The sequence below is a fragment of the Streptomyces sp. NPDC007189 genome (assembly GCF_040703635.1).
In the GTDB taxonomy this organism is placed as follows: domain Bacteria; phylum Actinomycetota; class Actinomycetes; order Streptomycetales; family Streptomycetaceae; genus Streptomyces.
On sequence record NZ_JBEYEY010000002.1, the window covers coordinates 138483 to 196153 of the forward strand.

Annotated in this window: 43 protein-coding genes and 2 tRNA genes (1 of these 45 only partly in view); 38 read left to right on the forward strand and 7 right to left on the reverse strand. The window is 71.0% G+C overall.

Translation table 11 applies throughout. The features are described 5' to 3' along the window. Positions 1 to 529: 529 nt before the first annotated feature. Positions 530 to 1015: a ribose-5-phosphate isomerase gene (locus tag AB0950_RS03775; protein WP_360144669.1), complete on the reverse strand. Its 486-nt coding sequence runs from the start codon at positions 1013 to 1015 to the stop codon at positions 530 to 532. 248 nt (positions 1016 to 1263) lie between these two features. Between AB0950_RS03775 and AB0950_RS03780 the strand changes: the two genes are divergently transcribed. Further along, positions 1264 to 2691: an amino acid permease gene (locus AB0950_RS03780; RefSeq protein ID WP_360144666.1), complete on the forward strand. Its 1428-nt coding sequence runs from the start codon at positions 1264 to 1266 to the stop codon at positions 2689 to 2691. Between the two features lie 101 nt (positions 2692 to 2792). On the opposite strand, the gene AB0950_RS03785 is transcribed toward AB0950_RS03780, so the two are convergent. Then, entirely contained in the window at positions 2793 to 4037 is a 1245-nt protein-coding gene (locus AB0950_RS03785) for a GNAT family N-acetyltransferase (RefSeq protein WP_366777730.1), read from the reverse strand. A gap of 175 nt (positions 4038 to 4212) precedes the next feature. Between AB0950_RS03785 and AB0950_RS03790 the strand changes: the two genes are divergently transcribed. Next, positions 4213 to 5385, forward strand: a complete 1173-nt coding sequence (locus AB0950_RS03790) for a PP2C family protein-serine/threonine phosphatase (RefSeq protein ID WP_360144660.1) — start codon at positions 4213 to 4215, stop codon at positions 5383 to 5385. Positions 5386 to 5411: 26 nt separating this feature from the next. Further along, positions 5412 to 5873: an HD domain-containing protein gene (locus tag AB0950_RS03795; RefSeq protein WP_366777731.1), complete on the forward strand. Its 462-nt coding sequence runs from the start codon at positions 5412 to 5414 to the stop codon at positions 5871 to 5873. Here AB0950_RS03795 and AB0950_RS03800 read toward each other — a convergent pair. Then, positions 5863 to 6987 carry an acyltransferase family protein gene (locus AB0950_RS03800; RefSeq protein WP_360144654.1) on the reverse strand — a complete coding sequence of 375 codons (1125 nt, stop codon included), beginning with the start codon at positions 6985 to 6987 and terminating at the stop codon, positions 5863 to 5865. The two genes, AB0950_RS03795 and AB0950_RS03800, sit on opposite strands and share 11 nt — an antisense overlap. A gap of 534 nt (positions 6988 to 7521) precedes the next feature. On the opposite strand from AB0950_RS03800, the gene AB0950_RS03805 reads away from it, so the two are divergent. Further along, complete coding sequence (locus AB0950_RS03805; RefSeq protein WP_055703542.1) at positions 7522 to 7716, forward strand: hypothetical protein; 195 nt, start codon at positions 7522 to 7524, stop codon at positions 7714 to 7716. A gap of 424 nt (positions 7717 to 8140) precedes the next feature. Here AB0950_RS03805 and AB0950_RS03810 read toward each other — a convergent pair. Further along, positions 8141 to 8211: transfer RNA gene (locus AB0950_RS03810), tRNA-Gly, on the reverse strand. Between the two features lie 177 nt (positions 8212 to 8388). Between AB0950_RS03810 and AB0950_RS03815 the strand changes: the two genes are divergently transcribed. The 5 genes from AB0950_RS03815 (at position 8389) to clpX (ending at position 13144) form a co-directional block, all read left to right on the forward strand. Further along, a tRNA-Pro gene (locus tag AB0950_RS03815) sits at positions 8389 to 8465 on the forward strand. A gap of 179 nt (positions 8466 to 8644) precedes the next feature. After that, positions 8645 to 10027: a trigger factor gene (gene tig / locus AB0950_RS03820; RefSeq protein WP_360144609.1), complete on the forward strand. Its 1383-nt coding sequence runs from the start codon at positions 8645 to 8647 to the stop codon at positions 10025 to 10027. A gap of 321 nt (positions 10028 to 10348) precedes the next feature. After that, positions 10349 to 10954, forward strand: a complete 606-nt coding sequence (locus tag AB0950_RS03825) for an ATP-dependent Clp protease proteolytic subunit (protein ID WP_360145480.1) — start codon at positions 10349 to 10351, stop codon at positions 10952 to 10954. A 67-nt stretch (positions 10955 to 11021) separates the two neighbouring features. After that, positions 11022 to 11687 (forward strand): ATP-dependent Clp protease proteolytic subunit, encoded by a 666-nt coding sequence (locus AB0950_RS03830; RefSeq protein WP_059249543.1) that lies wholly within the window; start codon positions 11022 to 11024, stop codon positions 11685 to 11687. Positions 11688 to 11857: 170 nt separating this feature from the next. Next, entirely contained in the window at positions 11858 to 13144 is a 1287-nt protein-coding gene (gene clpX / locus AB0950_RS03835; RefSeq protein ID WP_360144605.1) for an ATP-dependent Clp protease ATP-binding subunit ClpX, read from the forward strand. Positions 13145 to 13211: 67 nt separating this feature from the next. Here the strand turns inward: clpX and AB0950_RS03840 are convergent, their stop codons facing one another. Beyond that, positions 13212 to 14210, reverse strand: coding sequence for a hypothetical protein (locus AB0950_RS03840; protein WP_366777732.1), 999 nt, complete (start codon positions 14208 to 14210; stop codon positions 13212 to 13214). Positions 14211 to 14347: 137 nt separating this feature from the next. Here AB0950_RS03840 and AB0950_RS03845 point away from each other — a divergent pair, with 137 nt between their 5' ends. From AB0950_RS03845 to AB0950_RS03895, 11 genes are all read left to right on the forward strand, one after another. Further along, positions 14348 to 16972, forward strand: coding sequence for a valine--tRNA ligase (locus AB0950_RS03845; protein WP_366777733.1), 2625 nt, complete (start codon positions 14348 to 14350; stop codon positions 16970 to 16972). A 128-nt stretch (positions 16973 to 17100) separates the two neighbouring features. Next, entirely contained in the window at positions 17101 to 18612 is a 1512-nt protein-coding gene (locus AB0950_RS03850; RefSeq protein ID WP_366777734.1) for a folylpolyglutamate synthase/dihydrofolate synthase family protein, read from the forward strand. Between the two features lie 7 nt (positions 18613 to 18619). After that, complete coding sequence (locus AB0950_RS03855) at positions 18620 to 18982, forward strand: DUF4233 domain-containing protein (protein WP_366777735.1); 363 nt, start codon at positions 18620 to 18622, stop codon at positions 18980 to 18982. A gap of 65 nt (positions 18983 to 19047) precedes the next feature. Further along, entirely contained in the window at positions 19048 to 19461 is a 414-nt protein-coding gene (ndk, locus tag AB0950_RS03860; protein ID WP_360144590.1) for a nucleoside-diphosphate kinase, read from the forward strand. 321 nt (positions 19462 to 19782) lie between these two features. Continuing rightward, positions 19783 to 20802, forward strand: a complete 1020-nt coding sequence (locus tag AB0950_RS03865) for a rod shape-determining protein (protein WP_031158632.1) — start codon at positions 19783 to 19785, stop codon at positions 20800 to 20802. Between the two features lie 165 nt (positions 20803 to 20967). Next, a complete protein-coding gene (mreC, locus tag AB0950_RS03870; protein WP_366777737.1) occupies positions 20968 to 21909 on the forward strand; it encodes a rod shape-determining protein MreC in 942 nt (313 codons plus the stop codon). A 14-nt stretch (positions 21910 to 21923) separates the two neighbouring features. Beyond that, positions 21924 to 22601, forward strand: coding sequence for a rod shape-determining protein MreD (gene mreD / locus AB0950_RS03875; protein ID WP_366777738.1), 678 nt, complete (start codon positions 21924 to 21926; stop codon positions 22599 to 22601). Positions 22602 to 22768: 167 nt separating this feature from the next. After that, positions 22769 to 25027 carry a penicillin-binding protein 2 gene (gene mrdA / locus AB0950_RS03880; RefSeq protein WP_360144581.1) on the forward strand — a complete coding sequence of 753 codons (2259 nt, stop codon included), beginning with the start codon at positions 22769 to 22771 and terminating at the stop codon, positions 25025 to 25027. Beyond that, the gene (rodA, locus tag AB0950_RS03885; protein WP_360144578.1) at positions 25024 to 26220 is read left to right on the forward strand and encodes a rod shape-determining protein RodA; all 1197 of its coding nucleotides are present in this window, start codon (positions 25024 to 25026) and stop codon (positions 26218 to 26220) included. The genes mrdA and rodA overlap by 4 nt, the downstream gene beginning before the upstream one ends. Positions 26221 to 26332: 112 nt before the next feature. Continuing rightward, on the forward strand, positions 26333 to 27832 hold the full coding sequence (locus AB0950_RS03890) for a CYTH and CHAD domain-containing protein (RefSeq protein WP_366777739.1): 1500 nt from the start codon (positions 26333 to 26335) through the stop codon (positions 27830 to 27832). Between the two features lie 70 nt (positions 27833 to 27902). Continuing rightward, positions 27903 to 29864, forward strand: coding sequence for a TIGR03960 family B12-binding radical SAM protein (locus tag AB0950_RS03895; RefSeq protein WP_366777740.1), 1962 nt, complete (start codon positions 27903 to 27905; stop codon positions 29862 to 29864). Between the two features lie 56 nt (positions 29865 to 29920). On the opposite strand, the gene AB0950_RS03900 is transcribed toward AB0950_RS03895, so the two are convergent. Further along, positions 29921 to 31132, reverse strand: coding sequence for an MFS transporter (locus AB0950_RS03900; RefSeq protein ID WP_360144569.1), 1212 nt, complete (start codon positions 31130 to 31132; stop codon positions 29921 to 29923). Positions 31133 to 31224: 92 nt separating this feature from the next. Here AB0950_RS03900 and AB0950_RS03905 point away from each other — a divergent pair, with 92 nt between their 5' ends. The 18 genes from AB0950_RS03905 (at position 31225) to AB0950_RS03990 (ending at position 56794) form a co-directional block, all read left to right on the forward strand. Beyond that, positions 31225 to 32097: a LysR substrate-binding domain-containing protein gene (locus AB0950_RS03905; RefSeq protein WP_360144566.1), complete on the forward strand. Its 873-nt coding sequence runs from the start codon at positions 31225 to 31227 to the stop codon at positions 32095 to 32097. Between the two features lie 159 nt (positions 32098 to 32256). Beyond that, the gene (locus AB0950_RS03910; RefSeq protein ID WP_366777741.1) at positions 32257 to 32739 is read left to right on the forward strand and encodes a hypothetical protein; all 483 of its coding nucleotides are present in this window, start codon (positions 32257 to 32259) and stop codon (positions 32737 to 32739) included. A gap of 114 nt (positions 32740 to 32853) precedes the next feature. Beyond that, positions 32854 to 33501: an isochorismatase family cysteine hydrolase gene (locus AB0950_RS03915; RefSeq protein ID WP_360570821.1), complete on the forward strand. Its 648-nt coding sequence runs from the start codon at positions 32854 to 32856 to the stop codon at positions 33499 to 33501. 130 nt (positions 33502 to 33631) lie between these two features. Beyond that, positions 33632 to 34348, forward strand: coding sequence for an SDR family oxidoreductase (locus tag AB0950_RS03920; RefSeq protein WP_366777742.1), 717 nt, complete (start codon positions 33632 to 33634; stop codon positions 34346 to 34348). Positions 34349 to 34410: 62 nt separating this feature from the next. Next, positions 34411 to 35028, forward strand: coding sequence for a VOC family protein (locus tag AB0950_RS03925; protein WP_360144554.1), 618 nt, complete (start codon positions 34411 to 34413; stop codon positions 35026 to 35028). A 170-nt stretch (positions 35029 to 35198) separates the two neighbouring features. Next, positions 35199 to 37820, forward strand: coding sequence for an amino acid permease (locus tag AB0950_RS03930; protein ID WP_366777743.1), 2622 nt, complete (start codon positions 35199 to 35201; stop codon positions 37818 to 37820). A gap of 60 nt (positions 37821 to 37880) precedes the next feature. Then, complete coding sequence (locus AB0950_RS03935) at positions 37881 to 40499, forward strand: SpoIIE family protein phosphatase (protein WP_360570829.1); 2619 nt, start codon at positions 37881 to 37883, stop codon at positions 40497 to 40499. Between the two features lie 107 nt (positions 40500 to 40606). Beyond that, positions 40607 to 41215: a hypothetical protein gene (locus tag AB0950_RS03940; RefSeq protein WP_360144545.1), complete on the forward strand. Its 609-nt coding sequence runs from the start codon at positions 40607 to 40609 to the stop codon at positions 41213 to 41215. A gap of 52 nt (positions 41216 to 41267) precedes the next feature. Continuing rightward, positions 41268 to 42236: a hypothetical protein gene (locus AB0950_RS03945; protein ID WP_360570833.1), complete on the forward strand. Its 969-nt coding sequence runs from the start codon at positions 41268 to 41270 to the stop codon at positions 42234 to 42236. 46 nt (positions 42237 to 42282) lie between these two features. Next, positions 42283 to 43059 carry a TIGR03936 family radical SAM-associated protein gene (locus AB0950_RS03950; protein ID WP_360570835.1) on the forward strand — a complete coding sequence of 259 codons (777 nt, stop codon included), beginning with the start codon at positions 42283 to 42285 and terminating at the stop codon, positions 43057 to 43059. 270 nt (positions 43060 to 43329) lie between these two features. After that, on the forward strand, positions 43330 to 48018 hold the full coding sequence (locus AB0950_RS03955) for an Rne/Rng family ribonuclease (protein ID WP_366777744.1): 4689 nt from the start codon (positions 43330 to 43332) through the stop codon (positions 48016 to 48018). 229 nt (positions 48019 to 48247) lie between these two features. After that, positions 48248 to 48568, forward strand: a complete 321-nt coding sequence (gene rplU / locus AB0950_RS03960) for a 50S ribosomal protein L21 (RefSeq protein WP_028422127.1) — start codon at positions 48248 to 48250, stop codon at positions 48566 to 48568. A gap of 14 nt (positions 48569 to 48582) precedes the next feature. Next, positions 48583 to 48837 (forward strand): 50S ribosomal protein L27, encoded by a 255-nt coding sequence (rpmA, locus tag AB0950_RS03965; RefSeq protein WP_030605064.1) that lies wholly within the window; start codon positions 48583 to 48585, stop codon positions 48835 to 48837. Positions 48838 to 48944: 107 nt separating this feature from the next. Then, positions 48945 to 50393, forward strand: coding sequence for a GTPase ObgE (gene obgE / locus AB0950_RS03970; RefSeq protein ID WP_360144532.1), 1449 nt, complete (start codon positions 48945 to 48947; stop codon positions 50391 to 50393). 228 nt (positions 50394 to 50621) lie between these two features. Beyond that, positions 50622 to 51035, forward strand: coding sequence for a hypothetical protein (locus tag AB0950_RS03975; RefSeq protein ID WP_366777745.1), 414 nt, complete (start codon positions 50622 to 50624; stop codon positions 51033 to 51035). Positions 51036 to 51475: 440 nt separating this feature from the next. Continuing rightward, on the forward strand, positions 51476 to 52972 hold the full coding sequence (locus AB0950_RS03980; protein ID WP_360144529.1) for a bifunctional cytidylyltransferase/SDR family oxidoreductase: 1497 nt from the start codon (positions 51476 to 51478) through the stop codon (positions 52970 to 52972). Positions 52973 to 53157: 185 nt separating this feature from the next. Then, complete coding sequence (locus AB0950_RS03985) at positions 53158 to 55275, forward strand: hypothetical protein (RefSeq protein ID WP_366777920.1); 2118 nt, start codon at positions 53158 to 53160, stop codon at positions 55273 to 55275. 304 nt (positions 55276 to 55579) lie between these two features. Next, positions 55580 to 56794: a glycosyltransferase gene (locus AB0950_RS03990; RefSeq protein WP_360570843.1), complete on the forward strand. Its 1215-nt coding sequence runs from the start codon at positions 55580 to 55582 to the stop codon at positions 56792 to 56794. A 58-nt stretch (positions 56795 to 56852) separates the two neighbouring features. On the opposite strand, the gene AB0950_RS03995 is transcribed toward AB0950_RS03990, so the two are convergent. Beyond that, positions 56853 to 57671 carry the 3' portion of a polysaccharide pyruvyl transferase family protein gene (locus AB0950_RS03995; RefSeq protein WP_366777746.1) on the reverse strand. Its footprint extends 579 nt past the window's final position, so the window shows 819 of its 1398 coding nt (coding positions 580-1398); the start codon falls outside the window, past its right edge; it ends in the stop codon at positions 56853 to 56855.

Sequence of the window (57671 nt, forward strand, 5' to 3'; positions counted from 1 at the left end):
CCCGCCCACCCGTCTCGCCGGGTTGAGAGGTGGCCGGGTGGGCCGAGTTGGTGTTCCGGCGGACGGTCCGCGTGGGCGGGCCTTGCGTGTCTTCCCGCCCGCCCACCCGTCTCGCCGGGTTGAGAGGTGGCCGGGTGGGCCGAGTTGGTGTTCCGGCGGACGGTCCGCGTGGGCGGGCCTTGCGTGTCTTCCGACCCGCCCACCCGTCTCGCTGGGTCGAGAGGTGGCCGAGTCGGTTGAGCTGGTGCTCCGGCCGATCGGTCCGCGGGGGCGGGCCTTGCGGCTTTACCGCCCGCCCACTCGCCTGATCCGGCCGCCCGTCTCGCCCACCCGCCCGCCTTGTCCCCACCCACCTGCCCCGCCCTTCCCGTCTCGCCGGAGCCCGGGATGGACGACGAAGGCCGCCCGATGGCTCACCGGACCGAGTCGGCGAGGCCGGGGCCAGGGAGCGGAACCCCCGGGCGGCGGCCTTTCGGCCGAGCGAGTCGGGGGGCCGGCCACGGGGTCTGGGGGCGGAGCCCGCAGCGGCTCAGTCCTGCGGGTGGTGCGCCGGGATCGGGGGCAGGTCACCCGTCGTCTCGTACGCCGCCAGCATGTCGATCCGCCGAACGTGACGCTCGTCACCGGAGAACGGCGTGTTGAGGAAGACCTCGACGAACTTCGTCGCCTCCTCCGTGCTGTGCATGCGCGCACCCACCGCGACCACGTTGGCGTCGTTGTGCTGCCGCCCCAGCGCCGCGGTCTCCTCGCTCCAGGCCAGCGCCGCCCGCACGCCCTTCACCTTGTTCGCGGCGATCTGCTCCCCGTTGCCGGAGCCGCCGATCACGATGCCGAGGGCGTCGGCGTCCGCCGCCGTACGCTCCGCGGCGCGCAGGCAGAAGGGCGGGTAGTCGTCCTGGGCGTCGTAGATGTGCGGACCGCAGTCGACGGGCTCGTGCCCCGCCGCCTTGAGCCACTCGACGAGGTGGTTCTTCAGTTCGTAGCCAGCATGGTCGGAGCCGAGATACACGCGCATGCCATGAGTGTGACACGCGCACCATCGGGCAGCAGCCTCGGGTGGCGGCACCCAGCGACAGAGCGCCGACGCACCCCGCCGGCACTCCCTTGGCCAGGAGAAATGTGAGCGAGGCCATAGAACCTCAAGGGAACCTCAAATAACAATACGGATTCAGAGGTTCCCGAATCCATTCACCTCGGATTCACTGGACCGTCTCGTACACCGCTCGTGCGAGAGTTCACCCCTGGCGCAAAGGAATTCCGTCCATGACCCCTGGTTCGGGCCTCCAAGCAGGACTCAAGAACCGCCACCTGACGATGATCGCGATCGGTGGCGTCATCGGGGCCGGCCTCTTCGTCGGCTCCAGCACCGGTATCGCCACCGCGGGACCGGGCATCCTCCTGTCCTACGCCCTCGTCGGCACCCTCGTCGTCCTCGTGATGCGGATGCTCGGCGAGATGTCCGCCGCCAACCCCACCTCCGGCTCCTTCTCCGAGCACGCCGACCGTGCCCTCGGCCGCTGGGCCGGGTTCTCCATCGGCTGGCTCTACTGGTTCTTCTGGGTCGTCGTGCTGGCCGTCGAGGCCACCGCCGGCGCCAAGATCCTCTCGGGCTGGGTCCCGGACGTGCCGCAGTGGGGCTGGGCGCTCATCGTGATGACCGTGCTGACCGCGACCAACCTGGTCTCCGTCGGCTCCTACGGCGAGTTCGAGTTCTGGTTCGCCGGCATCAAGGTCGTGGCGATCGGCGCGTTCATCGTCATCGGTCTGCTGGCCGTCTTCGGCGTGCTTCCGGGGGTGCACGCGGACAAGGCGTCCTTCGGCAACCTGGCGAACCACGGCGGCTTCCTGCCGCACGGTCCCGGCGCCATCCTCACCGGTGTGCTGCTGGTCGTCTTCTCCTTCATGGGCAGCGAGATCGCGACCCTGGCGGCCGGCGAGTCCGAGGACCCGCAGCGGGCCGTCACCAAGGCCACCAACAGCATCATCTGGCGGATCGGCGTCTTCTACCTCGGCTCGATCCTCGTCGTGGTCTCGCTGCTGCCGTGGAACGACCCGTCCCTCGAGAAGCAGGGCTCCTACGTCGCCGCGCTGAACTCGCTCGGCATCCCCAACGCCGGCCAGATCATGAACGTCGTCATCCTGACGGCGGTGCTGTCCTGCCTCAACTCCGGCCTCTACACGGCCTCCCGCATGGCCTTCTCGCTCGGCCAGCGCGGTGACGCCCCGAAGGCGTTCGCCCGCACCACCTCGCGCGGCGTGCCGATGGCGGCGATCCTGTCCTCGGTCGTGTTCGGCTTCGTGGCCGTCTTCTTCAACTACGAGTTCCCCGACACGATCTTCCTCTTCCTGCTCAACTCCAGCGGCGCCGTGGCCCTGTTCGTCTGGCTGGCGATCTGCTTCTCGCAGCTGCGGATGCGCCGGATCATCCAGCGGGAGGCGCCGGAGAAGCTCGTCGTGAAGATGTGGCTCTACCCGTATCTGACCTGGGTGACGGCCGCCTTCATCATCGGCGTCCTCGGCTACATGCTGACCGACACCAAGGGCGAGAGCAGCGGCCGTACGACCGTGCTGCTGTCGGTGGGTGTCGCGGTGGCCGTGGTGCTGATCGCCCTGGTCAAGGAGAGCATCGCGGCGAAGCGCCGCACCGCCCCGGAGGCCGAGGCCCGGACCGACAAGGTCTCCGTCGGCTGACCGGCCTTTCCTCAACGACGACAGCACGGTGAAGGGATCCCTTCACCGTGCTGTCGTCGTCAAGGAACGCTGTCGTCGTCAAAGAACTAAGGAGCGGTGGTCTAGAACCCGTGCGGCAGCCAGGGCGCCACCGGTGAGCCGAACGCCACGGCCGCCTCCGTCAGCGATCCCGTCCGCAGCTCCCGCACCCGGCCGGCCGCCGCCAGCGACCGCAGCGTCGTCCCGCCGAGATACGCGGCACCCAACTCCCGTACGGAGAGGGAGAGGTCGGGAGCGTCGGAGGTGCGCTCGCACGACGCGCCCTTGGTGTCGCCCGTCAGCCGCCAACGCCCCGCGTTCCACGGGCAGAAGGCGTCCTCGACCTCCAGCACCACGTCCACGGGCGCCTGATAGGTGCGGGCCGACAGCGCCGTACCGACGTCGACCAGGCGGACGTAGGCGTCGTCCCGCAGGCGGGGCCGGCAGCGGCGGATGTCCGAGACCAGGTGGCGCCAGGCGCCGTCGACCGGCTGCGACCCCACCGACAGCGTCGTCATCAGGTCGATGCCGAACAGGAACCGCCACAGCGCCGCCTCCGTGACCGGATCGAGCGCGGCCAGGTCCTTGAGCTTCACCGTGCCGTCGTGCCCGCTCTCGCCCCAGCCCAGCTTGGTGCTGTAGCGGACGTACCCGGTGATCTCGCCGTCCCGCTCGGCGACCGCGCACCGCAGCGCCGACGCCCCGCCCCGCTGGCTCTCCGGATCGAGGACACCGGCCCGCTCCCAGCCGGGCTGCCGGGCCAGCATCCCGGGCCGCCGCGGCACCAGCGCCGCGTACACCGCCTCGCAGGCCGGGAGGACCTCGGCGGGTGACGCGTACCGCAGGCGTACGTCGTCCACGCCGGGCGGCAGCGACAGCGTGACCCGGCCCGTGTCGATCTCGGCGCTCGTACGGAAGGTCGCCGCGCCGTACCCGAAGCGGCCGTAGATCGCGGGCTCGGACGCGGTCAGCACCGCCAGCGGCTCGCGGCCCAGCGCCCGTACGTCGTCCAGCTGCCGGCGCATCATCGAGGTCAGCACCCCGCGCCGCCGGTGCGTGCCCGCCACGCTCACCATGGTCACCCCGGCCGCCGGGACCGCCGCCCCGCCCGGCACGGTCATCCGGAAGCTGAACGCGCCCGCCGTACCGACGATCTCGTCCCCGTCCCAGGCGGCCAGGGAGCGGTCGAACTCGGTGAGCGACCTGTCCAGCTCGCGCTCCTCGGCCGGCGCCGCCGGGGCGCCGAAGGCGCGGTACAGCACGTCGTACCACCGGTCCCAGTCGGACTCGCGCAGCACCCTCAACTCGGTTACCCGGTCAGACCCCATGGGCCATGCCTACCAGCGGGCCGCGGGCCGGGCCAGCGAATTTCCCGCGGGCGGCGGCGCGATGGCGCCCGTGTGCCGTTCACTGTGAGACGCACCGCGAAGCCGGGCCCCGCACGGGGGACAAGTGGGACCTCCCGTGCCAAGCAGCCGGTCCGATGGATAGGGTCGCGAACTAATGGCAGCAGGACGAGAGCGGCGATCGAAGGCCGAGACGCTGACGGCCCGGTGGAAGATGCAGTGGCATCGGGCCCGCACCGGCCTGCGCAGAAGCGCCGTGGACTACTTCCGCGGCGACGGCTCCGACTGGATCGCGTTCGCCGGACTGCTGCTCGCCATCCCCGTCCTCATGGCCATGACCCTGGTCGACTCGGTGTGGTGCTCCCCGGCCACCCTGGTGCTGCCGATCATCGCGGGCGGGCTGCTGCTGCGCCCGGCGAGCCTGCTCGGCCTGTACGCGGCCGGGGCCACCGCGCTGATCGTGGAGTCGGTGCGGCTCGGCCCCTACACCGAGGGGCCGTCACGTGTCACCCCGGGCGTGGTGCTGGTGGTGGCAGCCTGCGGTTTCTTCGGGCTGCTCACGGCGCAGTTCCGCAGCCGGGTCGGGGTGCCCTGGCGGCGCGGCGGCACCATGCTGTTCGACCTGCGCGAGCGGATCCGGGTGCAGAGCAAGCTGCCGAAGCTGCCGCAGGGCTGGCACCACGAGATGGCGCTGCGGCCGGCCGGCGGCCAGTCCTTCTCCGGCGACTTCGTCGTCGCCTCCCGCACGAACGGCGGCCGCACCCTGGAGGTCGTCCTCACGGACGTGTCCGGCAAGGGCATGGACGCCGGGTCGCGCGCCCTGCTGCTGTCGGGCGCCTTCGGCGGGCTGCTGGGCTCCCTGCCCCCGCACGCCTTCCTCCCGGCCGCGAACGGCTATCTGCTCCGCCAGGACTGGGAGGAGGGCTTCGCCACCTCCATCCATCTCGTCCTGGACCTCGACTCCGGGGACTACGAGCTGTACTCCGCGGGCCATCCGCCGGGGCTGCAACTGAGCGCGGGCAGCGGACGCTGGGAGGAGAAGGCCGCCGAGGGACCGCTGCTCGGTGTGTACGACGGCGCCCAGTTCGACCCCGTGAAGGGCTCGCTCCGCCCCGGAGACGTGCTGATGCTGTTCACGGACGGTCTGGTGGAGACCTCCGACCGCGACATCGTCGAGGGCATCGACCGCCTCACCGGCGAGGCCGACCGCTATGTCGCGGGCGGCTTCCACGGCGCCGCCTGGCACCTCATCGAGGCCGTCGCCAAGGACGTCAACGACGACCGGGCCCTGCTGCTGATCTGCCGCCAGGCGACGGCGACGCCCCGCTGACCGGCGCACCGGGCCACACTGGGGCGATGACACCACTCACGCTCGCGCAGGTCGAGGCCGTCGCCCGCGCCGCCCACGAGGGTCAGACCGACAAGGCGGGACGGCCGTACGCCGAGCATCTCGCCGCCGTCGCCGCCGGTGTGCGCGCCCGGGGCGGCGACGCGGAGCAGGTCGCGGCGGCCTGGCTGCACGACTCCGTCGAGGACGACGCGCTCAGCCGCCAGTGGCTCGAACAGGCGGCGCTGACCGCGCGGACGAAGGCCATCGTGGACGCCCTCACCAAACGGCCGGGGGAGGAGCCGGAGGCGTACGCCCGGCGGATCCTCGCCACGGACGGCGCCCGGCTGGTGAAGGAGGCCGACCTCGCGCACAACGCCGACCCGCGGCGGCTCGCCGCCCTGGACCAGCCGACCCGGACGAGGCTGACCGAGAAGTACGCCCGGATGCGCGCCCTTCTCGGTCTGCCGGAGCCGGCTCCTAGGCGCTGACCTTCTCCCGCTCGCGCTCCTTCTGCCCACGCCTGCGTGCGAGTTCGGCCGCGTCCTGCTTGAACGCCCACTCCATCCGCGGCTCCATCGCGAACCGGAACACCCGCTGGACGGGCTTGGTGCACAGCAGGGTGACGGCGGCCCCCGCGAGGAGGGTCACCAGGATCTCGCCCAGCGGGCGGTGCAGCCAGGCGTGGTCGAACAGGCCGCGGTAGTCGGCGAACTTCACCAGGAAGCCGTGCAGCAGATAGCCGTACAGGGTGCCCGCGCCCAGGGCGGTGAACCACGTCCTGCGGCGCGGCACCCAGGAGTAGAAGCAGGCCGTCAGCAGCAGCGAGCAGCCCATCAGCGCCAGCGTCATCACCGGGCCGCACCACCAGGGCGCGCCCAGCTCCTGCGCCGCGTCACGGTGGTAGAACCACGCGGTGTTCATCCGCGGCACCGCCCACCAGCCGACGGCCAGCGCGGCGGCGAACACCGGCACCGCGGCGATCCGCACCGAGCGGCGGCGCACCCGCTGGAAGTGCTCGGGCTTCATGCACAGGCCGAGCACGAAGTACGGCAGGAACTGCAGGACGCGCTGCAGGTCCAGGTCGTCGCCGATGTTCGGGGTGACGGACGCCAGCATCGCGATGCCGAGGGCGACCGCGAACGGGGAGCGCACCAGCTTCCAGATCGGCGTCGTCAGCCGCCAGACGAACAGGGCGACCAGGAACCAGGTCAGATACCAGGGGTCGAGGAGGCTGATCTCCTCGTGCGAGCCCGTGATGAGGTTCTTGAACGTCGGGTACGCCGTCTCGAACAGGACGTACGGCACCACCACACCGGTGATCAGCCGCTTCAGCCGGTCCGGGCGCATGTCGAAACTGCGCGAGAAGAAGCCCGAGATGATGATGAACGCCGGCATGTGGAAGCAGTACACGACGGTGTAGACCGCCTCCAGGATCCGGCTGTCGCCCTTCAGCGGCTCCCAGGAATGACCCATCGCGACGAGCACGATCGCCAGGTACTTGGCGTTGTCGAAGAACGCGTCGCGCTGTTTGCCGCCCGGCGGCCGACTGCCTGGCTTTTCACCGGGTCTGTCCGCCTTCGCCGGACCCTCCTGCGCACTCATCGGGGTACGCGGACCGGGCACTCCGGCCGCCGGCGACTGCGCCGGGGGGAGCGGCCTGCGGTTCTGGCCGGGGGACGAGGCGGCGTCAAACATCTCAGGCACCCTAGCGTTGTCCATGGGATTTCGTAAAACCCCGGCAGTCATTCCTGGTTATCGCCTTCGGATACCCGCTGATTTACAGAACTTGCCTCCCCTGTCTACGTGATGGCAGGCACACAGGAGCCGTCAGATCACCCTCGATGTCCCGATTCATCCGCACTAAATGGGGCATACGGCGTCTCTGTGTCATCAATTCGAATTACCTGTACACAGGATGTGTGGAGGCGGCAACGAAGTCGCGCAATTCCCGCGGCAGTCACGCACCGGCGACCCCGTCGAATTACCGTGCGGCGCATCGTCCGCACCGGTCGGGCGTCCGACGTTGTGTCACGGTCCGCATGGGCGGGCCGGGTTGGTGGCACGATGGTTCTGGCGGGGGTGCGCGGGCCGTACCTCCGGGCCGGGAGAGCGGACCGACCGAGGGTGTGATCAGTTGTGGCCATTTCACTGTCTGTGGTGCTGCTGTTGGCGATCATCCTTGTAGTGCTCCTGAGAGGGGGCAACATCAAGGCGGGCCCCGCGATCGTCGCGGTCCTCTTCGGCTTCTTCCTCGCGTCGACCGGCATGGCCCCGTCCATCGACCGCTTCCTGAACTCGATAGCGGACTCGATCAGCTCGATCAAGTTCTGACGGGGGCGGCCCCCGGGGGGTTCGCTGACGGGGGCGGGGCCGGGCCGAGGGCTCGCCGGCCGGGGGCGTGGCCTGGAGGCCCGCTGACGGGTGCACGCTCCGGGGCGCTGGCGGGCGGGGGCCCCGGCACTCACGGCGCGCGGAAGGATTTCGGCGAAGGGGGCGCGCGGCGTCCGAGGCGACCGGGACGGGTGGACGGCGTCCGCGTGGACGGGTGGGGATGCGGTGTCCGAGTCGGCGGGCGGGGATACGGCGTCCGAGTCGGCGGGCGGGGATACGGCGTCCGAGTCGGCGGGGACCCGGCGTCCGAGCCGGCGCCGCCGGGCACGGCCCCGGGCACGCCGGGCACGACCCCGGACATGCCTGAGGCCCGGCCCCGCCGAAGCGGGGCCGGGCCTCAGGGCCGGTCGGAGCGACCGATCGGAGCGGGCGACGGGAATCGAACCCGCGTAGCTAGTTTGGAAGACTAGGGCTCTACCATTGAGCTACGCCCGCGACAGTGCGCCGCAGGTCGGTGACCGCGGCACTGGAAGGCATCGTAGCGGGTCGGCCGCCGCGGAGGCCAACGAGTTGATCCGGGAGAGCCGCCGAAGGTCCGCCCTCCCGGGCGCGGCCTCGCGGAATGCGGCCGACGCCGTCGCCCGGTGCATGTACCCTACGTGTCGCACCAGACGGGGTGTGGCGCAGCTTGGTAGCGCGTCCGCTTTGGGAGCGGAAGGCCGTGGGTTCAAATCCCGCCACCCCGACCACCGGCTCGACGGCACCTGATGATCGCCTTTTGGGGCGCTGACCGGCTGCGGTTACTATGCAAGCTGCGCGCCCGTGTGTCCCGGCCCTCACGGCCTACGAACTCCTCCGGGCGGCGAAATCCGCCGGACCTGTCTGGCTCCGGCAGAACCCAAGCAGTCAGCCACAAGGAGACCGAACCGTGAAGAGCGCCGTGGAGACCCTGAACCCGACCCGGGTTCGGCTCACTGTCGAGGTGCCCTTCGAGGAGCTCAAGGACAGCCTCGACGCGGCGTACAAGAAGATCAACCAGCAGGTCACGGTGAAGGGCTTCCGCAAGGGCAAGATCCCCGCCCGTGTCATCGACCAGCGGTTCGGCCGGGGCGCCGTGCTCGAGGAGGCCGTCAACGACGCGCTTCCGAAGTTCTACACCGAGGCGGTCAACGAGGCGGAGCTGAGCCCGCTCGGCCAGCCCGAGGTCGACATCACCGAGCTGAAGGACGGCGAGACGCTGAACTTCACCGCCGAGGTCGACATCCGCCCGGCCCTGGAGATCCCGGACTACTCCGGCATCGAGGTCGAGGTCGACGCCGTGGAGGTGACCGACGAGGACGTCGAGAAGTCCGTGGAGCAGCTGCGTGAGCGCTTCGCGTCGACCACTCCCGTCGAGCGCGCCGCCGAGGACGGCGACGTCGTCACCATCGACCTGCAGGCCAAGGTCGACGGCGAGGTCCTCGAGGACGGCATCGCCAACGGCGTCTCCTACACCATCGGCTCCGGTGAGCTGCTCGACGGCATCGACGACGCCGTCAAGGGCCTGTCCGCCGGCGAGGAGGCCACCTTCACCTCCGAGCTGAAGGGCGGCTCCGCCGCGGGCAAGGAGGCCGAGGTCGCCGTCAAGGTCACCCAGGTCGCCAAGCGCGAACTGCCCGAGCTGGACGACGAGTTCGCGCAGCTCGCCTCCGAGTTCGACACCCTGGAGGAGCTGAGGGCCGACAGCCGCAAGCGCCTCGCGAACATGAAGCAGTTCGACCAGGCCACCCAGGCCCAGGAGCGCGTCCTGGAGAAGCTGCTCGAGCTGGTCGAGGTCCCGGTCCCCGAGAAGCTGCTCGAGGACGAGATCAACACCCGCAAGCACAACCTGGAGCACCACCAGCTGGGGCAGATGGGTCTCACCCTCGACAAGTACCTGGAGATCCAGGGCAAGACCGCCGAGGAGTTCGACGCCGAGACCCGCGAGGCGGCGATCAAGGGCATCAAGACCCAGTTCGTCCTGGACGAGCTGGTCAAGAAGGAGCAGCTCAACGTCAACCAGGAGGAGCTCACCGAGCACCTCATGCGGCGCGCCGCCTCCTCCGGCATGTCCCCCGACCAGTTCGCCCAGGCCGTCGTCGAGGGCGGCCAGGTGCCGCTCCTGGTCGGCGAGGTCGCCCGCGGCAAGGCCCTGGCCGTCGTGGTCGAGGCCGCCACGGTGAAGGACACCAACGGCGAGATCGTCGACCTGGACGACGAGGAGGACACCGAGGAGGCACCGGCCGAGGCCGCCGAGGCGGCTGAGACCTCCGAGGAGACCACCGAGGGCTGACCGCCCCCTACGGCGCCTACAAGCCCGCACAACGGGCCCTGGGACTGTCCCCAGGGCCCGTTCGTCGTATGCGGGGTGATAGCTGACCTCAGGGGCGCGGGGAACTGCGCGAACGACCCCCACCCATCCGCAGCCCGACAACCACCCGCACCACCCCCCGCAAACCGCACCCGGCGCCCGGCGGAGCCGCTACGCCCCCGGCGAACACCCGCATTCCCGGGATTCCCCGAAGGGACCATCGCGTTAGGGTCCATGAAAGGCAGAACAATGAGACGGCCCGGCGCCGTCGCAAGACGAGCAGGTGGATACGTGACGAATCTGATGCCCTCCGCCGCCGGCGAGCCTTCCATCGGTGGTGGCCTCGGCGACCAGGTCTACAACCGGCTGCTCAACGAGCGGATCATCTTCCTCGGCCAGCAGGTTGACGACGACATCGCCAACAAGATCACGGCCCAGATGCTGCTCCTGGCCGCCGACCCGAACAAGGACATCTACCTGTACATCAACAGCCCCGGCGGTTCGGTGACGGCCGGCATGGCGATCTACGACACCATGCAGTACATCCCGAACGACGTGGTGACGATCGCCATGGGCATGGCGGCCTCGATGGGCCAGTTCCTGCTCACCGGCGGCAGCGCGGGCAAGCGCTTCGCCCTCCCGCACGCGGACATCATGATGCACCAGGGCTCCGCCGGCCTCGGCGGCACGGTCTCGGACATCAAGATCCAGGCCGAGTACCTGATGCGCACCAAGAAGCGCATGTCGGAGCTGACCGCGCTGCACTCCGGCCAGACGGTCGAGACGATCATCCGGGACGGCGACCGCGACCGCTGGTTCACCCCGGAGGAGGCCAAGGAGTACGGTCTCATTGACGAGATCATCACGCACGCCTCGGGTGTTCCGGGAGGCGGCGGCACCGGTGCCTGACCGGCCCGGCCACGCCATGCACCGCGACGACACCAGCCCCCCGAACGCCACCAGGACGGTGAACCCCATGAGCAACTTCCCCGGCGCCGCCAGCGGCATGTACGAAGGGCCGCGCCCCGACAGCCGCTATGTCATCCCGCGCTTCGTCGAGCGCACCTCCCAGGGCATCCGCGAGTACGACCCGTACGCGAAGCTCTTCGAGGAGCGCGTGATCTTCCTGGGCGTCCAGATCGACGACGCCTCCGCCAACGACGTCATGGCGCAGCTGCTGTGCCTTGAGTCGATGGACCCCGACCGGGACATCTCGATCTACATCAACAGCCCCGGCGGCGACATGACCGCCCTCACGGCGATCTACGACACGATGCAGTTCGTGAAGCCCGACATCCAGACGGTCTGCATGGGCCAGGCGGCCTCCGCCGCGGCCATCCTGCTCGCCGCCGGCACGCCGGGCAAGCGCATGGCGCTGCCGAACTCCCGCGTGCTGATCCACCAGCCGGCGGGCTCCACCGGCCGCGGTCAGCTCTCCGACCTGGAGATCATCGCCAACGAGTTCACCCGGATGCGTGAGCAGCTGGAGAACATGCTGGCCAAGCACTCGAACCGGCCGATCGAGCAGGTCCGCGAGGACATCGAGCGCGACAAGATCCTCACGGCCGAGGAGGCGCTGGAGTACGGCCTCGTCGACCAGATCATCTCCACCCGCAAGCTGAACAACGCCGCGGTCCGCTGACGCGGCACGGCATACTACGGGCCCCCCTTGGCAGGGCCTACCGGAAAGTGAACCCTGCCAAGGGGGGCCCGAACACGGGGCCCGGCAAGGTACCGTCGACATAAGGCAGCACCAGGAGCCGCTGGACTCGAAAGCGTCCGGGCGTCTCCCAGGCGAAGGGGAAGCACACCGTGGCACGCATCGGTGACGGCGGCGATCTGCTCAAGTGCTCGTTCTGCGGCAAGAGCCAGAAGCAGGTCAAGAAGCTCATCGCAGGGCCCGGTGTGTACATCTGCGACGAGTGCATCGATCTCTGCAACGAGATCATCGAGGAGGAACTCGCCGAGACGAGCGAGGTGCGCTGGGAGGAACTCCCGAAGCCCCGCGAGATCTACGAGTTCCTCGAGGGCTACGTGGTCGGCCAGGAAGCGGCCAAGAAGGCCCTCTCGGTCGCGGTGTACAACCACTACAAGCGGGTCCAGGCGGGCGAGAACGGCGGCGCGAGCGGCCGTGACGACGCCATCGAGCTGGCGAAGTCCAACATCCTCCTGCTGGGCCCCACGGGCTCCGGCAAGACCCTGCTCGCGCAGACGCTGGCCCGCATGCTGAACGTCCCCTTCGCGATCGCCGACGCGACGGCGCTGACGGAGGCGGGCTATGTCGGCGAGGACGTCGAGAACATCCTCCTGAAGCTGATCCAGGCGGCGGACTACGACGTCAAGAAGGCCGAGACCGGGATCATCTACATCGACGAGATCGACAAGGTGGCGAGGAAGAGCGAGAACCCCTCGATCACCCGCGACGTCTCCGGTGAAGGCGTCCAGCAGGCCCTGCTGAAGATCCTCGAGGGCACCACGGCCTCGGTCCCGCCCCAGGGCGGCCGCAAGCACCCGCACCAGGAGTTCATCCAGATCGACACGACGAACGTCCTGTTCATCGTGGGCGGCGCCTTCGCGGGCCTGGAGAAGATCATCGAGGCGCGGGCCGGCGCGAAGGGCATCGGCTTCGGCGCGACGATCCTGTCCAAGCGCGAGCTGGAGGCCAAGGACGTCTTCGAGGACGTCATGCCGGAGGACCTGGTCAAGTTCGGCATGATCCCGGAGTTCATCGGCCGTCTCCCGGTGATCACGAGCGTCCACAACCTCGACCGCGAAGCGCTCCTGAAGATCCTCGTGGAACCGCGCAACGCCCTGGTCAAGCAGTACGAGCGCCTCTTCGAACTCGACGGTGTGGAGCTGGACTTCGAGCGCGAGGCCCTGGAGGCCATCGCCGACCAGGCCATCCTCCGCCAGACCGGCGCCCGAGGCCTGCGCGCCATCATGGAGGAAGTCCTCCAGGGCGTGATGTACGAGGTCCCGTCCCGCAAGGACGTGGCCCGCGTCGTCATCACGGCCGACGTGGTCCTCTCCAACGTCAACCCGACCCTGATCCCCCGCGACGCCCGCGGCCGGGGGGCGGGGGAGCAGAAGTCGGCGTAACCGCCGCAGACGCACCGAAGGGGCCCCGGTCGACCGACCGGGGCCCCTTCGCGTCAGACCTACGGCGTCAGGCCTTCACTCGCACGTCGTTGCGCAGCTTCGCGGCGATGTCGGCCACGTCCTGCATGCTCGACCCCTTGCCGCTGGCCAGGCCGGCGAAGTCGAACGACGTGATGATGGCCATGGTGCTGTGATCGCCCCAGATGCAGATCGGCACGGACATGGTCTTCGGCATGCCCTCTTCCGCGCTGTCGTTCGTGACCTGGCTCTCCTGGCACTTCAGGATGCCGTTGCTGAACCCGGACGGCTTGAACTCCTGCGGGGAGCCGACGAGCTTGCCCTTGGTCTCGTCGCCGCTCGACTGGCTGTTCTCCTTCTCGGACTTGGTCTTCGCCTCGGCGAACATCGCGTCGACGGCCGCCTCGGGATCCTTGATGGTGCCGTACGTGCCCTCGAACACCAGGCTTTTGGCGGTGAACCCGGTACCGGCCTTGTAGCCGGCCTGAAGGGCCTGCGCGTTCTGGACGCCGGCCTTCTTGAAGTCGTTCATGTCGTCCTCGCTCACCGAGGAGTCCGACGAGTCGGCCGACTTCTTGTACGTCCCGTTGATCACCGTCGCCGGAGCGACCAGCTTGTGCGGCCCGTCGTCCGCCACGCTTCCGCTGCCGCCGCCCCCGCCGATCACGAAGTACGCGCCCACCGCCACGGCCGCCACCACGGCCACCGCGCCGATGATCAGACCCGTCTTCTTCTTGCCGCCGCCCGCCTGCGGCGCCTGCGGCATGCCGTAGGGCTGCTGCTGGCCGTACGGGTTCGGCTGCTGCGGCACACCCTGCTGCGGGTAGCCCCCCTGCTGCGGGTAGCCGTACCCCGGCTGCGGCGGCGCGGCCGGAGGCGCCTGCTGCGGGTAGCCGTAGCCGGGCTGCGGGGCCTGCGGCTGCTGGCCGTACGGGCCCGGCTGACCGTAGGGCCCCGGCTGGCCGTACGGACCGGGCTGCCCCTGCTGGCCGTAGGGACCCGGCTGCTGGGGCTGCCCGCCGTACGGGCCCGGCTGGTTGTTGCTCATTTCTGGGTTCCCCCTCGGATGCTTATGTGTTCCTGACATCCTGGCCCAGGCCCGGGAAACGCACGGCACCGGGGGCCGCACCGTTACAGAACAAACGCGTTTCGGGACCGGCCCGTGACACCTCTAAACTGAGCCCCGTGACCGAGAACGCTCAGCAGCAGCCACCCGCGCCCGACCCCGAACTGCCGACCCAGTACGCGCCGGCCGATGTAGAGGGGCCGCTGTACGAGCGCTGGGTGGAGCGGGGTTACTTCGAGGCGGACGAGAAGAGCGACAAGCCGCCGTACACGATCGTCATCCCGCCGCCGAACGTCACGGGCAGCCTGCACCTCGGGCACGCCTTCGAGCACACCCTCATCGACGCCCTGACCCGCCGCAAGCGCATGCAGGGGTACGAGACGCTGTGGCAGCCCGGCATGGACCACGCCGGCATCGCCACGCAGAACGTCGTCGAGCGCGAGCTGGGCAAGGAGGGCAAGTCCCGGCACGACCTCGGCCGCGAGGCGTTCGTCGAGCGCGTCTGGCAGTGGAAGGCCGAGTCCGGCGGGCAGATCTCCGGCCAGATGCGCCGCCTCGGCGACGGCGTCGCCTGGTCCCGTGAGCGCTTCACCATGGACGAGGGCCTCTCCCAGGCCGTCCAGACCATCTTCAAGCGCCTCTACGACGACGAGCTGATCTACCGCGCCGAGCGCATCATCAACTGGTGCCCCCGCTGCCTGACGGCCATCTCGGACATCGAGGTCGAGTACCAGGACGACGACGGCGAGCTCGTCTCCATGAAGTACGGCGACGGGGACGACACCATCGTCGTCGCCACCACCCGCGCCGAGACGATGCTCGGCGACACCGCCGTCGCCGTCCACCCCGACGACGAGCGCTACAAGCACCTGGTCGGCAAGCTCATCAGGCTCCCGCTGACCGACCGCTCCATCCCGGTCGTCGCCGACACCCACGTCGACCCCGAGTTCGGCACCGGCGCCGTCAAGGTCACCCCGGCGCACGACCCGAACGACTTCGAGATCGGCCAGCGGCACGACCTGCCGTCCATCACGATCATGGACGAGCACGCCGTCATCACCGCCCACGGTCCTTTCCAGGGCCTGGACCGGCTCGAGGCCCGTTCCGCCATCGTCGCCGCGCTGCGCGCCGAGGGCCGGATCGTCGCCGAGAAGCGGCCGTACGTCCACTCCGTCGGCCACTGCTCGCGCTGCAAGACCACCATCGAGCCGCGCCTGTCGATGCAGTGGTGGGTCAAGGTCGGCCCGCTGGCCAAGGCCGCCGGCGACGCCGTCCGCGACGGCCGCGTCAAGATCCACCCGCAGGAGATGGAGAAGCGGTACTTCGACTGGGTCGACAACCTCCACGACTGGTGCATCTCGCGGCAGTTGTGGTGGGGCCACCGCATCCCGGTCTGGTACGGCCCGGAGGGTGAAGTCGTCTGCGTCGGGCCCGACGAGGAGCCCCCGACCGGCGAGGGCTGGCACCAGGACACCGACGTCCTGGACACCTGGTTCTCCTCGGGCCTGTGGCCGTTCTCCACCCTCGGCTGGCCCGAACAGACCGAGTCGCTCGCGAAGTTCTACCCGAACTCCGTCCTGGTCACCGGCTACGACATCCTCTTCTTCTGGGTCGCCCGGATGATGATGTTCGGCCTGTACGCGATGGACGGCACCCCGCCGTTCCACACCATCGCGCTGCACGGCATGGTCCGCGACCAGTTCGGCAAGAAGATGTCGAAGTCCTTCGGCAACGCGGTCAACCCGCTGGACTGGATGGACAAGTACGGCTCCGACGCGCTCCGCTTCACCCTCGCGCGCGGCGCCAACCCCGGCGTCGACGTCCCGATCGGCGAGGACTGGGTCCAGGGCTCCCGCAACTTCGCCAACAAGATCTGGAACGCCACGCGCTTCGCGCTGATGAACGGCGCCACGGTGGAGGGCCCGCTGCCGGCGCCGGAGAAGATGTCGGCGACGGACCGCTGGATCCTCTCCCGGCTCAACTCGGTGGTCGCCGAAGTCGACGCCCACTACGAGGACTTCCAGTTCGCGAAGCTCTCCGACGCCCTCTTCCACTTCGCGTGGGACGAGGTCTTCGACTGGTACGTGGAGCTGTCCAAGACCGTCTTCCAGGCGGGCGGCGAGCCGGCCGAGGTCAGCAAGCGGGTCCTCGGTGAGGTTCTGGACGTCACCCTGAAGCTGCTGCACCCAGTGGTCCCGTTCGTCACGGAGACCCTGTGGACCACTCTCACGGGTGGTGAGTCGCTCGTGATCGCCGACTGGCCGAAGGACAGTGGCTTCCGCGACGCCGACGCCGAGCGGGAGATCGAGACCCTCCAGTCCGTCATCACCGAGGTCCGCCGCTTCCGCGCCGACCAGGGCCTCCAGCCCGGCCAGCGCGTCCCGGCCCGCCTGACGCTCGACGGTACGGCCCTCGCCCCGCACGAGGCCGCCATCCGCCAGCTGCTGCGCCTCCAGCCGGAGGGCGAGAACTTCACGGCCACGGCCACCCTGCCGGTCGCCGGCGCCGAGGTCGCGCTCGACCTCTCCGGCACGATCGACGTGGCCGCCGAGCGCAAGCGCCTCGCGAAGGATCTCGCGGTGGCGGAGAAGGAGAAGGCCCAGGCCACGGCCAAGCTCGGCAACGAGGCGTTCCTCGCCAAGGCCCCGGAGCAGGTGGTGGACAAGATCCGCACGCGCCTGGCCAAGGCCGAGGAGGACATCACCCGCATCCAGGCCCAACTGGAGAAACTGCCGCAGGCGTAGCCGCACGACACCGAAGGCCCCCGGAGCCGTACAGGCACCGGGGGCCTTCGCAACCGGACCCGCACCCGGCAACGGTGAGCACCACCCCAAACCGGCCCTTTGTCACTGCGGCTCCGTAGACTGGCCCCGTGAGCGACCCGAACGGCACCGACCAGCCCGACCCCCTCGACAGCTTCGACGAGATCATCGCCGAGGAGACCACCCGCGACCCCGACCTCGCGGTGATCGAGGCCGGCAGCCGCACCCTGCGCACCCAGGGCGGCCCGCCGCAGGCCGACGTACCCGCCCGGCCCGAGGACCCCGAGGTCGACAAGGCTTTGCGCGAGGTCGAGGCGGAGCTGGCCACCCGCTGGGGCGAGACCAAGCTGGAGCCGTCGGTCAGCCGCATCTCCGCGCTGATGGACGTCCTGGGCGAGCCCCAGCGCTCGTACCCCTCGATCCACATCACGGGCACCAACGGCAAGACCTCCACCGCCCGCATGATCGAGGCCCTGCTCGGCGCCTTCGACCTGCGCACCGGCCGCTACACCAGCCCCCACGTGCAGTCGATCACCGAGCGGATCAGCCTGGACGGCGCCCCGATCTCCGCCGAGCGCTTCATCGAGACGTACGACGACATCAAGCCGTACGTCGAGATGGTGGACGGACAGCAGGAGTACCGGCTGTCGTTCTTCGAGGTCCTCACCGGCATGGCGTACGCGGCCTTCGCGGACGCGCCGGTCGACGTGGCCGTCGTCGAGGTCGGCATGGGCGGCTCCTGGGACGCCACCAATGTCATCGACGGCGATGTCGCGGTGATCACCCCGATCGACCTCGACCACACCGACCGCCTCGGCGAGACGACCGCGGAGATCGCCGGCGAGAAGAGCGGCATCATCAAGCAGGACGCGACCGTGATCCTGGCGCAGCAGCCGGTGGACGCGGCGCAGGTGCTGCTGAAGAAGGCCGTGGAGGTGGACGCCACCGTGGCCCGCGAGGGCCTGGAGTTCGGCGTCGTCGCCCGGCAGGTCGCCGTCGGCGGGCAGCTGCTCACGCTGCGCGGCCTCGGCGGCGAGTATCCCGAGATGTACCTCCCGCTGCACGGCGCCCACCAGGCGCACAACGCGGCCGTCGCCCTCGCCGCCGTGGAGGCGTTCTTCGGCGTCGGCGCCCAGCGCGCCGAGCCGCTGGACATCGACACCGTCCGCAAGGCCTTCGCGGCCGTGTCCTCGCCGGGCCGCCTGGAGGTCGTACGGCGCTCTCCCACCGTCGTGCTGGACGCCGCGCACAACCCCGCTGGGGCGCGGGTGACCGCGGAGGCGGTGCAGGAGGCGTTCGACTTCAGCCGGTTGATCGGCGTGGTCGGCGCGAGCGGCGACAAGAACGTCCGGGGCCTGCTGGAGGCCTTCGAGCCGATCTTCGCCGAGGTCGTCGTCACGCAGAACTCCAGCCACCGGGCCATGGACGCGGACGAGCTGGCCGCGATCGCCGTGGAGGTGTTCGGCGAGGAGCGGGTGCAGGTCGAGCCGCGGCTGCCGGACGCCCTGGAGGCCGCGATCACGCTGGCCGAGGAGGAGGGCGAGTTCGCGGGCGGCGGCGTGCTGGTCACCGGTTCCGTCATCACGGTGGGCGAGGCCCGCCTGCTCCTGGGGAAGGGCTGATCCGCGGATGCGTACGCTGTGCTCCTCCACCCTGATCGGCGAGTTCTTCGTCATCGGCTTCGCCGGGCTCGTCGCCATGAAGGACCCGGGCCTGCCGGTGTCCACGGTCTGGCTGGTCAGCGGCATCGCCATGCTGCTGTGCGTGCTGCTGTGCGGCATGGTGACCCGGCCCGGCGGGGTGGCCCTCGGCTGGGCCCTGCAGATCGCCCTGATCGCCTCCGGCGTCTTCGTCCCGACCATGTACTTCATGGGCGTGGTGTTCGCCGGGCTGTGGTGGGCATCGGTGCACTTCGGTCGAAAGGTGGACGAGGCGAAGGCCAGATTCGCCGCCCAGGCGGAGTCCGGCTCCTCCGCACCTGACGCTGCGTAACGGACGGGCCGACACGCCCTGTAACCTCGTCCCACCGCACACGTCCGTCGCGTAAGGAGCCTTCCGTGAGCCAGCGCACCCTCGTCCTCCTCAAGCCCGACGCCGTCCGTCGAGGCCTGACCGGCGAGATCATCAGCCGTATCGAGCGCAAGGCCGGCTGGCAGATCACGGCGCTGGAGCTGCGCACCCTGGACCGTGCCACGCTGGAGCAGCACTACGCCGAGCACGTGGGCAAGCCGTTCTACGAGCCGCTGGTGGAGTTCATGTCCTCCGGTCCCGTCGTCGCGCTGATCGTCGAGGGCGAGCGGGTCATCGAGGGCGTCCGGGCGCTCGCCGGCCCGACCGACCCGATCGCCGCCGCGCCGGGCTCCATCCGCGGCGACTACGGCGTCATCGTCCGGGAGAACCTGATCCACGCCTCCGACTCCGAGGAGTCCGCCGAGCGCGAGGTGAAGATCTTCTTCCCGGGCCGTGGCTGAGCGGCGCGCACCGCGGGAAGAGTTTTCGCTAAATTTTCTGAGGCGGCGTCAGCTCGCCGAGCCCGCGCCTGACCAGGGACGGCCGAACATTTCCGGCCGTCCCTTGGCATATGCCGCGCCGATCGGGGGAACGCGTGCCCCCGTTGGACCGTCTCCACAAGCGGGGCGGGCCGCCATCTGGTGACAATGGCGGAGACCCTCGCGCAGTGTTCGTGCAGGCGCGTTTACGATGGAAGCCTTCACGTCACAGCACCCGCCTCGCCGACCTGATATGCCCTCAAAAGCTATGGGAAGGCCAGATGAATCCGGATGGGGAACTCTATGTCGTTCATCGGCCGTGACATGGCTGTCGACCTCGGGACCGCCAACACGCTGGTGTACGTCAGGGGTCGCGGAATCGTACTCAACGAGCCGTCCGTCGTCGCGATCAACACCAACACGGGTGGGATCCTCGCGGTCGGTGCCGAAGCGAAGAAGATGATCGGCCGGACGCCGGGCAACATCGTCGCGGTCCGCCCGCTGAAGGACGGCGTGATCGCCGACTTCGAGATCACCGAGCGCATGCTCCGCTACTTCATCCTGAAGATCCACAAGCGGCGGTATCTGGCTCGTCCGCGGGTCGTCGTCTGTGTGCCCTCGGGCATCACGGGCGTCGAGCGCCGCGCCGTGATCGAGGCGTCCTCCCAGGCGGGTGCGCGCCAGGTGCACATCATCGAAGAGCCCATGGCCGCGGCCATCGGCTCCGGCCTGCCGGTCCACGAGGCCACGGGCAACATGGTGGTGGACATCGGCGGCGGCACCACGGAGGTCGCGGTCATCTCGCTCGGCGGCATCGTCACCGCCCAGTCCATCCGCGTCGCGGGCGACGAACTGGACAACGCGATCATCCAGTACATCAAGAAGGAGTACAGCCTTCTGCTGGGTGAGCGCACGGCCGAGCAGATCAAGATCACGATCGGTTCGGCGTACGACCTCGACGCCGACGAGCACACCGAAGTCCGCGGCCGGGACCTGGTGTCCGGCCTGCCGAAGACCGTGGTCATCTCGGCCGCCGAGGTCCGCAAGGCGATCGAGGAACCGGTCAACGCGATCGTGGACGCCGTCAAGACGACCCTCGACAAGTGCCCGCCGGAGCTGTCCGGCGACATCATGGACCGAGGAATCGTTCTGACCGGCGGCGGAGCCCTGCTGCGCGGGCTCGACGAGCGGCTGCGCCGGGAGACCGGCATGCCGATCCACATCGCCGAGGACCCGCTGGACAGCGTCGCGCTCGGCTCCGGAAAGTGCGTCGAGGAGTTCGAGGCACTGCAGCAGGTCCTGGACGCCCAGCCGCGCAGATGACGCGGGTTCTTCGATTCCGCCGTACGAGACGTTCTCCTCTCGTGCGGCGGATCGTTGATATAGAGGCATGAGCTCCCGCAAACGGGCCCCTTGTGACTGCGTATTCCGCAGGCGCTTCGCCGGGGCCCCTCGAATTCCTATTGAGGAAGGGCACGGCCGCCGCACGTGAGGGACACGAAAGAGAGCCGGTTGCTCCTGGTCCTGCTGGTCGCCATCGCGTTCGCGCTGATCACGGTGGATATCCGCGGGGGCCGGAACTCCCCGGTCGACGGCGCCCGGCAGGCCGCGGCCGCGGTGTTCGGCCCGGTCGAGAACGGGCTGTCCTCGGCGGTCGATCCGGTCGGCAACGCCGTCTCCGCGATAAGGGACTCCGGCAACCGGCACGACCGGCTGGCCCGGCTGGAGAAGGAGAACGCGGCTCTCAAGGCGAAGCTCGGCAGCGACGACCGCAACCGCAGCCGGCTCAACCAGCTCGACAAGATGCTGAAGCTCGCCGGCGAGGGCCAGTACGGCATCAAGGGCGCCCAGGTCATCGCCATAGGAGCGGCGCAGGGCTTCTCCTGGACCATCACCATCGACGCCGGCGCCCACGACGGCATCAAGCGCGACATGACCGTCCTCAACGGCGACGGACTGGTCGGCCGGGTCACCACCGTCGGCCCCGACACCTCCACGGTGCTGCTCGCCAACGACCCCGACTTCACGGTCGGCACCCGCATGGAGGGCAGCGACGAACTCGGCTTCGCCTCCGGACAGGGCGACCGCCCGCTGCGCGTGGAACTGCTCAACGCCAAGGCGGAGGTGAAGAAGGGCGACCGCCTCGTCACCTTCGGCTCCGAGGCCGACAAGCCGTTCGTGCCGGGCGTGCCGGTCGGCGTGGTCTCCCGCGTCGAGCCCTCCAACGGCGGCCTGACCCGCACGGTCTACGTCACCCCGTACGTCGGCTTCAGCAAGCTCGACATCGTCGGCGTGGTCGTCCAGTCCCCCAAGAAGGACCCGCGCGACGAAGTCCTGCCGGCCAAGCCCAAACCGGTTCCGACACCGACGGTGACCGTCACGGTGACCCCGTCGGCGGACGCGAACGACTCGACCGGCCAGCAGCAGTAGGAGCTGACTCTTCCATGCGCCTCAACCGGATCCTGCTCTCCAGCGCGCTGGTCGTCGTGGCCCTGGTGATCCAGGTGAGCGTCCTCGCTCGCCTGCATCTGCCGGGCGCCGTCCCCGACCTGCTGCTGCTCACCGCCCTCGGCCTCGCCATGGTGTACGGCCATGTCGGCGGCGCCCTCGTCGGCTTCGGCGCCGGCCTGCTCGCCGACCTCGCGCCGCCCGCCGACCACGCGGCCGGCCGCTACGCCCTCGTGCTGTGCGTCATCGGCTACTTCGCCGGGCTCATCAGACCGGACAACGGCCGCCTGAAGTCGGCGACCGGCCCGATGGCCGTCGTGGTCGCCGCCGCCATCGGCTCCACGCTGCTGTACGCGGGCGTCGGCGCGCTGGTCGGGGACACCGCCGCCCGCCATGTCGGCCTGCCCGGGCTGCTGTTCTCGGCGGCCCTGTACGACCTGCTGCTCGCTCCGTTCGTGGTCCCCGGCATCATGTGGCTGGCGCGCCGCGCGGACAACGACCCGCTGACCGAGTCCGGGCCCGCCGCCAAGGCCGGTGACATCTCCACCGGCTGGCTCTCCTCCGGCACCGGCCTGCGCATCGGCAGCCAGCGCGGCGGCTTCGGCGCGCTGAGGGCCAAGGCCCGCACCCGCTCCGCGCGGGTCGGTCGCATCAAGGGGGTCAAGCGGCTGTGAAGCACGGTCAAGCGGTCCCGCACCCCGGCGAGTTCACCCGAACGGGTCGGCTTTCCCGGAACGCGCGTTCACAGGCTGGTCGTTCATCATGCGTACGCGCACACGCCTTTCGCACACCGGCGCCGCGCGCGCGGACGCGCACACACTGAGAGGGGGAGACAACCGCAGTGACCAACATCCCCGAGACCGGCCGGACCCCACGGGTCCAGATCCGGCTCGTCGTGATCCAGATCCTCGTCCTCTCCCTCCTCGGCACGCTCGGCGGCCGGCTCTGGTACCTGCAGATCCGCGAGGGCGCCCAGTACCAGAAGGAGGCGTCCGGCAACCACGTCCAGCAGGTCGTCGACCCCGCCGTGCGCGGCGACATCCTGGACGCCCGCGGCGTGCCCCTCGCGGACAACGAGACCCGCCTGGTCGTCTCCGCCTCCCGCACCGACCTGCTCAAGCAGAGGGACGACGGCAAGGCGGTCCTCACCAAGCTGGCCGGCGTCCTCGGCATGAAGCCCGCGGAGGTCATCCAGAAGGTCCGGCTGTGCGACGCCAAGACCCCCAAGCCGTGCTGGAACGGCTCGCCGTACCAGCCGATCCCGATCACCGACAAGGCGACGCCCAAGCAGGCCCTGCAGATCCGTGAGCGCGCCGAGGACTTCCCCGGCATCACCGCCGAGCCCGAGGCCGTGCGCCGCTATCCGGGCCCCGGCGGCTCCAACACCGCGCAGGTGCTCGGCTATCTCTCGCCCGTCACCGACGCCGAGATCGAGAAGGCCAAGAACACCGACTCGCCCTACCTGCGCTCCGACATGGTCGGCCGCTCCGGCCTGGAGCGGGAGTACGACAAGGAGCTGCGCGGCAAGGCCGGCGTCACCCGCTACGAGGTGGACAACCTCGGCCGGGTCATCGGCAAGGCCAAGGCGGACGCCGCCGAGCCCGGCGCGAACCTGGTCACCAGCATCGACTCCCGCGTCCAGCGCGTCGCCGAGTACGAACTGGACAAGGCGATGAAGGCCGCCCGCCAGCAGTACGACAAGATCACCGGCGAGAACTACAAGGCCGACTCCGGCGCCGTCGTCGTCATGGAGGCCAAGACCGGCCGCGTCGTCGCCATGGCCTCCGCCCCCACCTACGACCCGAACGTGTGGGTGGGCGGCATCTCCGCCAAGGACTACAAGGCCCTCACCGGCAAGGGCTCCGACTACCCGCTGCTCAACCGGGCCATCCAGGGCCAGGCGGCCCCCGGTTCGACGTTCAAGGTGGTCTCCACGGCCGCCGCGGTCAACGCCGGCTACCCCTGGGACGGCGGCTACCCCTGCACCAGCTCCTACTCGGTCGGCGGCCAGGTCTTCAAGAACTTCGAGGGCGAGAACTTCGGCGACATCTCCCTGGGCCGCGCCCTGGAGGTCTCCTGCGACACCGTCTTCTACGGCCTCGCCGACAAGGAGTGGAAGAGGGACGGCGGCATCAACCCGAAGAAGGGCCGGCCCAAGGACTGGTTCTTCAAGACCGCCCACCAGTTCGGCCTCGGCAAGGAGACCGGCATCGACCTGCCCAACGAGGTCACCGGCCGGGTCCCCGACCGCCAGTGGAAGCTCGACTACTGGAAGGCCAACAAGGACGCCTGGTGCAAGACCGGCAAGAAGGACGGCTCCTACGTCCAGAAGATCGCCTACGAGAACTGCCTCGAAGGCAACAAGATGCGCGAGGGTGACGAGATCAACTACTCCATCGGCCAGGGCGACACCCTCGTCACGCCGATACAGGAGGCCATGATCTACAGCGCCGTGGCCAACGGCGGCACCGAGTACGTCCCGAGCATCGGCAAGGCGGTCATCAGCCCCGACGGCAAGTCCGTCCAGGAGATCAAGCCGAAGGTGGCGCGCAAGCTGCCGGTCGGCCAGGCCACCCTCAAGGGCATGAACGACGCCTTCGCGGGCGTCATCACCCGCGGTACGGCGGCGTGGAAGTTCAACGGCTGGCCGCAGAACAAGATCCCGCTGCACGGCAAGACCGGTACGGCGGAGGTCTACGGCAAGCAGACCACGTCCTGGCTGGCCACCTACTCCAAGGACTACACGGTGATCATGACGATCGCCCAGGCCGGTACGGGTTCCGGCGCCTCCGGTGAGGCCGTGCGCAACATCTACAGCGCGCTCTACGGCGTCCAGGGCGACGGCTCCATCGACACCAAGAAGGCGCTCCTGCCCGAGCCGCAGAAGGGCCTGCCCAAGGTCCGCCCGGACGGCACCATCGCCTCCCCGAAGATCACCGGCGACCCGGCGAAGGACGCCGAGGCCTCCCAGCAGAACAACCCCAGCAACGGCACCGACCAGCAGCAGCCCGCCACCACCCCCTCGCCCACCACCGGAAACCGCGACACCCGCAGGGCGGGCCGCCGCCGGAAGAGGGGAAGCCGGAGGACGCCCGCATGACCGGCACGAACAGCTTCTCCGTCTCCGGGTACGGCCCGCAGCGGGCCGGCTGGACCAGGATCCTCGCCCGCGACTCGCTGGCCCGCCGGCTCGACTGGCCGATCCTGCTGGCCGCGATGGCGCTGTCCCTGATCGGGTCCCTGCTGGTGTTCTCGGCGACCCGCAACCGCACCGAGATCAACCAGGGCGACCCGTACTTCTTCCTGGAACGCAACCTGATGAACATCGGCATCGGGCTCGCGCTCATGATCGGCACGCTCTGGCTGGGCCACCGCGGCCTGCGCAACGCCGTGCCGGTCCTCTACGGCCTGTCCGTCCTGCTGGCTCTGACGGTCCTCACCCCCCTCGGCGCCACCATCAACGGCCAGCGCAACTGGCTCGTCATCGGCGGCTTCTCGCTGCAGCCCGCCGAGTTCCTCAAGGTGAGCATCATCCTGGGCATGGCGATGATGCTCGCCGCCCGGGTGGACGCGGGCGACAAGCCCTACCCGGACCACCGGACCGTGGCCCAGTCCCTCGGCCTCGCGGCCGTACCCTGCCTGATCCTGCTGCTCATGCCGGACCTCGGCTCGGTGCTCGCCATGGTGGCCATCATCCTGGGCGTGCTGCTCGCCTCCGGCTCCTCCAACCGCTGGGTCTTCGGCCTGCTCATCGCCGGAGTGATCGGCTGCGTCGCCATCTGGCAGCTGCATATCCTGGACCAGTACCAGATCAACCGCTTCGCCGCCTTCGCCAACCCGGACCTGGACCCGGCCGGCGTCGGCTACAACACCAACCAGGCCCGCATCGCCATCGGCTCCGGCGGCCTGACCGGGGCCGGGCTCTTCCACGGCTCGCAGACCACCGGCCAGTTCGTGCCCGAGCAGCAGACCGACTTCGTCTTCACGGTCGCGGGGGAGGAGCTGGGCTTCGTCGGCGCCGGCTTCATCATCTTCCTGCTCGGCGTGGTGCTGTGGCGGGCCTGCCGCATCGCCCGGGACTCCACTGAGCTGTACGGGACGATCGTGGCCGCCGGAATCGTCGCCTGGTTCGCCTTCCAGGCCTTCGAGAACATCGGCATGACCCTCGGCATCATGCCGGTCACCGGCCTGCCGCTGCCCTTCGTGTCCTACGGAGGCTCGTCGATGTTCGCGGTGTGGGTGGCCGTGGGGCTCCTGCAGTCGATCAAGGTGCAAAGACCCATGTCGGCCTAGGCCCCGGCGGCTCGAGCGATGAGGCGTTCACCGGGCGGATGACGGAAAATCCCCGGCCATCCACCCGGAACGGCCCCTGCCCTGCCGCCCTGCGGGCCACTAGATTCGGTTCATGGCGGATGAGAAACGCGAGATCGAGCGCAAGTACGAGTCCGACGACAGTGGTCTGCCCGACCTGACCGGCGTCGCCGGGGTGGCGGCCGTCCTGGACAAGGGCCTGGTGGAACTCGACGCCACCTACTACGACACCGCCGACCAACGCCTGACCACCGCCGCCCTCACCCTGCGCCGCCGCACCGGAGGCGCGGACGCCGGCTGGCATCTGAAAGTCCCGGTCGAGCCGGGCGTGCGGGACGAGATCCGGGCTCCGCTCTCCGGCACCGTCCCCGAGGAGATCGCCGCCCTCGCCCGCTCCCGGGTCCGCGACGCCGAGCTGGTCCCGCTGGTCCGGCTGCGCTCCGCCCGCGATGTGCGCCACCTGGTCGACGCCGAGGGCACCCTGCTCGCCGAGGCGAGCGTCGACGCCGTGACCGCCGAGCGACTCGACGGCAAGGGCGGCGCCGCCCAGTGGACCGAGATCGAGGTGGAACTCGCCGACGACGGCGACCCCGCCTTCCTCGACCAGGTGGAGAAACGGCTGCGCCGAGCCGGCGTACGCCCCTCGACCTCGCCGTCGAAACTCGCCCGCGCGCTGGAACAGACCGGAGGACACCGCCGCAGGAACGACACCCCCGCACCGCCGGTGACGGCCGGCGACCACGTCCTCGCCTATCTGCGCGCCCAGCGGGACGCGCTGGTCGAGCTGGACCCCGCCGTCCGCCGGGACGTGCCCGACTCCGTGCACCGTATGCGGGTCGCCACCCGCCGCGCCCGCAGCGCCCTGCGCACCTTCCGCTCCCTCCTCGACCGCACCGTCACCGACCCCGTCGCGGCCGAGCTGAAGTGGCTCGCGGCCGAGCTGGGCGTGGACCGCGACCACGAGGTGCTGGCCGAACGCCTGACGGCCGCCGTCGACGCCCTCCCGCCCGAGCTGGTCACCGGCCCGGTCCGCGAACGCCTCGCGGCCTGGGCCGAGGCCCGGCACGGCGGCGCACACGCCCATCTCACCGGCGTCCTGGACTCCCGCCGCTACCTGTCCCTCCTCGACACCCTGGACGCCCTCCTCGCCGACCCGCCCCTGCGGAAGGCCGCCGGGAAACGACCGGAGAAGGCGCTCGCCAGGGCCGTACACAAGGACCTGGCCACGCTCTCCGACCTGATCGAGCGGGCGCTCACCGCTCCGCCCGGCCAGGAGCGGGACGTCGCCGTGCACGAGGCCCGCAAGAAGGCCAAGCGCACCCGGTACGCGGCCGAGGCGGCCACCGCGGCCCTCGGAAAACCGGCCCGCTCCCTCGCCAGGTCCATGAAGGCCCTCACCACGCTGCTCGGCGACCACCAGGACAGCGTCATGACCCGCCTGACCCTGCGCGAGCTGTCCGCGGTGGCCCACGCGGCGGGGGAGAGCACGTTCACCTACGGCCTGCTGTACGGCCGCGAGGAGGCACGCGCGGCACAGGCCGAGGCCGACCTGCCCGCGGTGTGGAAGGAGGCCGGCTCCGGGGCTGACCTCTGAGCGTTCGGGGGACCCCTCCGGCCGGGTTACGCTTGATGGTCACCCCTGTCAGCTCATGAAGGTTCGCGAGATGCCTGTCGAGTCGGTTTTCCCGCAGCTCGAAGCTCTGCTCCCCCACGTGCAGAAGCCGATCCAGTACGTCGGCGGAGAGCTCAACTCCACCGTCAAGGACTGGGACGAGTGCGACGTCCGCTGGGCGCTCATGTACCCGGACGCGTACGAGGTCGGCCTGCCCAACCAGGGCGTCCAGATCCTCTACGAGGTCCTCAACGAGCAGGAGGGGGTCCTCGCCGAGCGCACCTACAGCGTGTGGCCGGACCTGGAGACGCTGATGCGCGAGCACGGCGTCCCGCAGTTCACGGTCGACAGCCACCGCCCGGTGAAGGCCTTCGACGTACTCGGCCTCAGCTTCTCCACGGAGCTGGGCTACACGAACATGCTCGCCGCCCTGGACCTCGCCGGGATCCCCCTGGAGTCCAAGGACCGCACGGACGACGACCCGATCGTGCTGGCCGGCGGCCACGCGGCGTTCAACCCCGAGCCGATCGCCGACTTCATCGACGCGGCGGTCCTCGGCGACGGCGAGCAGGCCGTCCTCGACATGACCGCGATCATCCGCGCGTGGAAGGCCGAGGGGCGCCCCGGCGGCCGCGAGGAGCTGCTGTTCCGCCTGGCGAAGACGGGCGGGGTGTACATCCCGGGGTTCTACGACGTCGAGTACCTCCCCGACGGCCGCATCGCCCGCGTCGTACCCAACCGCTCCGGCGTCCCGTGGCGCGTGTCCAAGCACACGGTCATGGACCTGGACGAGTGGCCGTACCCCAAGCAGCCGCTGGTCCCCCTGGCCGAGACGGTCCACGAGCGCATGTCGGTGGAGATCTTCCGCGGCTGCACCCGGGGCTGCCGCTTCTGCCAGGCCGGCATGATCACCCGCCCGGTCCGCGAGCGCTCGATCACCGGCATCGGCGAGATGGTCGACAAGGGCCTCAAGGCAACGGGCTTCGAGGAGGTGGGCCTCCTCTCCCTCTCCTCCGCGGACCACTCCGAGATCGGGGACATCGCCAAGGGCCTGGCGGACCGCTACGAGGACGACAAGGTCGGCCTGTCCCTGCCCTCCACCCGGGTCGACGCCTTCAACATCGACCTGGCGAACGAGCTGACCCGCAACGGCCGCCGTTCGGGCCTGACCTTCGCCCCCGAGGGCGGCTCGGAGCGCATCCGCAAGGTCATCAACAAGATGGTCTCGGAGGAGGACCTGATCCGTACGGTCGCCACGGCGTACGGCAACGGCTGGCGCCAGGTGAAGCTGTACTTCATGTGCGGCCTGCCCACCGAGACCGACGAGGACGTCCTCCAGATCGCCGACATGGCGACGCACGTCATCCAGAAGGGCCGCGAGGTCTCGGGCTCGAACGACATCCGCTGCACGGTCTCCATCGGCGGCTTCGTCCCCAAGCCCCACACCCCCTTCCAGTGGGCCCCGCAGCTCTCGGCGGAGGAGACGGACGCCCGTCTGGCCAAGCTCCGCGACAAGATCCGCGGCGACAAGAAGTACGGCCGCTCGATCGGCTTCCGCTACCACGACGGCAAGCCGGGCATCGTCGAGGGCCTCCTGTCCCGCGGCGACCGCCGCGTCGGCGCCGTCATCCGCGCGGTCTACGACGGCGGCGGCCGCTTCGACGGCTGGCGCGAGCACTTCTCCTACGACCGCTGGATGTCCTGCGCCGCCAAGGCGCTGGCCCCCTACGGCGTGGACGTCGACTGGTACACCACCCGCGAGCGCACCTACGAGGAGGTCCTGCCCTGGGACCACCTCGACTCCGGCCTGGACAAGGACTGGCTCTGGGAGGACTGGCAGGACGCCCTCGACGAAACGGAGGTCGAGGACTGCCGCTGGACGCCCTGCTTCGACTGCGGCGTCTGCCCGCAGATGGACACCCGCATCCAAATCGGCCCCACTGGCAAGAAGCTCCTGCCACTGACGGTCAAGAACGCTGGGCCGGCGCCGGCTTCGAGCGGTCACGCGCACTGACGTGGGTGAGGCACTCACCGGGTTGGGTCGTACTGACGGCTCCCTGCACCGGTGTTTCAGCGGCGAAGCATCCGGGACCCGGAGAATGCGACGAGGATCGTGGCGAGGGTGACCAGGCCGACGACGACGGCGACCGTGGGCCAGACCCTGAGCGCGGCGGCGGTGAGCAGCGGCGGGATGGTCATGCCGGCGTAGGCGATGAGGAAGATGCCGGCGAGCGCCTCGCCCCGTCGCTCCGCATCCGCGACCGCGGCGACGGTGCCGAGGGCGGCTCGGAACAGGATGCCGATCCCTGCGCCCGCGACCCCGCCGCCGATGAGGAAGAGCGGAAGCGAGGCGACGACGGCGGCAACGCCTATGCTCACGAGCCCGAGCGCGGCGAGCGCGATGGCGAGCCCGATCTGAGGGCGCGTCGCCAGCCGGACGGTGACGATCTGCGCGAGGGCTGCCGCCATGAAAACGACGAAGGGCGCCAGGCCGGCGAGCAGGTGCGAATGCAGCCCGAGGAGGCCGACGAGGAAGGTCGAGGACAGTCCCATGAAGGTGCCGAACACTGCGAACGCCCCGAACGCCGCCGCTCCGGCCGCCCAGAACGCGCCCCTGCCTGCCGCCGGCACTGCGACGCGCTGCGGCCGGTAGGCAGGGCGCTCCTCACGGCGCTCGACCGTCTCGGGAACGAAGGCGACCAGGATTCCTTCGACGGCCAGAAGGAGGGCGAAGGCCACGTAGGGCGCGATGAGCGGTCGCGTGGACCATGTCGCGATGAGCCCGCCGATCAGCGGGCCGAGGCCGATGCCGCCGAGGTTCGCGAAGGTCGACACGAGGGCGACGCGACCTTTGGCGTGGTTGGCCGCCGCGCCGAGCTCGGAGAGGTGTGCGGTCGCCGTGGCGGTGAGGATGCCGATGCCGAGTCCGCTGACGAAGCGGGCGGCGATGAGGCCGGCGACGTCGTTCCGGACGAGGAAGAGGATCGCGGCCAGCAGGTTGATGAGCAGCGAGCCGAGGATCACGCGTCGGCGTCCGAGCCAGTCGGAGACATGGCCCGCGAGATACAGGCTCAGCATGACCCCGACCGCGTATGCGGCGAAGATGACGGTGAGGACGATCGTCGGGAAGCCGTCGCGCTGCTGGTAGATCGCGTAGAGGGGCGTCGGGACGGCGCAGAACGCGAGCTCGGTGCCGAAGGCGAGCGCGATGATCCAGAACCCCGCCCCATGTGGGAGACGTTGGGTGGCTGGAGTCCGGGTGGGAGCAGCAGTCGTCGTCATTCCTTCATGCTCGACGGCTCATGTCATCGCGTCCAACGCATACTCTTGTTCACAGTTATCGACTGAAGCGATGGAGCGGGAGGCGCGGAGAGATGGAGACCCGACTGGTCGAGTACGCGATCGCGGTCGCCGACGAGCTGAGCTTCACCCGTGCCGCGCAACGGGTCTACGCAGCACAGTCGACCGTCTCCGCCGGCGTTCGGGCGCTGGAACGAGAGCTCGGCACCGCGCTCTTCGAGCGAGACCAGCGAGGGGTGCGGATCACTGCCGCTGGAGAGGCGGTGCTGCCCGCGCTTCGCGCGCTCGCCGACGCCGAGGCGCGCGCCCGCACCGCAGCCGACCCGCGAGGCGAACTGCGGGGCGAGCTGCGCATCGGGGTGTTCTCCAGCGTGAGCTACCTCGCGATCCCGCGCGTCATCGGCGCCTTCCACCGCGAACACCCGCTCGTCGACCTCCGGCTGCGCGCGTCTCCGTCCGGCTCGGCGGAGCTCGCCGACGCCGTGCGGCGGGGGCGGCTCGATCTCAGCTTGTACGGGCTCCCAGCGGCCACCGCGGGCCCTGGCCTTGCCGTGCACCGGCTCGCCACAACGCCCTACGCGGTCGTCCTCGCGGCCGACCACGACCTCGCATCGCGCGCGGGACTGGCGCTGAAGGACCTCGTCGGTGAGCGCTTCGTGGACGCGCCTGTCGGATTCGGCAACCGTGACGTACTAGACGCCGCGCTGAGCGCACGCGGGGTTGTGCGCGACGTCAGTGCCGAGGTGACCGAGACCAGCTCGATCCCGGTCTTCGTCGCAAACGGCCTCGGCATCGCGCTGCTTCCCGAACTGCTGATCCCGCCGAGCGAAGGCACCGTAGTCGTCCCTCTGACGGAGCGCATCACCTGGGAGTTCAACGTCGTGACGCGGACCTCGACCGGCGAAGCCACCACGGCTCTGCTCGAGCGGTTGCTCGCGGCCTATTGACCCCTGTTCCCGAACGCACATCCAGATCGGCACCACCGGCAAGAAGCGCCTGCCACTGACGGTGAGGAACGCGGGCCCGGCACCGGCTCGGAGCGGCCACGCGCACTGAGGCGGGCGAGCACTCGATCCGCTGATGGAGGCGCTGACAGGGTGAGCGACATGGCATTCACCTACATCTATAAGAGGCGTATCGGCTCCTGGGGGCTCCTCGCCCGGGTCACCGTCGACGTCCAGCCCGTGGACGAGCCGCCGCGCGAGGGGCGCAGAATCGACGACTCGCACATCTGGTGGCTGCCGCCGCAGGGGATCCCCGCGGCGGAGGAGAAGTGGATGGCGTTCGGCCTCGGACTGGTGGCCGGGCAACTGGAGACTTTGAGAGACGGCGCCGATGCCCTATGGGTACGCGTGGACGACTGGGACGTACCCATGCTCACGGACTACCAGGAGGAAGTCGCCGCCGCGGCTGTCATCGAGTGCCTGCGGGAGAACTGCGGCATCGACGGCGTCGACATCGGCCTGACCTTCGACCGAGAGGGGAATCGCCACCAGTTCACCTGGGACGGTGCTTCGGCCGAGCAGGGCCATGCCTGCCCGCACAGCTCCACATCCGGATGCACTCCCGGCGGACGGCTGACAGACTGAGGCGGCGGAGTCGGTGGGCTGGGGCGGAAGCGTCAGGAATGCCTTTTCTCCCTCCTGCCTGTGCCGCATCCAGCAGCGATCGATCCGTTCGCTGAGCAGTCGGGAAACCTTCGTATGACGTCTCGAACGCAGTATTCCCCGGATGAAACCGCGCTTCTGATCGTCGACCCCTACAACGATTTCCTTTCCGAGGGCGGCAAGCTGTGGCCCCGGGGGAAGGAAGAGGCGGAAGGCGTCGGGCTGCTCGACCACATGCGCGCCACGCTCGCCACCGCCCGTAGCCGCGGATTCCGCGTCTTCATCGTGCCCCACCACCAGACGGCGCCGAGCGACTACGCCACCTGGGACCACCTGTCGCCGACTCAGCGGGGCATCGTGAGCCGGCAGACCTTCGCGGCGGGTAGTTGGGGGGCCGAGTGGCACCCCGACTTCCGGCCCCGTGAGGACGAGTTGGTCGTGCGCCAGCACTGGGCCCCGAGCGGCTTCGCCAACACCGACCTCGACTTCCTGCTCACACAGCACCACATCCGGAAGATCGTGCTCATCGGCATGCGGGCCAACACCTGTGTGGACACCACCGCTCGCTTCGGCCAGGAGCTGGGGTATCACGTGACGCTCATCCGCGACGCCATCGGCTCCTTCAGCTGGGCGGAGATGGAAGCGACGTTCGACCTGAACGCGCCGCTGTACGCCCACGCCATTCTGACCACCGATGAGTTCGCCGGCATCGTGCACGCGGGGCCCGGCGAGGGCTCCTCATAAAGGGCGGGCGCCCGAAAGACCGGGAGGTGACCATGTGCGACGGACGCAGAGACGTGCGGGAACCGCCGTCCGGTGGCGGTGAGCTTCCGTGAGCGGGGGCGGGCGAGAAGCCGGTAGAACAGGTCCGGGAATGGCCGGGCAGACGGTCGTGGTGGTGGGAGGCAGCGCGGGTATCGGTCTGGAAACCGCGCGCCAGGTGCGCGCGGCCGGCGGCGCGGTGGTGCTCGCGGCCCGGAACGCCGAACGTCTCCAGCGGGCGGCGGACGAGCTGAGCCCGCTGAGCACGGCGACGTTCGACGCCCAGGACCCCGAGCGCCTCGAGCGCTTTCTCCGGGAGCTGCCCGGACAGGTCGACCATGTGCTGGTCACGGCGGGCAGACCGTCGTACGCCCCGCTCGACGAACTCGACGTGGCCGACGCCGGACGCGAGGCCGGCGGCCGTATCGCGATGATGCTGGCGGTGGCGCGGGCGAGCCGGGAGAAGGTCAGGGCCCAGGGGACGCTGCTGTTCATCGGAGGGACCGGCGGCCGGCGGCCCGCGGCCGGGATGGCCGTGGCGGGCGCCGTCACCGCGGCGCTGCCGGCGCTGACCGCCAACCTGGCACTGGAGGTCGCCCCGGTCCGGGTCAACCTCATCGCGGCCGGGTTCGTGGACACACCGCTGTCGGCATCCCTCCTCGGCGAGCAGCTCGAGGCGCGCCGCGAGCAGTTGAGGAGGTCCCTGCCCATCGGGCGGGTCGTCGGCCCGGCGGACGTCGCCGCGCTGGCGCTGCACCTCATGGCCAACGAGGCCGTCACCGGCGCCACCTACGACATCGACGGCGGCCAACAGCTCGTCGCACCGTGACCGCCGTACCGCGGCCGAATGCGGACACGCCGGTATCCCCTCCGAGCCGGAAGGCACAACCCATGGACATGAAACTCGAGGTCGTCGTGGTGCCGGTGTCCGATGTCGACCGGGCCAAGGACTTCTACACCGCGCTGGGCTTCAGGCTCGACGCGGACATCGCCCCCGACGACACCTTCCGGGTGGTGCAGGTGACCCCGCCGGGGTCCCCGGCGTCGGTCGTCTTCGGCACGTCCGTCACCGATCAGGAGCCGGGCTCGGCTCAGGGTCTGCACCTGGTCGTCGACGACATCGAGGCCGCGCACGAGGAGCTGACGCGGTGCGGCGCCGGGCCGAGCGAGGTGTTCCACGACGCCGGCGGCGTCTTCCACCACGCGGGCACCGGCGCCCGGGTGCCCGGTCCTGATCCGGAGCGCGGCAGCTACGGATCCTTCCTGTCGTTCAGCGACCCGGACGGCAACGGCTGGCTCCTGCAGGAGGTCACCACCAGGCTCCCGGGCCGGCTGGACCCCGCCACCGCCGTCTTCGCCTCCGCCGACGACCTGGCGGGCGCCCTGCGACGGGCCGCGGCGGCGCACGGCGAGCACGAGGCGCGCATCGGTGCGCAGGACCCGGACTGGCCGGACTGGTACGCGCGGTACCTGGTGAGCGAGCAGGCCGGAACGCGGATGCCGTCGTGAGCCGGTCCCGCTGACACCCCTTCCCTCACACCCGTGACGCCCGTACAACAGGCGCCTCGGCGCCGTGAAGCCGAGGGAACAGGCACCCCTGGGCAGGTCCTCGTACCCCCGTCGCCGCGGAGCCGGCGCACCGCTGTTGCGGAGGGTGGCGGGTGGGGTTGGAATCAAGTGTGAGGGTCTTCGGCAACGACGTGTCCGTCGGCCGCCCCGCCCCCGGCACAGGGGCGGGCCGCAAGGGGCTCAAGAGCAATGCCCTCGGCCTGTTCTCCTCGGTGGCCATGGGCCTCGCCTCCACCGCGCCGGCGTACAGCCTGGCCGCCACGCTGGGCATCATCGTGGCCGGGGTCGGGCTGCAGGCCCCGATCGTCACCATGCTGGCGTTCATCCCGATGCTGCTCGTCGCGTACGCGTTCCGGGAGCTCAACGCCAGCAACGCCGACTGCGGCACCACCTTCACCTGGGCCACCCGCGCCTTCGGGCCGCGCGTCGGATGGATGGGCGGCTGGGGGTTGGTCGTCGCCAACATCATCGTCATGGCGAACCTCGCCGAGGTCGCCGCCGCCTACGGCTTCCGGCTGGTGGGCCTGGACGACCTGGCGAACGACCGGCTGTGGACCACCGCGGTCGGCGTCGGCTGGATCGTCGTGCTGACCGCGGTCTGCTACGTCGGCATCGAGTTCTCGTCCGCCGTCCAGCGCTGGCTGCTGTGCCTGGAAGTGGCGGTGCTGATCCTGTTCGCGCTCGCCGCCCTGGTCAGGGTCTACACCGACCCGCCGCCCACGGCGATCCATGTGTCGGCCTCCTGGTTCAACCCGTTCGAGGTCCCCTCGGTGAAGGCCCTGACCTCGGGCCTGCTCGCGGGGGTCTTCATCTACTGGGGCTGGGACACCGCGTTCTCGGTGAACGAGGAGACCGTCGACAGCACCCGCATCCCGGGGCGCGCCGCGATCCTGGCCACGGTGCTGCTGCTGGTCATGTACGGGCTGGTGTCCACCTCGGCGCAGGCGTTCGCCGGAGTCGGCACCTCCGGCATCGGGCTCGGCAACACGCGCGACTCGGACGACGTGCTCTCCGTACTGGGCCAGGCCGTGTTCGGCAGCCAGGGCGCCGGCCTGCTGCTGTCGCGGCTGCTGATCCTGATGGTGCTGACCTCGGCGCTGGCCTCCGCCGAGACCACCATCCTGCCCCTGGCCAGGACCGTCTTCTCCATGGCCGTCCACAAGGCCGTCCCCGCCCGGTTCGCCCGGGTCCACCGCAGGTTCCTCACCCCGACCTGGGGAACCCTGGGCATGGGAGTGGCCTCCCTCGCCCTGTACGTCCTGCTGACGGTGTTCAGCCGGAACGTGGTGGCCGACACGATCGAGTCGGTCGGTCTCGCGATCGCCTTCCAGTACGGAGTGACGGGGTTCGCCTGCGTCTGGTACCACCGCAAGGTCCTCGCCGACAACGCCGGGAACCTGGTCTTCAAGGGCCTGCTGCCGGGCCTCGGCGGGCTGATCATGGCCCTGCTGTTCCTCTACGCCACCTTCGTGGTCTACGCCAACCCCCGGTACGGCGAGACCACCGTCGACGTCCCCCTGATCGGCAGGACGGGCGGGGTCACCGTGCTGGGCCTGGGCGCCCTGCTGATCGGTCTCCTGCTGATGCCGGTGGTGACCCGCGGCCACGGCGTGGCACTCAAACTCCAGCGGAACCTGCTGCCGCGCCGTCTGCCGCGGCACGCCGCCGTCGACGCGGCGAGCCGCTACCTGCCCGCCGACAACGGCTCCGGGGTGGGCGGCGACTGGTACGACGTCATCCCGCTGTCGGGCACCCGGGTGGGCCTGGTCGTCGGGGACGTACTCGGTCACGGACTGCGGGCCGCGGCCACCATGGGACGCCTGCGCACGGGGGTGCGCGTCCTGGCCCGGCTCGACCTGACCCCGGACGAGCTCCTGTCCCGGCTCGCCGACCTGGTCGAGGAGAGCGCGTGCGAGGGCGGGCACCGCCGCGGCCCGGGCCGGCCGCGGCCGCACACCGACGAGGCGCTCGGGGTGAGCTGCGTGTACGCGGTCTACGACCCCGTCTCGGCGCAGTGCAGCCTGGCGCGGGCCGGGAACCTGGTGCCGGCGGTGGTCGACCCGCGCACGGGCCTGGTGCACCGTCCGCGGGTGCCGCCCGGACCACCGCTGGGCGTCGGCGGCCTGCCGTACCAGAGCACGGAACTGGAACTCGCGCCGGGCAGTCTCCTCGCCCTCTTCACGGACGGCCTCCTGCAGACGGCCCGCGACCGGGAGGCCGGGCTCGTCCAGCTGGCGCGCGTCCTCACCGGCGCCCGCGGGTCCCTGGAGGCGCTGTGCGACAGGGCGGTGGCCGACCTGCTGCCCGGGCCGGTCGACGTGGACGCGACGCTGCTGCTGGTCCGCACCCGCCTGCTCGACCGGACCCAGTTCGCCGAGTGGTCCGTGCTCCCCGACCCGGCGGCGGTGGCCACCGTCCGTACCGCCGTCGGCAAGCAGCTCAGCGACTGGGACCTGCACGACCTGGCGTTCACCAGTGAGCTCGTCGTCAGCGAACTGGTCACCAACGCCATCCGGTACGTCGGCGGTCCGATCCGGGTACGCCTGATCCGCGACCGGGCGCTGATCTGCGAGGTCTCCGACACCGGCCACACCTCGCCCAATCTGCGGCACGCGGCGAGCGAGGACGAGGGCGGGCGGGGCCTGTTCATCATCGCCCAGATGACGCATCGCTGGGGCACCCGGTACACGCCCACGGGCAAGACGATCTGGACCGAGCAGGACATGCCGTGACACGGGCCCGCGCCGGCCGCCCACGGGGTTCCTGACCATGTTTCTGGGCACCCAGCCGGTATGGGCAGCCCCCTTCCGCCCGGGGCTTCGGCGTGTCGCCTGTCTCCGGCGCCGGAGAACGTCGCGAGGGCCCGCCGGTTCGTACGGTCGGCGCTGGACGGCGTCACGCCCGAGGTGGCGGACACCGCCGTGCTGCTGGCCGGTGAGCTGGTCACCAACGCGGTGATCCACGCCCGCACCGAGGTCGAGGTGCGGGCCTGGGCCGCCGAAGGCCGGGCCCGGGTGCGGGTCACCGACCGCCGCCCGGAGCAGGGGCTGGTGCCGCACGACCGCCATCCCTACGCCTGCACCGGCCGAGGCCTGGCCATGGTGGAGGAGCTGGCCGCCGCCCACGGCGTCCACAGCGGCACGGACCGCAAGACGGTCTGGTTCGAGCTGTGGCCCGAGGCCCCGGTGCCGCCCGGCTCCGCGTGGGAGACCCTGGCGCCCGCCGGCCCGGCCGTCACCCTGGCGCTCAACGACGTGCCGTACGCGCTGTACTGGGCGGCGCAGCAGCACTGGGAGGCCCTGCTGCGCGAGCTGTTCCTCGCCGCGTCCACCGCGGCCCGCACGCAGGTGCGGCCGGAAGACCTCGTGGTCGCCCAGGACACGAGCAGCATGATCTCCGCCTGCATGACGACGGCCGTGGAGCAGGAGATCCCCGACAGCTCGACCCTCTCCGTGCGCGTGGCGTTCCCGCTGGACGCCGCCGAAGGGGTGCTGACCCTCGGGCGGGTCCTCGACGCGGCCGACGCGGCGGCCCAGGCGGAGAGCCTGCTGAGCCTGCCGGCGCTTCCGCAGATCCGGGCCTTCCGGCGCTGGCTGTTCGACGAGATCGCCGGCCAGCTGTCCGGCGGACCGCCCACCGCGTGGACGCTGGTCAAGGCCGCGCCGAGCGCCACGCCGACGGAACTGGCGCCCTGGGACGCGAGCGAGGTGGAGGCCGCCGGCGTGCCGACTGTCGCCGCCGACGACCGCAACCGGATCATCGCGGTGAACGGCTCCGCGGCGAGCCTGCTCGGCTGGCACGCCCACGACCTCGTCGGACAGCGGCTGACCGCGCTCATCCCCGAGCACTTGCGCAAACGCCACGTGGCGGCCTTCACCTCGCTGCTGCTCACCGGCGAGTCCCGCATCCTGGGCCGGTCCATACCGGTTCCGGCGCTGCACCGCGACGGCCGGTTGATCCCCGTCCGCCTGTCCATCGAGACCCAGGAGGCGGTCGACGGGCGCACCGTGTTCGTCGCCCAGCTCACCACGACGACGGCTCCGCCCGCCCCGCCGCCCGCTCCGCCGGCCGACCGGCACGCCACGCGGCCCTCGCCGGGCCCGGCCCACCTGCCGACCCGCACCAGGAAGACGACGCGGGCGAGCCTGGAGAGGGCGGCGCCGGAGTGGCTGCCCCTGTTCGCCGAAACCGGCCGGGCGATGAGCAGCACCCTCCATCCGGACGAGCGGCTGCACCGGGCGTGCCAGGTGCTGACCCACCGGCTGGCCGACTGGTGTGCGGCGGACCTCGTCGACGAACACGGGCAGGTCCGGCGGGTCTGCGTCGTGCACCGCGATCCCGAGGTGCTGATTGCGCCGGCGCACCTCGGCACGCTCTCCGAGATGTCCGAGACCACACAGGGAACGTCCCTGCCCCGGGTGCTGCGCGGCGCGGGCCCGCTGCTGGTCACCGGCATCCCCACGCTCGGCCGGGCCGCGAGCCCCCTGGACGCCCGCCAGCTGGAACTGGTGCGGCGGCTGGGCGGAAGCAGCGCCGTCGTCGCTCCCCTGCGGGCCCAGCGGGACGTCTTCGGCGCGCTGACCATGGTCCGCGTCCGGGACGACCAGCCGTTCACCAAGGAGGACGTGCAGCTGATCGCGGAACTGGTCCGCGGCATCGCGCTGGGGGTGGACAACGCCCGTCTGCACCAGTACGCCCACTCCAACGCCGAACAGCTCCAGCGCGCCCTGCTGCCCGAACTGCCCCGCGTCGCCCACCTGGAGCTGGCCGCCCGATATCTGCCGTCCAGCAGCACCGCCGAGGTCGGCGGGGACTGGTACGACGCCTTCGTGGTGCCCGGCGGCGACACCGTGCTGGTGATCGGCGACGTGGCGGGCCACGACCTGAAGGCCGCCGTCGCCATGAGCACCCTGCGCAACATGCTGCGCGGCATCGCCGTGGACCGGCCGGAACCCCCCGGAGACGTCCTGCGCCGCCTGGACCTCGCGAGCCACACCCTGTCCCCGCTGTCCACCGCCACCTGCGTCTACGCCCTGCTCAAGAGCGACGACGGCCCGCGGAGCCTGCACCACTCCTCCGCCGGCCACCTGCCGCCCCTGCTGACCACACAGGAGGGCGACACCCGCTGTCTGGACGCGGGCAGGGGCCTGCTGATCGGCATGGATCCCGACCAGCCCCGCCCCTCCGCGTGCGACGTGCTGCCGCCGCACTCCACCCTGCTGCTGTTCACCGACGGTCTCATCGAGCGCCGCGGGGAGTCCCTCGACGACGCGATGACCCGGCTCCGCCGGCACGCCGCCGACCTCGCCCGGGACCCGCTCGACGTCTTCTGCGACGAACTGGTCATCCAGTTCGGCGCCGACAGCACCGACGACATCGCCCTGCTCGCGGTGCGCTCCACCCCGCCGTGACGCCCGGCCGGCGCGGGTGTGCGCAGCCCTCCGGGTGCCCCGCTGTCCGGGCGGCCGGACGATGGGGACGAGGGGGCGGGTGAGGGCGCGCCGACGGGAGGACTCCCATGGCTCGGCAGACGGCGACGAACGCACCGGTCAGGAGGCAGCCGGCCGGCGCCGGGAACGTCTTCCTCTCCTTCGCGCCCTGGATCGTCTTCGGCGTGGTCGCCAGCCCCAGCACCTGGGCGTACGCCGCCCTCGCCGCGCTGATCGCCGCCCTCGCGCTGTCCGGGCAGGACCTGCTGCGCGGCCGGATCCGGATCCTGGACATGACCGCCATCGTGTTCTTCGCCGTCCTGTGCGTCCTCGGGCTGGCCCTGACCCGCGGCCAGATCCTGTGGGTGGAGACGTACGCGCAGGTCATCTCGAACGGGCTGGTGGCCGTCGTCGCGCTCGGATCGCTGCTCGCCGACCCCTTCACCGCGCAGTACGCCCGCGAGTCGACACCCCGCGAGGTCTGGGACTCGCCGGTCTTCCTCCACATCAACCGGGTGCTGACGGCCGTGTGGGGCCTGGCCTTCGCGCTCATGACGGTCTCGACCTGGCTGGCCGTCCGCTTCCCGTCCCAGGACGACTGGTTCAACTGGGTCGTCCCCATCGCGCTGCTGGTGTGCGCCGTGAAGTTCACCCAGCGCTATCCGGAGTCGTACAAGGCGCGGGCGATCCGGCCGTGAAGCCCCTCGCCCCGGCCGGATCCGAACCGGCCGTGCGGACGTCTACGCCGGTATGGAACCGCAGAAGCCGTCCCCCCGCTCCACACAGCCCGAAGGGTGCCTCACCGTCGCGATCCGGGTGCCCCTGAGGATCGTCGTCCTGGTCCTGGTGGTGCCGGTGCGGATGGCGTGGGACGCGCTGGTCGCCACCGGACGGCTGGTGCGGGACGCCGTGCTCAGACCGGTCGGCCGGGCCCTGCTGCGGGCCGGCGAGGCCCTGTTCGTCCGGCCGTTGGTGGGCCTGTGGCGGCACGTCCTGGTGCCCGTCGGCAGGGCGCTGGCGTGGCTCGGCGCCGTCCTCGTCGTCGTACCGGCGCTGTGGTGCCACCGGCACCTGCTGACGCCCGCCGGGCACGCCCTCGCCCGGCTGGCGCGGTATCTGCTGGTCGTCCCCGCACGATGGCTGTACGACCGGGTCCTCGCTCCCCTCGGGCGTGCCGTCGCCCGGTGCGCCCGCGGACTGGGCCGCCTGCTGGCCGTGATCGGCACCGGCATCGGGGTCGCCCTGTACTGGACCCTGCGCGTCCTGCTCGTCCTGCCCGCCGTCGCGCTGTGGCGCCGGGTCCTCGCGCCCGTCGGCCGCGTGCTCGCCGTCGTCGCGCGCGAGGCGGGTGACGCCCTCGGGCACGCCTGGCGGATCGCCGGGCGGATCTCGCGGGTCGTGGGGCGCGCTCTCGGGACCCTCTTCCGGTGGATCTTCGTGGAGCCGCTGCGCCGGGTGTACCGGACCGTCCTGACCCCGGTCGGCCACCTCGTGCGGGACGCCGTCCTGCGGCCCGCCGCCGAGGGCGCGCGCGTGGCGGGCCGGGCCGTGCGCGAGGCGCTGGCCGGCGCCCGTCAGACGGTACGGCAGGCCCGCGCCGACGTCCGGCGGACGCTGTTCGGCGAGCCCCGGCAGCCGGCCGCGGTGGACCGCCGGGAACCTCACGGGCCCGCGACACGTACTCTTGGTAGCAGTACGACCGCTCTCACGAAGGACTAGGACACTGGGCAAGCGACAGCCCGAAGGCCCGCCGCCCGCACCCGCGGTGCAGCGCATCCGACTGCGCTACACCAAGCGCGGCCGCCTGAGGTTCACCAGCCACCGAGACTTCCAGCGCGCCTTCGAGCGTGCGCTGCGCCGCGCCGAGGTGCCCATGGCGTACTCGGCCGGGTTCACGCCGCACCCGAAGGTGTCGTACGCCAATGCCGCACCCACCGGCACGGGCAGTGAGGCGGAGTACCTGGAGATCGCGCTCACCGCACCGCGCGACCCGGAGACCCTGCGCGTCCTCCTCGACGAGTCGATGCCCGCCGGGCTCGACATCGTCGAGGCGGTCGAGGCACGGACCTCCGGCCTCGCCGACCGGCTGACGGCCTCCGTCTGGCAGCTGCGGCTGGACGGCGTCGACCCGGTCGACGCCGAGCGCGCGGTCGACGCCTTCAACCGGGCCGGGACCGTCGAGGTCCAGCGGATGACCAAGAACGGCGTCCGCACCTTCGACGCCCGCCCGGCCGTGGCGAGCCTGGAGACGCACGGTTCACCGGCTGATAGGCCTGGCGACCAGCCCTGTGCGATACTGCGGCTGGTTGTTCGGCACGTGACGCCTGCCGTACGACCCGACGACGTCCTGTCCGGTCTCCGCGCCGTGGCCGACCTGGCGCCGCCGGTCCCCGCAGCGGTGACCAGGCTGGCGCAGGGGCTGTTCGATGAAGAGACCGGCACGGTGACCGACCCGCTCGCGCCCGACCGCGAGGCAGCCGAGGCCCTGACGGCCCAACCGGCCGCCGCCGCGACGGCGCCGACGCCGGAAGGTCCCGCGTAGGGACGGACGTCGTAGCGCCGCCCTCGTACTCGGGAGCCACCTGGGTCGGGCAGCGCACCGACCAGAAGACTTGAAGACTTTCGCCAGGCCGTACCGACAAGGCGTACGGAACCGGCGAGACAGGACACAGAGTGCTCCCGAGCGGCGCCCGCGCCCCGGACGGCGGCCACCGCGGATCACGCGGGCCGCGGACGTCACCGGCGTACGGTCCACCGAGACCGACGCCGGACCAGGCGCGGCGCCCGGGAGCCTGACGGGAGAAACGCCCGCATGCTCGAGCCGACCGAACCCATCAAGGGTTCCGAACTGAACACACCCAGCGACACCCTGCCCCCGCGCAGGCGTCGCCGTGCCGCTTCCCGCCCGGCGGGCCCGCCGAGCAGCGCGGAGGCACCCGCCGAGGTGACCGTGCCGGCCATACCGGCGGCGGACCCGGAGGAGGTCCCGGCGGCCGTCGGGGCCGTCGAGACCGAGAACGCCGACGAGGCCCAGGAGACCGAAGAGGTCGTGGAGGCCAATGCGGCTGACGAGACCACCGAGATCCCTGAGAGCACTGAGACGGCGGCAGCCGCCCAGGCGCCCACCGGCGAGGAGGCCGTTGCCGGTCGTCCGCGGCGCCGGGCCGCCCGTCGCGCGTCCGCGCCCACCGGTTCACCGGCTTCCGCCGAGGTCGCCGAGACCGTCGTACCGGCCGCGCCCGCCGCCGAGACCGAGAAGCCCGCTGCCGTGCCCGAGGGCGGCGAGGTCGTCGTCGGCGAGGAGGCCGCCCCGCGCCGCACCCGCCGCCGTGCCACGCGCAGCGTCGCGGCGCCGACCGGTGCGGTGTCCGGTGCCGCCGAGGCTCCGGCGACGGGGGAGCCCGACGAGGCCCCCGCCGAGGCACCGGCGCCGGCCGAAGAGGCCGCTCCTGCCGCTCGTACCCGCCGTCGGGCCGCCCGCCGCGCGTCCGCGCCCGCCGGTACGCCGGCTTCCGCAGAGACCGGTGAGACGGCTGTCGCCGCAGCTGCCGAGTCCGCTGCCGAGGAGGCCGGGCAGGCCCGGGAGGAGACGCCCGCCGCCGAGGAGGCCGCTTCCGCCGGTCGCCCGCGCCGCCGGGTCGCGCGCCGCGCGTCCGCGCCCGCCGGGACGCCGGCTTCCGCCGAGGTCGCCGAGACCGTGGCCCCGGCCACCACCGAGTCGTCCGCTGCCGCTGCCCCCGAGGCGCCGGAGCAGCCCGCCGCCGCGGAGGAAGCCGCTTCCGCCGGTCGCCCGCGCCGCCGTGCGACCCGCCGCGCGTCGGCTCCCGTCGGCGCGCCGAAGACCGCCGAGCCCGCCGCTGTCCAGGAAGCCGTCCAGCCAGCCCCGGCCGCCGCGGAAGCCCCGGCCGTCGCCGAGCCCGCTTCCGCCGACGCGAGCGGTGCCGGTGAGGAGGCCGCCGCCGGTCGTGCGCGACGCCGGGCCACCCGACGGGCCTCCGCGCCCGCCGGCGCCCCGAAGGGCGCCGAGGCCGCCGAGGAGGCTCCCGTCGCCGGGGCCGTCCAGGAAGCGGACGAGACCGCGGAAGCCGTACAGGCGCCGGCCGCCGAAGAGGCGGCCCCGCGCCGCACCCGCCGCCGGGCCACCCGCAGGGCGACCGCGCCCGCCGGTGCTCCCGCCGCCGACACCGCCGAGCCCGCCGAGTCCGAGGAGACCGGCGCCGGCACCCAGACCCCGGAGGCCCCCGTCACCACGCACACCACCGAGCCCGCCCCCGCCGTCCAGGCGCCGCAGGCTCCCGCGTCGCAGGCCCCCGAGGAGGAGGCCGCCCCGCGCCGCACCCGCCGTCGCGCCGTGCGCCCGGCGTTCGGCTTCGCCGAGCCGGCGCAGCCCACCCCCGCGCCCGCCGCCGAGAGCGAGGCCGCCGAGCCCGAGCCCGGGGCCCCGCGCCGGCCCGCCCGCCCGGCCGTCGCCGTCTTCCAGCCGCCGGTGTTCACCGAGCCCAGGTTCCAGACCCCGGAGCGCGCCGCCGCTCAGGCCGCCGCCGAGGCCGTCGAAGAGGAGGAGCCCGAGGAGTACGCGGCCGAGGAGCGCGCCGAGACCGGTACGCGCCGCCGCCGTCGCCGCCGGGGCGCCGCCGAGGAGACCCCGACCCCCGAGGCCGCCGTCGAGGCGGAGGAGCCGGAGGAGCCCGCCGAGGCCGAGGCCGAAGAGGGCGAAGAGTCCGAGGAGACGGAGGGCGCCGAGGGCTTCGAGGAGTCTGGTTCGCGCCGCCGTCGCCGTCGCGGCGGCCGCCGTCGCCGTCGTGGGGACGGCGGCGAGGGCGAGGGCGACGGTGCGGAGCCGGAGGCCGAGGAACTGGCCGCCGAGCAGGCCGCGCAGGACGCCGAGGACACCGCCGAGCAGGAGGAAGAGGACGTCGAGGAGGCCCGCGAGGAGGCCGGCCCCTCGACCGCCGGCAGCCGTCGGCGCCGTCGCCGTCGCCGTCGCGCCGGGGACACCTCCGTCGACGCCGAGCCCGACGAGGGCGACCCCGAGCGCACCGTCGTCAAGGTGCGCGAGCCGCGCAAGCCCGCCGAGCCGTCGGACGAGGTCCAGTCCATCAAGGGCTCGACCCGTCTGGAGGCCAAGAAGCAGCGCCGCCGGGAAGGCCGTGAGCAGGGGCGCCGCCGCGTTCCGATCATCACCGAGGCCGAGTTCCTGGCCCGTCGCGAGGCCGTCGAGCGCGTGATGGTCGTGCGCCAGCACGGCGAGCGCACGCAGATCGGCGTCCTGGAGGACGGCGTGCTCGTCGAGCACTACGTCAACAAGGAGCAGGCGGTCTCGTACGTCGGCAACGTCTACCTGGGCAAGGTCCAGAACGTGCTGCCGTCCATGGAGGCGGCCTTCATCGACATCGGCAAGGGCCGCAACGCCGTCCTGTACGCCGGTGAGGTCAACTTCGAGGCCCTCGGCATGTCGGGCGGCCCGCGCCGCATCGAGTCCGCCCTGAAGTCCGGGCAGTCGGTGCTCGTGCAGGTCACCAAGGACCCGATCGGGCACAAGGGCGCCCGTCTGACCAGCCAGGTCTCCCTCCCGGGCCGTTACCTCGTGTACGTCCCCGAGGGCTCGATGACCGGCATCAGCCGCAAGCTGCCCGACACCGAGCGGGCGCGGCTGAAGGCCATCCTCAAGAAGATCGTCCCCGAGGACGCGGGCGTGATCGTGCGCACCGCCGCCGAGGGCGCGAGCGAGGACGAGCTGCGCCGGGACGTCGAGCGGCTGCAGGCGCAGTGGGAGGAAATCCAGAAGAAGTCGAAGAACGGCAACGCCCCGACGCTGCTGTACGGCGAGCCGGACATGACCGTCCGGGTCGTGCGCGACATCTTCAACGAGGACTTCTCCAAGGTCATCGTCAGCGGCGACGAGGCCTGGGAGACCATCCACGGATACGTCTCGCACGTGGCCCCGGACCTCGCGGGCCGGCTGCAGAAGTGGACCTCCGAGGTCGACGTCTTCGCCACCTACCGGATCGACGAGCAGCTCGCCAAGGCCCTGGACCGCAAGGTCTGGCTGCCCAGCGGCGGTTCGCTGGTGATCGACCGGACCGAGGCGATGGTCGTCATCGACGTCAACACCGGCAAGTTCACCGGCCAGGGCGGCAACCTGGAGGAGACGGTCACCAGGAACAACCTGGAGGCGGCCGAGGAGATCGTGCGCCAGCTCCGGCTGCGCGACCTCGGCGGCATCATCGTGATCGACTTCATCGACATGGTCCTGGAGTCCAACCGCGACCTGGTGCTGCGCCGCCTGCTGGAGTGCCTGGGCCGCGACCGTACGAAGCACCAGGTGGCCGAGGTGACCTCGCTGGGCCTGGTGCAGATGACCCGCAAGCGGGTCGGCCAGGGCCTGCTGGAGTCCTTCTCCGAGACCTGCGTCCACTGCAACGGCCGCGGTGTCATCGTGCACCTGGAGCAGCCGTCCGCGAACGGCGGTGGCGGCAAGCGCAAGAAGCGCGGGCGCGGCGCCGACGCGACCGAGCACGTGCACGAGACCGCCGCGGTGGCCGTGGAGACCGGTGAGGCCGTCGAGCCCGAGGTGGAGACCGCCGCCGAGGTGGCCGCGGAGGCCGCCGAGCCGGTGGCCCTCCCGGCTCCCGACTTCGCGCCGGACGAGGAGCTGTACAGCAGCGTCGCCGAGGCGGAGGCGGCGGCCACCCGTGGCCGTACGCGCCGCCGGGCGAGCCGCCGGGCCCAGGCTCCGGCGGGCGCGCCGAAGGCGGAGGCCCGCCGGGAGCAGGCCGAGCGGGCCCCGAAGCCCGAGGCCGCCGTTACCGCCGAGGCGCCGACCGCGCAGGAGGTCACCGCCCAGGAGGCGGCGGCGCGCCCGGTGCGGCCGGAGCCCGCCGCCGAGGCCCTGGCCGAGCCCGTGGCCGTCGAGGACCAGGTGGTCCCGGCGCCCGAGGCCGAGCCCGCCGAGGAGGCCGCCCCCCAGGGCCGTACGCGCCGTCGTGCGACCCGGAAGGCGTCGGCGCCGGCCGGTTCCCCGGCGGGGGCCGAGCCGGCCGTGGTGACGGTCGCCCCCGAGGCTCCCGCACCGTCGGCCCCGGCTGCCGAGGAGGCGCCCGCCGAGGCTGCGGCGCCCGCTGAGGCCCCGGCGTCCGCCGAGAGCGCGGCCCCGGCCCGCCCGCGCCGCCGTGCCGTGCGCAAGGCCACCGCGCCGACCGCGCCGGAGGAGGCGGCAGTCGTGGTCGTCCCGTCGCCCGCCGCGGAGGCGTCCGAGGCGCCCGCCGGCGAGGTCACGGCCGAGGAGGTGGCCGAGGCGACGGCGCCGGCCAGGAAGGCGGCCCGCAAGACCGCGAAGAAGGCCACGGCGAAGAAGGCCGCCGCCAAGAAGACCACGGCGAAGAAGACCGCGGCGAAGAAGACGGCGGCCAAGACCACGGCGAAGAAGGCCACGGCCAAGAAGGCCGCGAAGAAGACCAGTGCGGCCCCCGCCGCCTCGGACCCCTCCGACGAGGGCTGACACACGGGGTGTGGGGCCGGTCCGGGTGACCGGCCCCACACCCGGCGGGGCCCGGTTTGACCCCCCAGGTCATGGCCCCGTAACCTTGACCGTCGGCGTGTCCACTGAACACGCCACATCCCCGTAAACCTCTTCCTCCCGGGCACGCTTGGCCGGGAGAGGTCGTCCGCGTGTTTCTGGGCGGCTGGCCTGCGGGGGTGCCGTTTCTTCGAGCGAAAGTGAGATCCGCGTGTACGCCATCGTGCGCAGCGGTGGTCGCCAGCACAAGGTTGCTGTCGGCGACATCGTTGAGGTTGACAAGATTTCCACGGCCAAGGTTGGCGACACGGTCGAGCTCTCGACCCTGCTCGTTGTCGACGGCGACTCCGTGACCAGCGACCCGTGGGTGCTGGCCGGCATCAAGGTCCAGGCCGAGGTCGTGGACCACCACAAGGGCCAGAAGATCGACATTCTGCGCTACAAGAACAAGACCGGCTACCGCCGTCGGCAGGGCCACCGCCAGCAGTACACGGCGATCAAGGTCACGTCGATCCCCACGGCTGCGAAGTAAGGGACTGAGGAGAAATGGCACACAAGAAGGGCGCATCGTCCACCCGGAACGGTCGCGACTCCAACGCCCAGCGGCTCGGCGTGAAGCGCTTCGGCGGTCAGGTCGTGAGCGCGGGTGAGATCCTGGTCCGCCAGCGCGGTACCCACTTCCACCCCGGCGCCGGTGTCGGCCGTGGCGGCGACGACACGCTGTTCGCCCTGCAGGCCGGTGCGGTGGAGTTCGGTACCCACCGCGGCCGCAAGGTCGTGAACATCGTTCCGGTCGCCTGACCGAACGGTTTCCTCGCGAGGCGGACCTCACTTCCCCTGAGGGAAGCGGGTCCGCCTTTCGCGTGTTGAGCAAAGACAAACCGTACTTTTTCTGGAGGCACTGAACCATGACCACCTTCGTGGACCGCGTCGAACTGCATGTCGCCGCGGGTAACGGAGGCCACGGCTGTGCCTCCGTCCACCGTGAGAAGTTCAAGCCGCTCGGCGGCCCGGACGGCGGCAACGGCGGCCGTGGCGGCGACGTCATCCTCACCGTGGACCAGTCGGTGACGACGCTGCTCGACTACCACCACTCCCCGCACCGCAAGGCCACCAACGGCAAGCCCGGCGAGGGCGGCAACCGCTCCGGCAAGGACGGCCAGGACCTCATCCTGCCGGTGCCGGACGGCACGGTCGTGCTGGACAGGGCGGGCAACGTGCTCGCCGACCTCGTCGGCCACGGCACCTCGTACATCGCCGCACAGGGCGGCCGCGGCGGCCTCGGCAACGCGGCGCTGGCCTCCGCCCGCCGCAAGGCGCCCGGTTTCGCGCTGCTCGGCGAGCCGGGCGACGTGCAGGAGATCGTGCTGGAGCTGAAGACCGTCGCCGACGTGGCGCTGGTCGGCTACCCGAGCGCCGGCAAGTCCTCGCTGATCTCCGTGCTCAGCGCGGCCAAGCCGAAGATCGCCGACTACCCCTTCACCACGCTGGTGCCGAACCTCGGTGTCGTCACCGCCGGTTCGACCGTCTACACCATCGCCGACGTGCCCGGCCTCATCCCCGGCGCCAGCCAGGGCAAGGGCCTGGGCCTGGAGTTCCTGCGGCACGTGGAGCGGTGCAGCGTGCTGGTGCACGTCCTCGACACCGCGACCCTGGAGTCCGAGCGCGACCCGGTCTCCGACCTCGACGTCATCGAGGAAGAGCTGCGGCAGTACGGCGGCCTCGACAACCGGCCCCGGATCGTGGTCCTCAACAAGGTCGACGTGCCCGACGGCAAGGACCTCGCCGAGATGGTGCGCCCCGACCTCGAGGCTCGCGGCTACCGCGTCTTCGAGGTGTCGGCGGTCGCCCACATCGGCCTGAGGGAGCTGTCCTTCGCGCTCGGTGAACTGGTCGCCAAGGCGCGCGCCGCGAAGCCGAAGGAGGAGGCGACCCGGATCGTCATCCGGCCCAAGGCCGTCGACGACGCGGGCTTCACCGTCACCCGCGAGGAGATCGGCGGCGAGCCGCTGTTCCGGGTGCGCGGCGAGAAGCCGGAGCGCTGGGTGCGCCAGACCGACTTCAACAACGACGAGGCCGTGGGCTACCTCGCCGACCGTCTGGGCCGCCTCGGTGTGGAAGAGGAGTTGATGAAGGCGGGCGCCCGGACCGGTGACGGCGTCGCCATCGGCCCCGAGGAGAACGCGGTCGTCTTCGACTGGGAGCCGACGGTCATGGCCGGCGCGGAGATGCTCGGCCGCCGCGGCGAGGACCACCGCTTCGACGCGCCGAGGCCCGCGGCCCAGCGCCGCCGGGACAAGCAGGCCGAGCGCGACGAGGCCCTGCGGGAGTACGACGAGTTCGACCCGTTCGAGTAGGGGCTCGGTCCACTGCGGCGGCTCGAGTAGGGCTCGGTCCACTGCGGTGGCAGCCTGGGGGTGCCTGGTGGCCGCCTGCGGATCGACTGGGCGGTGCCGGGGGCAGCTCGGGGGTCGCGGGGGCAGCTTGGGGTCGCCTGGGGGCGCTGCTTGGGGGGCGCCGCTCCCAGGCTCCGCCGTCGCGCGGGCGGTCGGAGTGGACACCGGTCGAACACCGCGCGCTCCAGAGTGACCCCGCAGCCCAGCCCCTGGCCCGACCGGCCGCGCCTGCCGCCGCCGGACAGCGGCCCGCGTGAGCGCCGCCCGAACGACGCGCGAACCCCGGACAACGCCGGCACCTTCGCCCTCGTACCCGGCGGCCGGGCGGGGGCGACCGGCGCCGGGACGAGGGTGTTCGGCCAGGACGGCGCGGGCGTGCCGGGGGCCGCGGAGTCGGGGGACGCTTTCGGGGCCGCCGTGTACCTGGTGGACGGCGACGGCAGGGCCGAGCCGGTGGCCGGCGCGCCGGGGGAGAACTCCGGCGCCGGCGGGTTCTGGGTGTTCCCGGGCCGTACGACCGCCCAGGGCTCCTATCCGGTCACCGCGGGCACCCTCGGTACGACCGCCTCCCGCGCGGGCCTCGGCACCGCCTTCCCCCGCTGATCACACCGGCCCCGGCGTACTGGAACAGCACCGCGTTCTCCGCCCCGGCTAACCGGTCTCTTACTCTCGCCGAGACCTAAATGCTGCGGAATCTTGATGTCAATTCCGCGGCAATGGGCGCTCCGGTGAGCCGTATTACCGTCTCGTGCGCGGCGGCGTCGTGCTCTGTATGAAGAACCCGTGCCGTCCCGCGTTCGGGGCCGTGAAGATCGTGTCCCGGACGCGGAGTGCGGGACCGGCGACGGACCTGTGGACACGGACCTGTGGACTTACTCACAGCAAATTCACGGGCAGTTCGCGGAGCCTGGGTCCAATCACCCGGGGTACAAGGTGAATGACAGGTTGCGCTCACCTATGCATGGGATGTCGCTCACCTTGCACTGCGCTTACCTAAAGTGGGAGCATTTCACGGTTCCCTGACGCCCCAAGGTAGGTCATCTGTGTCCCAGCACATAGCCAAGCCCCGAACCACCGCAGTGATCCTGGCCGGTGGCACCGGTCAGCGGGTGGGTCTGTCGATCCCCAAGCAGCTGCTGAAGATCGCCGGCAAGGCAGTCATCGAGCACACCCTGACCACCTTCGAGAAGGCCGACTCGATCGACGACGTCATCGTGCTGATGGCGCCGGGCTATGTCCCGGACGTGGAGAAGATCGTCGCCAAGGCCGGCTTCACCAAGGTGAAGAAGGTCATCGAGGGCGGCTCCACGCGGAACGAGACCACCGAGCGCGCCATCTCCGCGCTGGGCGAGGGACTTGCCGAGGGCGAGGACCTCAACGTCCTCTTCCACGACGCCGTACGCCCCCTGCTCTCGCGGCGCGTCATCGACGACTGCGTGGCCGCGCTGGAGCGCTACCAGGCCGTGGACGTCGCCATCCCCTCCGCGGACACCATCATCGTCACGCGCACGCACGGCCAGGACGGCGAGTTCATCACCGAGATCCCGGACCGCTCCCGGCTGCGCCGCGGCCAGACCCCGCAGGCCTTCAAGCTGTCCACGATCCGCCGCGCCTACGAGGTCGCCGCCGGCGACCCCAACTTCCAGGCCACCGACGACTGCTCCGTCGTGCTCAAGTACCTGCCGGACGTGCCGATCCACGTCGTCGCGGGCGACGAGTACAACATGAAGGTGACCCAGCCGGTCGACGTCTTCATCGCCGACAAGCTGTTCCAGCTCGCCTCCACCGCGGCCCCCGAGCAGAAGGGCGAGGAGGCCTACCGCGAGCTGCTGACGGGCAAGACGGTCGTCATCTTCGGCGGTTCCTACGGCATCGGCAAGGACATCGCCGAACTCGCCGAGTCCTACGGCGCGCACGTCTACGCGCTGGGCCGCTCCACCACCGGCACCCACGTGGAGAACCCGGAGGAGGTCGACGACGCGCTGTCCAAGGCGTACGCGGAGACCGGCCGGATCGACTACGTCGTCAACACCGCGGGCGTGCTGCGCATCGGCAAGCTCGCCGAGACCGACAACGCCACCATCGAGGAGGCGCTGAAGGTCAACTACCTGGCCCCGGTGCAGATCGCGCGCTCGAGTTACAAGTACCTCGCCGAGACCAAGGGCCAGCTGCTGCTCTACACCTCCAGCAGCTACACCCGCGGCCGCGCCGAGTACTCCCTGTACTCCTCCACCAAGGCCGCCATGGTGAACCTCACTCAGGCGCTGTCCGACGAGTGGGCCGGCGACGGCATCCGCGTCAACTGCGTCAACCCCGAGCGCACCGCCACCCCGATGCGCACCAAGGCCTTCGGCCAGGAGCCCGCGGGCACGCTGCTGTCCTCCGAGGCCGTGGCCCGTACGTCGCTCGACGTGCTGCTGTCGGAGCTGACGGGGCATGTCATCGACGTCCGTCAGCAGGACCCGACGGCGGGCGCGGCCACGGCCTCCGGCTTCGAGCAGGCTCTGGCCACTGTTCTGGACCGCCAGGACGGCATGTAATAATTCGTCAATAGCTTTCAGGAATTTCAGGCCTCTGCCGTCGCTCATTCACCGGGCGTTAGCAGAGGCCTGAATCCGTACATCTTCCGAATTACCGGCACTCCTCCGGCATTAATGAACAAAACCGGCACTCCCCTCCCAGAGCAGGTTTCTCCGTGATATCCACCGCTATTCGCGTCGCCCGGGTGGGCAGCGCGGCAGAGCTGACCGCGGCGGCCCTCATGATCCTGGGCTTCCCGGCGCTCATGCTGGCCGCGCTCGTCCCGAGCGCTCCCCTCTTCGCGGTCCTGGCCGCCGTGACGTACCTGGCGGACCACTATCTGCACCGCAAGGGCAGCTACCTGATCAACCGCCTCAGCAAGATCCGGGCGGGTCTGTCGATCCGCTTCCTGATCCGGCAGCTGCTGCTGATCCTGCTGCTGGCCCGCCTGTCGCACGCGGACGACCTGATCTTCTACGGCGCCGTCGCCTGCTTCATCGCCTTCTACGGCCTGCAGGCCCCGCACGGCGCGCTGGTCACCCTCATCCGCAACCGCCGCCGGATGCCGGTCGCCACCCGCAACATCGACCTGAAGTCGCGCATCCGCATCCCGGACGCCCCGCCGCGCGGGCTGCTGCACCGCAGCGCGGAGAAGATGCTGCACCTCGACCTGTTCGCGATGGTGGGCATCCTGCTCTCCGCCGGGCAGGACTCGCCGACCACCCCGGGCTTCGTCGGCGTCGGCCTCACCGTCGGCCTCGGCGTCCTGTACGTCCTGGCGCTCGTGCCGTACGTGCGCGGCCGGAAGATCCCGCCGAAGGCCGAGGTCGTCCTCGCCGCCGTCGACGACTGGCTGGCCTCCTACAAGCCCGAGACGGTGCTGTACTTCTCCGGCTCCAAGGACTCCGCCTACCAGGTCAACATGTGGCTGGAGACGATGGAGCAGCTGGACACCCGGCCGCTGATCATCCTGCGCGAGCGGGCCATCCTGAACAACCTGGCGCCGACCACGGTCCCCGTCATCTGCGTGCCCGGAGGGGTGCACCTGATGAACCTGGACCTGTCGACCGTGCGGGTGGCCCTGTACGCCGCGAACGTCGGCAAGAACATCCACCTGCTGCGCGTGCCCACCATGAAGCACGTCTTCATCGGCCACGGCGACAGCGACAAGCTCGCCAGCGTCAACCCGTACAGCAAGGTCTACGACGAGGTGTGGACCGCCGGGCGGGCCGGCCGCGACCGCTACGCCATCGCCGACGTCGGCGTCCGCGACGAGGACATCGTCGAGGTCGGCCGCCCGCAGCTCGCGGCCATCCAGACCTGGCAGGGCGTGCCGGACAGCCCCCGCGGCGGAGCCGCTGATGGACGCTGCCCTACGGTTCTCTACGCACCCACCTGGGAGGGCTGGGACGGCAACCCCGGCAACACCTCGATCGTGCTGGCCGGCGAGAAGATCGTGAAGAAGCTGGTCAAGGCCGATCCGCCGGTCCGCGTCCTGTACAAGCCGCACCCGTTCACCGGCACCGTCAGCAAGGAGGCCGGCGCCGCGCACCGGCGGATCACCGCGCTGGTCGAGAAGGCCGCCGCCGAGCGCGCCGCCGACTCCCGCTTCACCGCCGACGCCAAGGCGATGGCCCAGGCCAAGGCCGAGCTGGCCCGGATCGAGGCACGGCTGGCCGAGCTGGCCGGCGTCGGCGGGGACAAGGGCGACGAGGCCGAGGCCACCCGGGACGGTGTCGTCGACGTGGCCCGGCACCAGGAGATCGCCCGGCTGCGCGCCGAGTGGAACGACGCCTACTGGCGCTCCTTCCCGACGTACGAGCACCGCGTCATCACGGGCGCCGAGCCGCGCCTGTACGACTGCTTCAACGTCTCCGACGCGATGGTCTCCGACATCTCCTCCGTGGTCTCCGACTTCATCGCGAGCGGCAAGCCGTACGCGGTCACCGACTCCGGCGAGATCGGGCACGAGGAGTTCAAGCGGCAGAACACGGCCGTGCGCGCCGCGGTGATCCTGTCCAACGACGCGCGCGAGCTGGGCGGTCTGCTGGACGCCGTGCGCGACCCGGCCGCCGACCCGCTGGCGGACGCCCGCAAGGAGCTCAAGCGCTATCTGCTGGGCCCGGACGAGCCGGCGTCCATCGTCCAGTTCAACAAGGCGGTGGCCGACCTCGCCCTCAAGGCCGAGGCCCGCAATGTGGGCCAGCAGTCCCGGGTGGGCGCCGCCAACGCGGACCCCGCCGAGACCGCCGAGCTGACCAACGCGGTGCCGGGCCAGCGGACCGCGTCCGCGGGCGACCAGGACGGCGTCAACGCGGGCTGAGCCCACCGCCGCGCCTGCCACGCACGGGCCGGCCCCCGGGAGCGATCCCGGAGGGCCGGCCCTCGTCGTTGGGGGAGCACCCCCTGGTTCAGGTTTCTTACCCGCCGGTCTTACCCGACTGTGAGGCACCGGTGAGCACCTCTTACCGACCCTACGTACTGTCGGGTGGATATCCCGAACCTGTGTGACGTGCGCCACTGATCACCCCGCGGAGGGCAACCGCATCCCGTGGGAGTTCGTCTAACAGGTTGCCATTGTGGCACTACGGGGGAAATGTTCCGTTGATGGTAAGCAAGGGGGAAGTGTGACCGCCGTGACGCAGCCTGATGTCAGCGTGATCATCGGGGCGTACGAAGCGATGCCGTACCTGGTCGAGTGCCTGGCGTCGGTCGAGGCACAGACCATCGGCCCGGCACGCCTGGAGGTCATCGCGGTCGACGACGGCTCGACGGACGGCACCGGGGAGTACCTGGAGGAGTTCGCCGCCCGCGCACCCATGCCCGTCACCGTCATCCATCAGGAGAACTCCGGGGGCCCCAGCGGCCCCCGCAACGTCGGCCTCGCCAAGGCGGCCGGGCGCTACGTCTTCTTCCTCGACGCCGACGACCGGCTCGGCCCCGAGGCCCTCGAGCGCATGGTCGCCATGGCCGACGAGAACGGCACGGACGTCGTCCTCGGCAAGGTCGAGGGCGTCAACCGCACCCCGCCCAAGTCCATGTGGGGCAAGACCCTCGGCCGTACCGACGTCTTCTCCTCCAACATCAAGTTCACGCTGAGCGCGCAGAAGCTGTTCCGCCGCGATCTGCTGGACCGGCACGGCATGCGGTTCGACGAGTCGCTGTTCACCGGCGAGGACGCCCTGTTCACCATGGAGGCGTACCTGCGCGCGAACGGCGTGTCCGTGATCGCCGACTACCCCTGCTACTACCTGGTCGGCCGCGAGGACGGCAAGCACGTCACCAAGAGCGGCAGCTACCCCCTGCGCTTCGACTCCGCGCGGGCGCTGATGAAGCTGATCGCCGACATGGTGCCGGCCGGCGACAAGCGCGACCTGCTCATGGTGCGGCCCTTCGTCATCACCCTGCTGCCGCAGTTCGGGCCGCGGTTCCTCAAGGACAGCGAGGAGGTCCGCCGGCACAAGCTGGAGCTGGCCGAGCCGCTGATGGAGGCCTACTGGACGCCCGGAGTGGCCCGGCGGCTGAAGGTCCACGAGCGACTGCGGCTGCACCTGGTCGCCCGGCAGCGGACCGATCTGCTGCTGGACGTCGTCGAGTTCGTCAAGGCCAAGAAGCAGCCCGAGGCGGTCCTGGAGAAGCGCGGCACCCGCGTCTACTTCGCCTACCCGCACTTCCGGTCGAAGCAGGCGGGCATCCCGGACGAGATCTACCTCGCCGCGCCCCGCGAGGCACGCTCCGTCGAGGGCTACCGCGAGGCCGCCGCCAACTCCTTCCCGCGCCGGGTCCTGCGCAAGATACGGCGCATCGTGTCGGCGAAGACCTTCAAGACGGCGGCGGCCTGAACGACGCCCTCACGCTGACCGGGCGGCTCAGGCACGGGTGCCTGAGCCGCCCGGTGCGCTACTGCTTGCCCGACTGCAGTGCCCGGCGCAGGGGGCGGCCCACCACGCGGCGGGCGCGACGGTAGACGGAGGCGGCCGGTGCGGGCAGCGCGCCCTGCTCCTTGCGGGACCGGGCCAGCTCCTTGCGCAACTTCGCGTTCGCCTGGGTCAGTTCGCCGACCTGGGTGTGAAGCCAGCCGAACCGGCTGCTGAGCGAGGCGAGATCGGTGTCGTTCCACGGCCGGATGCCCGGCGGGAAGGACAGCGACCGCATCCGCTCCTCGAACGCGGCACCGCCGTCGCCGTGCGTGAAGGTGTTCCGCAGCCCGTTCTTGTCCAGGAAGCCGGTGAACCGGTCGAACCGCTCACGGTGGTTGCCCACCAGTCCGCCGAGGTCCGCCTCCTCGTACAGCCGCGCCGGATCCGCCGCCTGAGGATCCTTGGCGGCCTCGTCCAGCCGCAGATGCGGGATCTCGAAGTACCGGCACAGCTCCAGCGTCCGCGAGTCACCGCACAGCACGGTCGCCGGCGTCCCCGCCAGCAGCGCGGCGATGTTGCCGTGGATGCGTGAGCCGAAGGAGAAGTCGAAGTCGCGCAGATCGTCGATCCAGGTGACCGGGTCGATGTACACCCGCACCTTGTCCTCCCGGTACATCGGGTGGTCCGGGTGCGTCGGCATGGCGGTCACCAGGGAGTTGGGGTCCGACAGGTCCCGCCAGTGCAACTGCCGCGCGTCGCTGAGGTTCTGGCCGATGAACCGCAGGTGCGGATAGCGCGCGTGGGTACGGCCGATGATCCGGGCCAGGCCCTGCTTCTGCACCGCGCTGTGCGAACCGTT

What these genes read in the sequence shown, in the direction of transcription:
- AB0950_RS03775 (WP_360144669.1), bottom strand. Translation starts at nt 1,015, where the DNA reads ATGCGCGTGTATCTCGGCTCCGACCATGCTGGCTACGAACTGAAGAAC.
- AB0950_RS03780 (WP_360144666.1), top strand. Translation starts at nt 1,264, where the DNA reads ATGACCCCTGGTTCGGGCCTCCAAGCAGGACTCAAGAACCGCCACCTG.
- AB0950_RS03785 (WP_366777730.1), bottom strand. Translation starts at nt 4,037, where the DNA reads ATGGGGTCTGACCGGGTAACCGAGTTGAGGGTGCTGCGCGAGTCCGAC.
- AB0950_RS03790 (WP_360144660.1), top strand. Translation starts at nt 4,213, where the DNA reads ATGGCAGCAGGACGAGAGCGGCGATCGAAGGCCGAGACGCTGACGGCC.
- AB0950_RS03795 (WP_366777731.1), top strand. Translation starts at nt 5,412, where the DNA reads ATGACACCACTCACGCTCGCGCAGGTCGAGGCCGTCGCCCGCGCCGCC.
- AB0950_RS03800 (WP_360144654.1), bottom strand. Translation starts at nt 6,987, where the DNA reads ATGAGTGCGCAGGAGGGTCCGGCGAAGGCGGACAGACCCGGTGAAAAG.
- AB0950_RS03825 (WP_360145480.1), top strand. Translation starts at nt 10,349, where the DNA reads ATGCCCTCCGCCGCCGGCGAGCCTTCCATCGGTGGTGGCCTCGGCGAC.
- AB0950_RS03830 (WP_059249543.1), top strand. Translation starts at nt 11,022, where the DNA reads ATGAGCAACTTCCCCGGCGCCGCCAGCGGCATGTACGAAGGGCCGCGC.
- AB0950_RS03840 (WP_366777732.1), bottom strand. Translation starts at nt 14,210, where the DNA reads ATGAGCAACAACCAGCCGGGCCCGTACGGCGGGCAGCCCCAGCAGCCG.
- AB0950_RS03855 (WP_366777735.1), top strand. Translation starts at nt 18,620, where the DNA reads ATGCGTACGCTGTGCTCCTCCACCCTGATCGGCGAGTTCTTCGTCATC.
- AB0950_RS03865 (WP_031158632.1), top strand. Translation starts at nt 19,783, where the DNA reads ATGTCGTTCATCGGCCGTGACATGGCTGTCGACCTCGGGACCGCCAAC.
- mreD (WP_366777738.1), top strand. Translation starts at nt 21,924, where the DNA reads ATGCGCCTCAACCGGATCCTGCTCTCCAGCGCGCTGGTCGTCGTGGCC.
- rodA (WP_360144578.1), top strand. Translation starts at nt 25,024, where the DNA reads ATGACCGGCACGAACAGCTTCTCCGTCTCCGGGTACGGCCCGCAGCGG.
- AB0950_RS03890 (WP_366777739.1), top strand. Translation starts at nt 26,333, where the DNA reads ATGGCGGATGAGAAACGCGAGATCGAGCGCAAGTACGAGTCCGACGAC.
- AB0950_RS03895 (WP_366777740.1), top strand. Translation starts at nt 27,903, where the DNA reads ATGCCTGTCGAGTCGGTTTTCCCGCAGCTCGAAGCTCTGCTCCCCCAC.
- AB0950_RS03900 (WP_360144569.1), bottom strand. Translation starts at nt 31,132, where the DNA reads ATGACGACGACTGCTGCTCCCACCCGGACTCCAGCCACCCAACGTCTC.
- AB0950_RS03905 (WP_360144566.1), top strand. Translation starts at nt 31,225, where the DNA reads ATGGAGACCCGACTGGTCGAGTACGCGATCGCGGTCGCCGACGAGCTG.
- AB0950_RS03910 (WP_366777741.1), top strand. Translation starts at nt 32,257, where the DNA reads ATGGCATTCACCTACATCTATAAGAGGCGTATCGGCTCCTGGGGGCTC.
- AB0950_RS03915 (WP_360570821.1), top strand. Translation starts at nt 32,854, where the DNA reads ATGACGTCTCGAACGCAGTATTCCCCGGATGAAACCGCGCTTCTGATC.
- AB0950_RS03920 (WP_366777742.1), top strand. Translation starts at nt 33,632, where the DNA reads ATGGCCGGGCAGACGGTCGTGGTGGTGGGAGGCAGCGCGGGTATCGGT.
- AB0950_RS03925 (WP_360144554.1), top strand. Translation starts at nt 34,411, where the DNA reads ATGGACATGAAACTCGAGGTCGTCGTGGTGCCGGTGTCCGATGTCGAC.
- AB0950_RS03935 (WP_360570829.1), top strand. Translation starts at nt 37,881, where the DNA reads ATGGGCAGCCCCCTTCCGCCCGGGGCTTCGGCGTGTCGCCTGTCTCCG.
- AB0950_RS03940 (WP_360144545.1), top strand. Translation starts at nt 40,607, where the DNA reads ATGGCTCGGCAGACGGCGACGAACGCACCGGTCAGGAGGCAGCCGGCC.
- AB0950_RS03945 (WP_360570833.1), top strand. Translation starts at nt 41,268, where the DNA reads ATGGAACCGCAGAAGCCGTCCCCCCGCTCCACACAGCCCGAAGGGTGC.
- AB0950_RS03955 (WP_366777744.1), top strand. Translation starts at nt 43,330, where the DNA reads ATGCTCGAGCCGACCGAACCCATCAAGGGTTCCGAACTGAACACACCC.
- rpmA (WP_030605064.1), top strand. Translation starts at nt 48,583, where the DNA reads ATGGCACACAAGAAGGGCGCATCGTCCACCCGGAACGGTCGCGACTCC.
- obgE (WP_360144532.1), top strand. Translation starts at nt 48,945, where the DNA reads ATGACCACCTTCGTGGACCGCGTCGAACTGCATGTCGCCGCGGGTAAC.